At 63.3% G+C, this 56,808-nt stretch carries 54 protein-coding genes, 1 other RNA gene and 1 pseudogene (2 of these 56 cut by a window edge); 23 read left to right on the top strand and 33 right to left on the bottom strand.

The window, feature by feature from the left end; genetic code table 11:
• The 4 genes in view from BLT86_RS21290 to BLT86_RS21275 are tightly spaced (each overlapping or abutting the next) and all read left to right on the top strand, a layout consistent with a single transcriptional unit that may run on beyond the window.
• On the top strand, positions 1-650 hold the 3' portion of the coding sequence (locus BLT86_RS21290) for an MlaE family ABC transporter permease (protein ID WP_003458757.1). 490 nt of this gene lie to the left of the window's left edge; 650 of the gene's 1,140 nt are visible here — the last part of the coding sequence; its start codon lies beyond the left edge, outside the window; the stop codon is at positions 648-650.
• Positions 647-1,432, top strand: coding sequence for an ABC transporter ATP-binding protein (locus tag BLT86_RS21285; RefSeq protein WP_003458756.1), 786 nt, complete (start codon positions 647-649; stop codon positions 1,430-1,432). Before BLT86_RS21290 ends, BLT86_RS21285 begins: the two co-directional genes overlap by 4 nt.
• Positions 1,433-2,350, top strand: a complete 918-nt coding sequence (locus BLT86_RS21280) for an MlaD family protein (protein ID WP_003458755.1) — start codon at positions 1,433-1,435, stop codon at positions 2,348-2,350.
• Positions 2,347-2,946: an ABC-type transport auxiliary lipoprotein family protein gene (locus BLT86_RS21275; protein ID WP_092379424.1), complete on the top strand. Its 600-nt coding sequence runs from the start codon at positions 2,347-2,349 to the stop codon at positions 2,944-2,946. Before BLT86_RS21280 ends, BLT86_RS21275 begins: the two co-directional genes overlap by 4 nt.
• A 201-nt stretch (positions 2,947-3,147) precedes the next feature.
• Here the strand turns inward: BLT86_RS21275 and BLT86_RS21270 are convergent, their stop codons facing one another.
• The 3 genes from BLT86_RS21270 to hslO all read right to left on the bottom strand — a co-directional run bounded on the left by BLT86_RS21270 (position 3,148) and on the right by hslO (position 7,849).
• The gene (locus tag BLT86_RS21270; RefSeq protein WP_092379421.1) at positions 3,148-5,070 is read right to left on the bottom strand and encodes a RecQ family ATP-dependent DNA helicase; all 1,923 of its coding nucleotides are present in this window, start codon (positions 5,068-5,070) and stop codon (positions 3,148-3,150) included.
• Between the two features lie 192 nt (positions 5,071-5,262).
• Positions 5,263-6,804, bottom strand: coding sequence for a phosphoenolpyruvate carboxykinase (locus tag BLT86_RS21265; protein ID WP_092379418.1), 1,542 nt, complete (start codon positions 6,802-6,804; stop codon positions 5,263-5,265).
• A gap of 157 nt (positions 6,805-6,961) precedes the next feature.
• Entirely contained in the window at positions 6,962-7,849 is an 888-nt protein-coding gene (hslO, locus tag BLT86_RS21260; RefSeq protein ID WP_092379415.1) for an Hsp33 family molecular chaperone HslO, read from the bottom strand.
• Between the two features lie 216 nt (positions 7,850-8,065).
• On the opposite strand from hslO, the gene BLT86_RS21255 reads away from it, so the two are divergent.
• On the top strand, positions 8,066-9,010 hold the full coding sequence (locus BLT86_RS21255) for a phosphatase PAP2 family protein (RefSeq protein ID WP_231976557.1): 945 nt from the start codon (positions 8,066-8,068) through the stop codon (positions 9,008-9,010).
• Here BLT86_RS21255 and BLT86_RS21250 read toward each other — a convergent pair.
• Positions 8,958-9,386 (bottom strand): RNA-binding S4 domain-containing protein, encoded by a 429-nt coding sequence (locus tag BLT86_RS21250; RefSeq protein ID WP_092379412.1) that lies wholly within the window; start codon positions 9,384-9,386, stop codon positions 8,958-8,960. The two genes, BLT86_RS21255 and BLT86_RS21250, sit on opposite strands and share 53 nt — an antisense overlap.
• A gap of 113 nt (positions 9,387-9,499) precedes the next feature.
• On the opposite strand from BLT86_RS21250, the gene rimB reads away from it, so the two are divergent.
• Both rimB and rimK read left to right on the top strand, forming a co-directional pair.
• Positions 9,500-9,970: a retropepsin-like aspartic endopeptidase RimB gene (gene rimB / locus BLT86_RS21245; RefSeq protein WP_092379409.1), complete on the top strand. Its 471-nt coding sequence runs from the start codon at positions 9,500-9,502 to the stop codon at positions 9,968-9,970.
• A complete protein-coding gene (gene rimK / locus BLT86_RS21240; protein ID WP_092379407.1) occupies positions 9,967-10,872 on the top strand; it encodes a 30S ribosomal protein S6--L-glutamate ligase in 906 nt (301 codons plus the stop codon). Before rimB ends, rimK begins: the two co-directional genes overlap by 4 nt.
• Positions 10,873-10,895: 23 nt before the next feature.
• Here rimK and BLT86_RS26265 read toward each other — a convergent pair.
• The 3 genes and pseudogenes from BLT86_RS26265 to ompR form a co-directional block, all read right to left on the bottom strand.
• Positions 10,896-12,135: pseudogene (locus BLT86_RS26265) on the bottom strand (EAL domain-containing protein); the annotation flags it as partial.
• Between the two features lie 54 nt (positions 12,136-12,189).
• Entirely contained in the window at positions 12,190-13,506 is a 1,317-nt protein-coding gene (locus BLT86_RS21230) for an ATP-binding protein (protein ID WP_003458711.1), read from the bottom strand.
• Between the two features lie 103 nt (positions 13,507-13,609).
• Positions 13,610-14,347, bottom strand: a complete 738-nt coding sequence (ompR, locus tag BLT86_RS21225; RefSeq protein ID WP_084340961.1) for an osmolarity response regulator transcription factor OmpR — start codon at positions 14,345-14,347, stop codon at positions 13,610-13,612.
• 202 nt (positions 14,348-14,549) lie between these two features.
• Between ompR and BLT86_RS21220 the strand changes: the two genes are divergently transcribed.
• The 4 genes from BLT86_RS21220 to rmf all read left to right on the top strand — a co-directional run bounded on the left by BLT86_RS21220 (position 14,550) and on the right by rmf (position 19,270).
• Positions 14,550-16,877, top strand: coding sequence for a Tex family protein (locus tag BLT86_RS21220; protein WP_092379404.1), 2,328 nt, complete (start codon positions 14,550-14,552; stop codon positions 16,875-16,877).
• Positions 16,874-17,269 carry a PaaI family thioesterase gene (locus BLT86_RS21215; RefSeq protein ID WP_092379401.1) on the top strand — a complete coding sequence of 132 codons (396 nt, stop codon included), beginning with the start codon at positions 16,874-16,876 and terminating at the stop codon, positions 17,267-17,269. The genes BLT86_RS21220 and BLT86_RS21215 overlap by 4 nt, the downstream gene beginning before the upstream one ends.
• Before the next feature lie 103 nt (positions 17,270-17,372).
• Positions 17,373-18,953, top strand: coding sequence for a glutamate--cysteine ligase (gene gshA / locus BLT86_RS21210; RefSeq protein ID WP_092379398.1), 1,581 nt, complete (start codon positions 17,373-17,375; stop codon positions 18,951-18,953).
• 125 nt (positions 18,954-19,078) lie between these two features.
• Entirely contained in the window at positions 19,079-19,270 is a 192-nt protein-coding gene (rmf, locus tag BLT86_RS21205; RefSeq protein WP_003458706.1) for a ribosome modulation factor, read from the top strand.
• 163 nt (positions 19,271-19,433) lie between these two features.
• Here the strand turns inward: rmf and argA are convergent, their stop codons facing one another.
• The 4 genes from argA to BLT86_RS21185 all read right to left on the bottom strand — a co-directional run bounded on the left by argA (position 19,434) and on the right by BLT86_RS21185 (position 24,019).
• Positions 19,434-20,732: an amino-acid N-acetyltransferase gene (gene argA, locus BLT86_RS21200; protein WP_092379396.1), complete on the bottom strand. Its 1,299-nt coding sequence runs from the start codon at positions 20,730-20,732 to the stop codon at positions 19,434-19,436.
• Positions 20,733-20,795: 63 nt separating this feature from the next.
• On the bottom strand, positions 20,796-21,962 hold the full coding sequence (gene argE / locus BLT86_RS21195) for an acetylornithine deacetylase (RefSeq protein WP_092379393.1): 1,167 nt from the start codon (positions 21,960-21,962) through the stop codon (positions 20,796-20,798).
• Between the two features lie 68 nt (positions 21,963-22,030).
• Positions 22,031-23,302, bottom strand: a complete 1,272-nt coding sequence (locus BLT86_RS21190; RefSeq protein ID WP_092379390.1) for an inorganic phosphate transporter — start codon at positions 23,300-23,302, stop codon at positions 22,031-22,033.
• Positions 23,303-23,341: 39 nt separating this feature from the next.
• A complete protein-coding gene (locus BLT86_RS21185) occupies positions 23,342-24,019 on the bottom strand; it encodes a TIGR00153 family protein (protein ID WP_092379387.1) in 678 nt (225 codons plus the stop codon).
• Between the two features lie 112 nt (positions 24,020-24,131).
• Between BLT86_RS21185 and BLT86_RS21180 the strand changes: the two genes are divergently transcribed.
• Positions 24,132-25,496 (top strand): CYTH domain-containing protein, encoded by a 1,365-nt coding sequence (locus tag BLT86_RS21180; protein ID WP_092379384.1) that lies wholly within the window; start codon positions 24,132-24,134, stop codon positions 25,494-25,496.
• 290 nt (positions 25,497-25,786) lie between these two features.
• Here BLT86_RS21180 and BLT86_RS21175 read toward each other — a convergent pair whose 3' ends face one another.
• The 8 genes from BLT86_RS21175 to BLT86_RS21140 all read right to left on the bottom strand — a co-directional run bounded on the left by BLT86_RS21175 (position 25,787) and on the right by BLT86_RS21140 (position 35,408).
• Positions 25,787-26,674 carry an ABC transporter permease subunit gene (locus BLT86_RS21175; RefSeq protein ID WP_003458697.1) on the bottom strand — a complete coding sequence of 296 codons (888 nt, stop codon included), beginning with the start codon at positions 26,672-26,674 and terminating at the stop codon, positions 25,787-25,789.
• Between the two features lie 168 nt (positions 26,675-26,842).
• On the bottom strand, positions 26,843-27,724 hold the full coding sequence (locus BLT86_RS21170) for an ABC transporter permease subunit (protein WP_167377349.1): 882 nt from the start codon (positions 27,722-27,724) through the stop codon (positions 26,843-26,845).
• Between the two features lie 23 nt (positions 27,725-27,747).
• On the bottom strand, positions 27,748-28,902 hold the full coding sequence (gene potA / locus BLT86_RS21165) for a polyamine ABC transporter ATP-binding protein (protein WP_092379381.1): 1,155 nt from the start codon (positions 28,900-28,902) through the stop codon (positions 27,748-27,750).
• A gap of 53 nt (positions 28,903-28,955) precedes the next feature.
• Positions 28,956-30,047, bottom strand: coding sequence for a polyamine ABC transporter substrate-binding protein (locus tag BLT86_RS21160; RefSeq protein ID WP_092379378.1), 1,092 nt, complete (start codon positions 30,045-30,047; stop codon positions 28,956-28,958).
• A 68-nt stretch (positions 30,048-30,115) separates the two neighbouring features.
• Positions 30,116-31,210, bottom strand: a complete 1,095-nt coding sequence (locus BLT86_RS21155) for a polyamine ABC transporter substrate-binding protein (protein WP_074855161.1) — start codon at positions 31,208-31,210, stop codon at positions 30,116-30,118.
• A 67-nt stretch (positions 31,211-31,277) separates the two neighbouring features.
• The gene (locus BLT86_RS21150) at positions 31,278-32,375 is read right to left on the bottom strand and encodes an extracellular solute-binding protein (protein WP_074855160.1); all 1,098 of its coding nucleotides are present in this window, start codon (positions 32,373-32,375) and stop codon (positions 31,278-31,280) included.
• A 131-nt stretch (positions 32,376-32,506) separates the two neighbouring features.
• The gene (locus BLT86_RS21145; RefSeq protein WP_092379375.1) at positions 32,507-33,880 is read right to left on the bottom strand and encodes an aspartate aminotransferase family protein; all 1,374 of its coding nucleotides are present in this window, start codon (positions 33,878-33,880) and stop codon (positions 32,507-32,509) included.
• 169 nt (positions 33,881-34,049) lie between these two features.
• A complete protein-coding gene (locus BLT86_RS21140; RefSeq protein ID WP_092379372.1) occupies positions 34,050-35,408 on the bottom strand; it encodes a glutamine synthetase family protein in 1,359 nt (452 codons plus the stop codon).
• Positions 35,409-36,205: 797 nt separating this feature from the next.
• On the opposite strand from BLT86_RS21140, the gene BLT86_RS21135 reads away from it, so the two are divergent.
• The 5 genes from BLT86_RS21135 (at position 36,206) to aguA (ending at position 41,993) form a co-directional block, all read left to right on the top strand.
• Positions 36,206-37,585, top strand: coding sequence for a glutamine synthetase family protein (locus BLT86_RS21135; RefSeq protein WP_017678373.1), 1,380 nt, complete (start codon positions 36,206-36,208; stop codon positions 37,583-37,585).
• A 317-nt stretch (positions 37,586-37,902) separates the two neighbouring features.
• Positions 37,903-38,961, top strand: coding sequence for a polyamine ABC transporter substrate-binding protein (locus tag BLT86_RS21130; protein WP_017678372.1), 1,059 nt, complete (start codon positions 37,903-37,905; stop codon positions 38,959-38,961).
• 71 nt (positions 38,962-39,032) lie between these two features.
• On the top strand, positions 39,033-39,674 hold the full coding sequence (locus BLT86_RS21125; RefSeq protein ID WP_017678371.1) for a TetR/AcrR family transcriptional regulator: 642 nt from the start codon (positions 39,033-39,035) through the stop codon (positions 39,672-39,674).
• 260 nt (positions 39,675-39,934) lie between these two features.
• Positions 39,935-40,816, top strand: coding sequence for an N-carbamoylputrescine amidase (gene aguB, locus BLT86_RS21120; RefSeq protein WP_017678370.1), 882 nt, complete (start codon positions 39,935-39,937; stop codon positions 40,814-40,816).
• 70 nt (positions 40,817-40,886) lie between these two features.
• The gene (gene aguA, locus BLT86_RS21115) at positions 40,887-41,993 is read left to right on the top strand and encodes an agmatine deiminase (RefSeq protein WP_017678369.1); all 1,107 of its coding nucleotides are present in this window, start codon (positions 40,887-40,889) and stop codon (positions 41,991-41,993) included.
• Between the two features lie 101 nt (positions 41,994-42,094).
• Here the strand turns inward: aguA and BLT86_RS21110 are convergent, their stop codons facing one another.
• From BLT86_RS21110 to BLT86_RS21050, 13 genes are all read right to left on the bottom strand, one after another.
• Positions 42,095-43,084 (bottom strand): cytochrome-c peroxidase, encoded by a 990-nt coding sequence (locus BLT86_RS21110; RefSeq protein WP_017678368.1) that lies wholly within the window; start codon positions 43,082-43,084, stop codon positions 42,095-42,097.
• Positions 43,085-43,201: 117 nt separating this feature from the next.
• The gene (locus tag BLT86_RS21105) at positions 43,202-43,390 is read right to left on the bottom strand and encodes a YgaP family membrane protein (RefSeq protein WP_026088717.1); all 189 of its coding nucleotides are present in this window, start codon (positions 43,388-43,390) and stop codon (positions 43,202-43,204) included.
• Between the two features lie 14 nt (positions 43,391-43,404).
• Positions 43,405-43,824 carry a DUF6691 family protein gene (locus BLT86_RS21100; protein ID WP_017678366.1) on the bottom strand — a complete coding sequence of 140 codons (420 nt, stop codon included), beginning with the start codon at positions 43,822-43,824 and terminating at the stop codon, positions 43,405-43,407.
• 2 nt (positions 43,825-43,826) lie between these two features.
• The gene (locus BLT86_RS21095) at positions 43,827-44,261 is read right to left on the bottom strand and encodes a YeeE/YedE family protein (protein ID WP_017678365.1); all 435 of its coding nucleotides are present in this window, start codon (positions 44,259-44,261) and stop codon (positions 43,827-43,829) included.
• Positions 44,258-44,572: an ArsR/SmtB family transcription factor gene (locus BLT86_RS21090; RefSeq protein ID WP_017678364.1), complete on the bottom strand. Its 315-nt coding sequence runs from the start codon at positions 44,570-44,572 to the stop codon at positions 44,258-44,260. The genes BLT86_RS21095 and BLT86_RS21090 overlap by 4 nt, the downstream gene beginning before the upstream one ends.
• Positions 44,573-44,891: 319 nt before the next feature.
• A complete protein-coding gene (gene gcvH / locus BLT86_RS21085; RefSeq protein ID WP_017678363.1) occupies positions 44,892-45,281 on the bottom strand; it encodes a glycine cleavage system protein GcvH in 390 nt (129 codons plus the stop codon).
• 94 nt (positions 45,282-45,375) lie between these two features.
• Positions 45,376-46,458: a glycine cleavage system aminomethyltransferase GcvT gene (gene gcvT / locus BLT86_RS21080; protein ID WP_017678362.1), complete on the bottom strand. Its 1,083-nt coding sequence runs from the start codon at positions 46,456-46,458 to the stop codon at positions 45,376-45,378.
• 315 nt (positions 46,459-46,773) lie between these two features.
• The gene (locus BLT86_RS21075; RefSeq protein ID WP_017678361.1) at positions 46,774-48,390 is read right to left on the bottom strand and encodes an ABC transporter permease; all 1,617 of its coding nucleotides are present in this window, start codon (positions 48,388-48,390) and stop codon (positions 46,774-46,776) included.
• A gap of 195 nt (positions 48,391-48,585) precedes the next feature.
• Entirely contained in the window at positions 48,586-49,587 is a 1,002-nt protein-coding gene (locus tag BLT86_RS21070) for an extracellular solute-binding protein (protein ID WP_017678360.1), read from the bottom strand.
• 111 nt (positions 49,588-49,698) lie between these two features.
• Positions 49,699-50,916, bottom strand: coding sequence for a 2-octaprenyl-3-methyl-6-methoxy-1,4-benzoquinol hydroxylase (locus BLT86_RS21065; RefSeq protein ID WP_017678359.1), 1,218 nt, complete (start codon positions 50,914-50,916; stop codon positions 49,699-49,701).
• A gap of 78 nt (positions 50,917-50,994) precedes the next feature.
• A complete protein-coding gene (ubiH, locus tag BLT86_RS21060; RefSeq protein ID WP_017678358.1) occupies positions 50,995-52,179 on the bottom strand; it encodes a 2-octaprenyl-6-methoxyphenyl hydroxylase in 1,185 nt (394 codons plus the stop codon).
• Between the two features lie 4 nt (positions 52,180-52,183).
• Positions 52,184-53,518, bottom strand: a complete 1,335-nt coding sequence (gene pepP / locus BLT86_RS21055; RefSeq protein WP_017678357.1) for a Xaa-Pro aminopeptidase — start codon at positions 53,516-53,518, stop codon at positions 52,184-52,186.
• 19 nt (positions 53,519-53,537) lie between these two features.
• Positions 53,538-54,092, bottom strand: coding sequence for a YecA/YgfB family protein (locus BLT86_RS21050; protein ID WP_017678356.1), 555 nt, complete (start codon positions 54,090-54,092; stop codon positions 53,538-53,540).
• A 192-nt stretch (positions 54,093-54,284) separates the two neighbouring features.
• On the opposite strand from BLT86_RS21050, the gene BLT86_RS21045 reads away from it, so the two are divergent.
• From BLT86_RS21045 to BLT86_RS21030, 4 genes are all read left to right on the top strand, one after another.
• On the top strand, positions 54,285-54,494 hold the full coding sequence (locus BLT86_RS21045) for a TIGR02449 family protein (RefSeq protein ID WP_003458652.1): 210 nt from the start codon (positions 54,285-54,287) through the stop codon (positions 54,492-54,494).
• On the top strand, positions 54,491-54,796 hold the full coding sequence (locus BLT86_RS21040; RefSeq protein ID WP_017678355.1) for a cell division protein ZapA: 306 nt from the start codon (positions 54,491-54,493) through the stop codon (positions 54,794-54,796). The genes BLT86_RS21045 and BLT86_RS21040 overlap by 4 nt, the downstream gene beginning before the upstream one ends.
• Before the next feature lie 67 nt (positions 54,797-54,863).
• Positions 54,864-55,042: non-coding RNA, 6S RNA (gene ssrS / locus BLT86_RS21035), on the top strand.
• A 55-nt stretch (positions 55,043-55,097) separates the two neighbouring features.
• On the top strand, positions 55,098-55,694 hold the full coding sequence (locus BLT86_RS21030) for a 5-formyltetrahydrofolate cyclo-ligase (protein ID WP_017678354.1): 597 nt from the start codon (positions 55,098-55,100) through the stop codon (positions 55,692-55,694).
• Between the two features lie 54 nt (positions 55,695-55,748).
• Here BLT86_RS21030 and BLT86_RS26260 read toward each other — a convergent pair whose 3' ends face one another.
• The gene (locus BLT86_RS26260) at positions 55,749-55,880 is read right to left on the bottom strand and encodes a hypothetical protein (protein ID WP_003458646.1); all 132 of its coding nucleotides are present in this window, start codon (positions 55,878-55,880) and stop codon (positions 55,749-55,751) included.
• Positions 55,881-56,074: 194 nt separating this feature from the next.
• Here BLT86_RS26260 and BLT86_RS21025 point away from each other — a divergent pair, with 194 nt between their 5' ends.
• Both BLT86_RS21025 and BLT86_RS21020 read left to right on the top strand, forming a co-directional pair.
• Positions 56,075-56,524, top strand: coding sequence for an EVE domain-containing protein (locus BLT86_RS21025; protein ID WP_003458645.1), 450 nt, complete (start codon positions 56,075-56,077; stop codon positions 56,522-56,524).
• A 49-nt stretch (positions 56,525-56,573) separates the two neighbouring features.
• Positions 56,574-56,808 carry the beginning of a sensor domain-containing diguanylate cyclase gene (locus BLT86_RS21020; protein WP_017678353.1) on the top strand. 1,622 nt of this gene lie beyond the right edge of the window, so only the first 235 of its 1,857 coding nucleotides appear in the window; the start codon lies at positions 56,574-56,576; its stop codon lies beyond the right edge, outside the window.

Raw genomic sequence — 56,808 nt, 5'->3', positions numbered from 1 at the left:
CTCATCTGGAACAGTGCGGCCTCAACGCCGTGCCCATCATCGCCCTGTTGACCTTTCTGGTGGGTGCCGTGGTCGCCTTTCTCGGCGCCACCATCCTCGCCGACTTCGGTGCCACCATCTACACGGTGAACCTGGTGGCGTTCTCCTTCCTGCGCGAGTTCGGCGTGCTGCTCACCGCGATTCTCATGGCTGGGCGCACCGCCAGCGCCTTCACCGCACAGATCGGCTCGATGAAGGCCAACGAGGAGATCGACGCCATCCGCACCCTCGGTCTGAGCCCCGTCGAGCTGCTGGTGCTGCCGCGGGTGTTCGCGATGCTCATCGCCCTGCCGATCCTGACCTTCATCGCCATGCTCAGCGGCATGCTCGGCGGCGCGCTGGTCTGTGCACTGAGCCTGGACATCTCGCCGACCATGTATCTGTCGATCCTGCAGGACAGCGACCTGCTGCAGCACTTCCTCGTTGGCCTGCTCAAGGCACCGATCTTCGCTTTCCTGATCGCCCTGATCGGCTGTCTGGAAGGCTTCAAGGTCAGCGGCAGCGCACAATCGGTGGGCGAGCACACCACCTCGGCGGTGGTGCAGTCGATCTTCGTGGTCATCCTACTCGACGCCCTGGCGGCGTTGTTCCTGATGGAGATGGGCTGGTGAGCCAGGAGACCATCATCGAGGTACGCGACCTGTGCAACCAGTTCGGCACACAGGTGGTGCATCAGCATCTGGACTTCGACCTATATCGCGGCGAAATACTTGGCGTGGTAGGCGGCTCGGGGACCGGCAAGTCCGTGCTGCTGCGCAGCATCGTCGGCCTGCGCCAGCCCAATGCCGGCACCGTACGGGTGTTCGGCGAGGAACTGCTGAGCCTGCCGGCCGAGCGGCGCTCGCAACTGGAACGGCGCTTCGGCGTGCTGTACCAGCGCGGCGCGCTGTTCTCCTCGCTGACCGTCAGCGAGAACATCGCCCTGCCGCTGATCGAACACGCCGGCCTGTCGCGCGCGGCAGCCGAACGCCTGGCCAGGGTCAAGATCGCCCTGGCCGGCCTGCCGCAGGATGCCGCCGACAAATACCCCAGTTCGCTGTCCGGCGGTATGGTCAAGCGCGCCGCCCTGGCCCGCGCCCTGGCACTGGACCCGGACATCCTGTTTCTCGACGAACCCACCGCCGGCCTCGACCCGATTGGCGCGGCGGCCTTCGACCAGTTGATCCGTACCCTCAGCGACAGCCTGGGCCTGAGTGTATTTCTGGTCACTCACGACCTGGACACGCTCTACAGCATCTGCGACCGGGTCGCGGTGCTGGCACAGAAAAAGGTGCTGGTGGCCGACCGCCTGGACGTGGTGGCTGCCACCGACGATGCCTGGATTCAGCAATATTTTCACGGCCCGCGCGGACGCGCGGCTGCGCAGGCCGCCACCGCGGCAAGGAGTCAATGAATGGAACCCAGAGCCCATCACGTGCTGATCGGCCTGTTCACCGTGCTCACGGTGGGCGCCGCGCTGCTGTTCGCCCTGTGGCTGAACAAGGCCGGTGCCGATCGCGCCTTCACCGATTACGAGGTGATCTTCAACGAAGCGGTCACTGGCCTGTCACAGGGCAGCGCGGTGCAATACAGCGGGATCAAGGTCGGCGACGTGATCAGCCTGGGGCTCGATCCCAACGATCCGCGCACCGTGCGCGCGCGTATCCGCATCGTCGGCCATACCCCGATCAAGCAGGACACCCGCGCGCGCCTGGCGATCACCGGCGTCACCGGCCTGGCGGTAATCCAGCTGCACGGCGGCAGCCCGGAAAGCCCGCCGCTGGAGGGCAAGGATGGCCAGCCAGGCATCATCATCGCCGACCGTTCGCCACTGTCCCGGCTGATGGCCAATGGCGAGGACCTGGTGGTCAACATCACCCGCCTGCTCAATCGCGCCAACCGCATGCTGTCACGCGAGAACGCCGAGCGCGTGTCGCGCACGCTGGAAAATCTGGAACAGGCCACTGCCGGCATCGCCGAGCAACGTGATGAGCTGGGCGAAACCCTACGTCAGACCAGTGCCGCCACCCGCGAGGCGGCCGAACTGATGCGCACCGCCAACCGTCTGCTCGACGGCCAGGGCAGTCAGGCGCTGGACAATGCCGAGCGTCTGATGGCCTCGCTGGAACGCAGCAGCCGCAGCATCGAGCAGTTGCTGGAAAGCAATCGCAGTGCGCTGGACAGTGGCATGCAGGGTCTGGGCGAGCTGGGCCCGGCGATTGGCGAACTGCGCGATACCCTCGGCGCCCTGCGCAGCTTCTCCCGCCGCCTGGAGCAGGACCCCACCGGCTACCTGCTGCGCAACGACAGCATCAAGGAGTTCCAACCATGAAGCGTCTGTCCCTGCTGTTGGCCGTCGGCCTGCTCGGCGCCTGCTCGATCCTGCCGCAGAGCGAACCATTGGATATCTACCTGCTGCCAGGCGCCGCGCTGCCGGCGCAAACTCAGCGCGTCGACTGGTCGTTGCGGGTCAACAGCCCGGTCAGCAGCCAGTTGCTCGACGGCACGCGCATCGTCGTGCTGCCCGAGCCGGGGCTGGTCAACACCTACCAGGGCGTGCGCTGGAGCGAGCGCACGCCACAGTTGCTGCGCGGCCGTCTGCTCGACGCGTTTCAGGATGACGGCCGCGTTCAGGCATTGAGCAACGAAGAGCAACGTCTGCAGGCCGACCTGGAGCTGGTCAGCGACCTGCGCAGTTTCCATAGCCAGTATCGTGACGGCCGCCCCGAGGCGCTGATCCAGCTCGACGTACGCCTGGTCGATGCCCGTGATCAGCACATCCTAGCCAGCCGCCGCTTCAGCGTCAGTCAGCCGGCGAGTGATACGTCGATTGCTGCAGTAGTGAAAGCCTTCGGTCAGGCTGGCGATCGATTGTCCCGCGAGCTGGTGGACTGGACGCTGGCCGAAGGGCAACGCGCTAACCCGTAGGGTGCGCCGCGCGCACCGAATCCCAAGCACCGATGGTGCACACAAGCTGGCCAGGTAGCCAGGATGCAATCCGGGGCATAGCGACCCGTATTCCCCGGATTGCATCCGGCTATGGGACTGGCTATGGGACTTACCTTTGTAGGAGCGAGCTCTGCTCGCGAAGCCCTTTGCCGCAGCAATATTCGCGAGCAGAGCTCGCTCCTACAGGCCCGTCAACCACTCACGCACCTCGGCGTAGGGGTAATCCTCCAGCGTAGCGAAGCCAGCTAACTGACGCGCCTTGAGCTTGGTCAACAAGGGCGTGGTCACGCCACAGAGAAAGCGCGTCAGGCACTCGTGGCTCGGCGCGTGTCCAGCGTATTGCAGGTGTTTCTCGACGAAGGCTGCGCACAGCGCCTGGGCATCGCGACCATTCAATGACGGCAGCTCGGGCGGTTGCGGCAAAGTGGCTACGCGGCCCTGACACACAGAACAATGCCCGCAGCGCTCGGGCGCCTGTTCGTCACCAAAGTACAAGGCAAGGCGCCGGCTCAGGCATTCGCGGCTCTCGAACAAACCGAGCATGGCCTGAATGCGGGCGATCTCGCTGGCCTCATGGGCGCGGAAGTGTGCGTACAGGTCATCCGCCAGGGCTTCGACGTCAAACCCGCCATCGAGCACGGCGTAGACCTCGGTCATCTGCTTGCTTTCCAGCTCCAGCCAGCCCTTTTCCTGGAAGTAGTCCAGTGCCTTGACCACCCGCGCGCGCTCGGCGCCATGGTCGCGATACAGCAGGTCAAAATCCAGGGTGCTCCAGGTTCGCGCGCGCCGTGAGCTGGCAAGAATCGCCTCGACGAACTGGCGGCGCTCGCCCTCGAACTTGGCCAGCAGCACGTCATCCTCCAGCAGCAGCTTGAAGCGGTACTCGGCGAAGTAGGCATAACGCGGGGCGATGATGCCGCGCAGTTCCAGCTGCACCAGCAGGGTCTTGAGTGGCAACGCGCGAATATTGCTCAGCTCCGACAGCTGGCCCAGCATCAGCTCCCACTGCCCGCCCGTGCCGACTGCGCGCAGGTCGTCGAGCACCGCACGAATGCCAGAGCGCTCTGGCGTATCGCCATAAACGAAGTTCTCCAGCACGCTGAGACCGTCGCGGCTGGCCAGCACCAGGCAGTCCGAAGCCTGGCCATCGCGTCCGGCGCGGCCGATTTCCTGGCTGTAGTTCTCCACCGACTTGGGCAGGTCGAAGTGCACCACGTTACGGATGTCGCGCTTGTCGATGCCCATGCCGAAGGCGATGGTGGCGACAATGCACTCCAACTCGCCGGCCATGAAGCGGCGCTGGATCGACTCGCGCACCTCATGGGCCATGCCGGCGTGGTAGGCGCTGACTGCCAGACCGTCCCGCGCCAGGCGCTCGGCCACCTGCTCGGCAGTCTTCTGCTGAGTCACGTAGACGATGCTCGCCTGGCCGCGTCGCGGCGCCAGCCATTGCTGCAGACGCTGCTGCTTGGCACCTCCGGGCACGGGCTCCACCAGCAGATTGAGGCTGGGCCGGTAGAAACCGGTGGTGACCACGTCCGCCTCGGCAATGGCGAACTTCTCGCGCATATCGGCAATCACCTTGGGCGTCGCCGTGGCGGTCAGCAGCAGCACCTGCTTGATGCCGAACTGGCGCTGATAGTCGGGCAGCTTGAGGTAGTCGGGGCGGAAGTTGTGGCCCCACTCGGAAATGCAGTGCGCCTCGTCGACCACCAGCAGGGAGATCGGCACCTGAGCGATGAAATTGCGGAAGCGTTCGTTCTTCAGGCGCTCCACCGAGATCATCAGGATCTTCAGCTCGCCGCTGCGCGCGCGGTTCATCACCTCCATCATTTGCTCGCGGCTCTGCGCCGAATCGATGCTGGCCGCGGCGATGCCATGGGCATGCAGGAACGCCAGCTGATCCTGCATCAGCGCCAGCAGCGGCGAGATCACCAGGGTCAGGTGCGGCAGGTGCAGGGCCGGCAGCTGGTAGCACAGCGATTTGCCCGAGCCGGTGGGAAAGATCGCCGCCGCCGAACGCCCGGCGAGCACGGCGCTGATCACCGCCTCCTGACCGGGACGCAGCTGATCGAAACCGAAAACACGTTTGAGGGTGGACATGCGCTGTCACTCCGTTGACCGCTGAATGGCCCCTGACCATAACGCGGTTCGCCAGGGTACGCCATGGAACGTAGCCCGGATAAAGTCCGGGAAGGGTCACCAGCCATCCCGGATTTCATCCGGGCTCCGCGACCACCACGCCATAAATGACAAAGCCGCCCGAAGGCGGCTTGGTCAGAAGCGCGGCTCAGCTTACAGCTGCGGGCCGGCGTTCTTGATCGCCTCGCTGACATCGAACTTGGCGAAGTTGTCGATGAACAGCTTGGCCAGGCCCTTGGCGGCTTCGTCGTAGGCGTTCTTGTCAGCCCAGGTATTGCGCGGGTTGAGCAGGTTGGTCTCGACGCCCGGAACGGCCTTGGGCACATCCAGGTTGATGATCGGCAGGTGCTCGGTCTCGGCACCGATCAGCGCACCGCTCTGGATAGCGGCGATCACGCCACGGGTGGTGGGGATGTTGAAACGCTTGCCGACGCCGTAGCCACCGCCGGTCCAGCCGGTGTTGACCAGGTAGACCTTGGAGCCGAAGGCATTGATGCGCTTGATCAGCAGCTCGGCGTAGACGCCAGCCGGACGCGGGAAGAACGGCGCGCCGAAGCAGGTGGAGAAGGTCGACTTGATGCCGCCGCCCGAACCCATTTCGGTGGAGCCGACCAGCGCGGTGTAGCCGGACAGGAAGTGGTAGGCGGCCTGCTCGTTGTTGAGGATCGACACCGGCGGCAGTACGCCAGTGAGGTCGCAGGTTAGGAAGATCACCGCGTTCGGCTCACCGCCCAGGTTCTTCTCGCTACGCTTCTCGACGTACTCCAGCGGGTAGGCCGCGCGGCTGTTCTGGGTCAGGCTGTCATCGGCGTAATCGGGGGTGCGCTGCTCGTCGAGCACGACGTTTTCCAGCACGGTGCCGAACTGGATGGCTTTCCAGATCACCGGCTCGTTCTTCTCGGACAGGTCGATGCATTTGGCGTAGCAGCCGCCTTCGATGTTGAACACCACGCCTTCGCCCCAGCCGTGCTCGTCGTCACCGATCAGGTAACGCGACTCGTCGGCTGACAGGGTGGTCTTGCCGGTACCGGACAGACCGAAGAACAGAGTCACGTCGCCCTCTTCGCCGATGTTGGCGGCGCAGTGCATCGGCAGCACGTCCTTTTCCGGCAGCAGGAAGTTCTGCACGGAGAACATGGCCTTCTTCATTTCACCGGCGTAACGCATGCCGGCGATCAGCACCTTGCGGGCGGCGAAGTTGATGATCACGCAGCCATCGGAGTTGGTGCCGTCACGCTCAGGCACGCACTCGAAGTTGGCAACGTTGAGGATCTGCCACTCGGCCTTGCCAGCCTGGTTGTAGGTGGTCGGGTTGATGAACAACTGACGGCCGAACAGGTTCTGCCAGGCGGTCGCGGTGGTCATCTTCACCGGCAGGTAGTGCTCTTCGGCAGAACCTACGTGAACGTGGGAGACGAAGTGCTCCTGGGCGTTATTGAACGCCGCGACGCGATCCCACAGGGCGTCGAACTTGTCGGCCGGGAACGGACGGTTGATGGCGCCCCAGGCGATCTGCGCCTCGGTGCTCGGCTCCTGAACGATGAAGCGGTCGGCCGGCGAGCGGCCAGTGCGATGACCGGTACGTACGACCAGCGCGCCGTTGGCGGCCAGTTCCCCTTCACCACGGCGAATGGCTTCTTCGACCAGTTGCGCGGCGCTGATGTCGGTGTACACGGCGTTGTTGGCTTGCGTCATGAGGGTCCCCGTCGGCCGCTGGCCGAGTCTTCCGAACGTTGTGTAGTACAGGGGCAACTGCACTACACGGTAAAAAAGTCGCGGGAGTATGCCAGAAAAGCGAACTGCTTGGCAGCCTCCGATCTGATAGAGAACGGCTATCGTTTAGAAAAGCTCATCAATGCCGCGTCTGCGACGGTGCCTCGCTACCGGCACCGGCGAACAGCTGGGCAATGTCGGCGGCGTCGAAGGCGTAGCGCTCGTTGCAGAACTGACAATCGATCACCGCGCTGCCACCCTGCTCGGCCAGCAGCAGTTCGGCATCGGCCTGGCCGAGGCTGACCAGGGCACTGGCCGAGCGCTCACGCGAGCAGCTGCAGCGGAATTGCAGCGGCTGCTCGTCGAACAGGCGCACGTTCTCTTCATGGTAGAGGCGATGCAGCAGGGTCGGGTTGTCCAGGCCGAGCAGCTCTTCGGCAGTCAGTGTGTCGGCCAGGGTCAGTACGTGGTTCCAGCTCTCGGCGCGTTCTTCCGCTTCGGTCTGATGGTGCGGCGGCAGTTGCTGCAGCAGCAGGCCGCGCGCGCGCTGGCCGTCGGCCTTGAGCCAGAAGCGGGTCGGCAGCTGTTCGGAGCTGGCGAAGTAGTTGGACAGGCACTCGGCCAGGTCGACGCCATCCAAATCGACGATGCCCTGGTAACGCTGGCCCCGGGTCGGGTCGATGGTAATGGCCAACACGCCATTGGGCATCAGACTCTGCAGGTCGGCATCGGCGCCGATCTGCTCGGCGTCATAGCGGGCAATGCCGCGCAGCTCACGAGCGCTGGAGCATTCGACCATCAGCAGCGACAGCGGGCCGTCGGAACGCGCCTGCAGTACCAGCAGGCCGTCGAACTTGAGGGTGCCGACCAGCAAGGCGGCGGCGGCCATCATCTCGCCGAGCAGTTGCGCCACTGGCTGCGGGTAGGCGTGCTTGGCCAGCACATGAGCGTAACTTTCGCGCAACGCGACCATTTCGCCTCGCACGTCGGTGTCGTCGAAGAGAAAGCGTTGACTGAAGTCGTTCATGGCGGCTGGCCCAGGGTCTATAAAAGGCTGGCGATTTTATGCACAAACGCCAGCACAACCAAGGCCCGAACATCATGTGAGCGTGTTCACACAGCAGGAATCAGCCGCTGAACCTTGGCTGAACGACTGTGCTGCCGCCCTTGTTTAGGCGCCAGCACTGCCTATCATCCGCGCGCCTGAGGTCAGGCCTGTCATAAAACTGCAAAGGGATTTCCCATGTCGAGCACGTTCATCAATCGTCACTGGCAACCACGCGCCATGCTGGTCTGCCATGTCGTGGCCGTCGTGCTGCTCGTCAGTTGGCTGTGGCAGCCCACTCGCGAGTTGTGGGACGCCTTCGACCTGTGGCTGTTCAAGCTGCTCAACGATCCAGTACATGCTGGCGGCCTGTGGGCACACGTCTGGGCCATCGGCAGCATGCGCCCAGTGGATGCGGGTGTCGGCGTGGTGATGCTGGCGGTCATGCTCAAGGCCGATCTGGTATTCACCGGGCCGCAGGTACGCCGGGCGCTGTTCGCTTTTCTGGTCGCCCTGATCGTGATGCTGCTGATGCGCGTGCTGTTCGCCGACCTGGTCGAATACATGGGCTGGCAGCACGCCAGCCCTTCTCTGGTAGTAGAAGGCAGCGCGCGCCTGACCGAGATGTTCCCGGCCTGGGAAGAACGCTGGGACCTGAAGGACAGCGCCAGCCGCAGCTTCCCCGGCGACCACGCCTCGGTGCTGCTGATCTGGGCTTATTTCATGAGCTTCTTTGCCCGCGGCTGGCGTCTGCTGCTGGTCTGGGCCATTACCGTGACCGGCATCCTGCCGCGCCTGGTGGCCGGTGCTCACTGGGGGGGCGGATGCCTTTGTCGGCGGCGTATTCCTCAGCCTGCTGGCGCTGGCCTGGAGCTGCTACACCCCACTGGGTTATCGCGCCAGCGAATGGCTGGAGAAGATTACCCTGCCAATTACCTCGCGCCTGGCCAAGCTGCCGCTGCTGGGCCGCATGAGCATCATCAGCGGGCGCTGAAGCGGGTAGCCCGGATGCAATCCGGGAGGGTCGATATGATTCCCCCGGATTTCATCCGGGCTACAAACAACGCGACTCGCTCCTACAGGCTTGCGCCTAATCCTCATCCGCCCAGGGGTGGCGCAGGCCACCTTCCTGCTGTTCGTTGAACTGATGGATCTGCCGGCGCTGCTTCTTGCTCGGCCGACCATCGGTCTGCATACCCACGGCGCCAGCTTTGCGCATGGCCGCGGCCTGCTCGCGGCGGGCGATACTTTCTTCCGTCTCGCGATACAGCAGTTGCGCCTCGGGCGCACCACGGCGGACGCTGGATAATGCCAGCACGACCACGGTGCGTTCATCGAAACCGGTGCGCAGCACGTATTCGTCGCCGATCTTCGGTTCCTTGCCCGGCTTGCAGCGCTCGCCACGATGATGCACCTTGCCACCTTCTATGGCCGCCTTGGCCAGGGCGCGGGTCTTGTAGAAACGCGCGGCCCAGAGCCATTTGTCCAGGCGCACCTTGTCGTCGTCTTTTTCGCTCATCTCGCTCTCTGATGGATTTCGCATCCGGCACGCAGGCCAGATGCAGTTGTCACAAGGCACAACTAGAATGCGCGCAATCATAGGCCGTGTAGGCCGCAGGGGGCACTCTCACCTTGAAGACTTTTGACCCACTCAGCGTGATCGGCCTGCGTGAATGGATCAATCTGCCCGAACTCGGCATCATCGGCCTGCGCGCCAAGATCGACACCGGCGCCAGCACCTCGAGCCTGCACGCCAGCGATATTCAGCCGTTCCAGCGTGACGGCGAGGACTGGGTACGTTTCACCGCCTACCTCGGCACTCAGGTGCAGCGCCGTCATCGCTGCGAGGCGCCGCTGGTTTCGGTCAAACGCATCAAAAGCTCCAATGGCCAGACGCAGAGTCGCTACGTGATCCGCACGCACCTGGCCCTCGGTGATCTGCTGTGGCCGGTGGAATTCACCCTGGCCTGCCGCAAGACCATGCGTTATCGCGTACTACTTGGCTCCAAGGCGCTGATCACCGGCCAACTACTAGTCAATCCGGCACTCAGCTATGTGCAGGACAAACCCTCACTTTCCTCTGCCCTTCCAGGTGCCCAATGAAGATCGCCGTGCTGTCGCGCAACCCGCGCCTGTATTCCACCCGCCGTCTGGTGGAGGCCGGCCAGCAGCGGGGCCATGAGATGCAGGTGATCGACACCCTGCGCGCCTACATGAACATCGCCAGCCACAAACCGCAGATCCACTATCGTGGCCAGGCGCTGGAAGGTTTCGAGGCGGTCATCCCGCGCATCGGCGCATCGGTGACCTTCTATGGCTGTGCGGTATTGCGCCAGTTCGAGATGATGGGCGTCTATCCGCTCAACGAATCGGTGGCCATCAGCCGCTCGCGCGACAAGCTGCGCGCCCTGCAACTGCTGTCGCGCAAAGGCATCGGCCTGCCGGTGACCGGCTTCGCCCACTCGCCGGACGACATTCCCGACCTGATCCAGATGGTCGGCGGCGCACCGCTGGTGATCAAGGTCCTGGAAGGCACCCAGGGCATGGGTGTGGTGCTGGCCGAAACGCACAAAGCCGCCGAGTCGGTGATCGAGGCCTTCCTCGGCCTCAAGCAGGACATCATGGTGCAGGAATACATTCAGGAAGCCGGCGGCGCCGACATTCGCTGCTTCGTGGTCGGCGACAAGGTGATCGCATCGATGAAGCGCCAGGCCAAGGCCGGCGAGTTCCGCTCCAACCTGCATCGCGGCGGCAGCGCCAGCCTGATTAAGATCACCCCGGAAGAGCGCATGACCGCTGTCCGTGCTGCCCGCGTGATGGGCCTGAACGTCGCCGGGGTGGACATCTTGCGCTCCAACCATGGCCCGCTGGTGATGGAAGTGAACTCCTCGCCCGGCCTGGAAGGCATCGAGACCACCACCGGCAAGGACGTCGCCGGGATGATCATCCAGTACCTGGAAAAGAACGCCGAACCCGGCCAGACCCGCACCAAGGGACGCGGATGAGCGCGCCCTGCTGCTGAAAACACTCAGCGCTGCCGCGCCTGCAGCCAGGTGAGAAACGCCCTCTCGCTCATCGACTGGCCAAACAGGTAACCCTGGCCGAGGGTGCAGTGCTGCTCGCGCAGGAACGCCAACTGGCTGTCGTGCTCGATGCCTTCGGCCACGCACTCCAGCTCCAGGTTGCGCGCGATCATCAGGATGGTCTGCACCAGCATGCGCCCGCTCGCAGCGCCATCCAGATCGGCGACGAAGCTGCGGTCGATCTTCAGACGATCCAGCGGCAGGCGCTTGAGGTAGGTCAGCGACGAGTAGCCGGCACCAAAATCGTCGATGGCGAAGCGCACGCCCTGTGCCTTGAGCTGTTGCATGTTGCCGATGGCATGCCCGCTGCGTCCGTCACGCTGGGCATTACGCAGCGCCTGCAACGCCGGCTGGGTACGCTCATCTCCGAGCAGGAAACGACAATTGCGCCCCAGCGCCTCCTCGGCGCTGTACCCGGTGATCTGGCTGAAGGCGGCGTTGCAGTAGACCAGCGGCAGATCGGCCTGGCGCGCGCCGGCAATGGTCATGCCCAGGGGGCTGGCCTCCATCGCCAGGTTGGCCCGGGCCAGTTGCTGCTGCATCTGCGCGCTGCGCGCCAGCGCCTGACGCAGATCGCCCAGCGCACGCCCGACCAGCAGAGTCGCCAGCATCAGCAGCACGACCGTGAAGTCCAACTGGTTGCGCTGCACATCCAGCTCGCCAAAGCCCGGACTGTCGCGCCACAGCGCCAGCGGCAGCGTGACGGCGCACACCAGCAGCACGCCGTACAACGCCCCGGCAAAGGCGTGGTGCAGCGCCAGAACCAACATGCTCAGGCCCAGCAGGAGCAGGACGAGCTGCGTCGGCAGACGGGCACTGAGCAGCATCAGCAGGACAAATGCGTCCGTCGCTAACAGCCAGCCGCCTGGCGAGCGACTGATGCTCAGGCTCGCGGAGCCAGCCACGCGCATGCAGCAACGGCGTACAGAGCGCCAGCCAGGGTGCCGTCAGGGCAGCATATTGGTGGTGTTGCTCAACCAGATCGCCAGACCGCCCTGCGTCCACTGCCCTGAAACCCCGTCAGGCAAAGAGTGCCCTGCAAGCCGAACGCTACCAAGGCACTCGGCAGCAACACCGCGAAGGCCAAGAACCGCAGCAGTTCAGGCCAGGATCGAAAGGCTGGCGCCGTAACAGCCACCAGCCCAGGGCAACGGCTGCGGTTTCCGGCAGGGCATAGAGCGGCGCCCGAATGCCTGACAGCATATCGCCAGCACTCGAGCGCGGTAATTGAACGTTCGGCTATACCGCGTCGCGCGGCAAGAGCAGGCCAAGCGGCAAACGCACCCGCGCCTCCAGGCCGCCACCACTGCGATTGCGCAACTCGACGCTGCCGCCATGCAGCGCCGCGATACGCTTGACGATGGCCAAACCGAGGCCGGTGCCGCGCCCACCACGCGCCCTGTCGCCGCGAATGAAGGGGTTGAAGATGCTGTCCAGCTCGGCCGGATCGATACCATTGCCGCGGTCCAGCACGCTCAACACCACATAGGGCGCGCTGTGATCACCTGCCAGGCTGGCTACCACCTCGACGGCATCGCCACCACCGTGATTGAGGGCGTTCTCCACCAGATTGGTGAGCAGCCGCTTGATCGATACCCGACGCAGCGGAAACGGTGGAATCGCTTCCAGACACAGGCGCACACGCTCGTTGCCCTGGTTATAGGGTGCCAGGGTTTCACGCACCAGCTCGGGGAAGTCGGCTTCCTCCACCGGCTCGCCGCGACCATCACGGATGAAGGCGAGGAACTGATCGAGAATGGCGTCCATGTCCTCGATATCGCGCACCATGTCATCGGTCAGTTCGGTGTCGTTTTCCATGAACTCCAGGGCCAGACGCAGGCGCGTCAGCGGCGTGCGCAGGTCATGCGAGACGCCAGCCAGCATCAGCTCACGCTCGCGGGCAGCCTGCTCGACATCCTCGGCCATCTGGTTGAAGGCACGATAGACCTCGGTCATCTCGCTCGGCGTATCACTCACCGGCAGCCTGACGCTGCGTCCCTGGCCAAGCTGGCGGGCAGCGAATACCAGACGCTTGAGCGGCGCATTGAGCTGACGCACGAAGATCCAGGCCGCCGCCGTGGACAGCAGGCCAATGGCGAGGAACCAGCCAAGCACGCTCCAGATGCGCTGGCCACGCAGCGGGTGCGGATACATCGGCACGCGCACCCAGCCATCCCCCAGGCTCGGCGCATGCACCCAGAGCGCCGGCGGCGTCGTGGCGCGCACGCGGGTTTCGGTGTCGGGGCCGAGCTCGGTCTGCATCTGCCGCTGGAAGATTTCGCTGTAGGGCCAGTGCTGTTCGCTGGCCGGCACCTTGTCGCGCGGAATGCGCTTGAGCCCGGCGGCCTGGGCGATGTGGTCGCGGTCATCGGGGTTGGCTGCCCAGTAGGCGCGCAAGGTCAGCGCCGCGCCGTGGCTGTACTGGCGGTCGACCAGCACATCCTCGTTCATCATCAGGTACACCAGGGTCAATGCCTTGGAGAACAGCACGACGACCAGCACCAGCCAGAGGGTGCGGGCAAAGAAGCTTTGCGGAAACCAGGCGGGAGCCTTCACGAGCGGCAAACCCCGGAGGTGCAGCGGCAAGCCTCAGGCTTCAGGCTATAAGTGGCTGTACCGTGCGCATTGGCCTGCAACTTGTGGCTTGCAGCTTGCAGCTTCATTTCTTTCCGTCCGGCACGAACACGTAACCCACACCCCAGACGGTCTGGATATAGCGCGGCTTCGACGGGTCCGGCTCGATCAGGCGGCGCAGGCGGCTGATCTGCACATCGATGGAGCGTTCCAGCGCATCCCACTCGCGGCCACGGGCCAGGTTCATCAGCTTGTCGCGGGTCAGCGGTTCGCGCGCATGCTGCACCAGCGCCTTGAGCACGGCGAACTCACCGGTGGTGAGCATGTGCACCTCATCGCCCTTCTTCAGCTCGCGGGTGGCCAGCGACAGCTCGTACTCACCGAAGGTCACACTTTCGTCTTCGGTGCCCGGCGCGCCCGGTACCACCGGTGCCTGACGGCGCAGTACGGCCTTGATCCGCGCCAGCAGTTCGCGCGGGTTGAAGGGCTTGGCCAGGTAATCGTCGGCGCCCAGCTCCAGCCCCTGGATGCGGCTGCCTTCGTCACCCTTGGCGGTGAGCATGATGATCGGCATTTGATTGCCGGCCTCACGCAGGCGGCGGCAGGCGGACAGGCCGTCTTCACCCGGCAGCATCAGGTCGAGCACCACCAGATTGAACAGCTCGCGGGCCAGCAGACGATCCATCTGCTCGACGTTTTCCACCGCGCGCACGCGATAGCCCTGCTCATCGAAGAAGCGCTCGAGCAAGCGGCGCAAACGGGCGTCGTCATCGACAATGAGGATCTTCTCGCCTTCGGCGACAGGGGCAGCGGACTGGGTCATGGCGTCTCCTTGGACAGCCGTACTGAGGACGGCAGGTGGCGGCATTATCGCTCAGGCGCATGGGTGGGCGCTCTAGCCATTGTTAGCAGATTTTTCCCCAACGGTTCGCAGCGCTCGCGAATGCGGTGTTTATAATGCGCCGCTTTCGTCTCTGGCCAGCATCTTTGCGGCCGCCCTGTCGCTTCAGTGGGTAGCTTTATTTATGGACAGTATCAACAACCGCATCGCCGATGAACTGGGCGTGCGCCCGCAACAGGTTGCCGCCGCCGTGGCCCTGCTCGACGAAGGCTCCACCGTGCCCTTCATCGCCCGTTACCGTAAAGAGGTGACCGGCAGCCTCGACGACACCCAGTTGCGCCACCTGGAAGAGCGTCTGCGCTACCTGCGCGAGCTGGACGAACGCCGCGTGGCGATCCTCGCCAGCATCGAGGAGCAGGGTAAGCTCACCCCCGAACTCAAGCGCGAGATCGACCTGGCCGACACCAAGACGCGCCTCGAAGACCTCTACCTGCCGTACAAGCAAAAGCGCCGTACCAAGGGCCAGATCGCCCTGGAAGCCGGCCTTGGCGAGCTGGCCGACGCACTGTTCAACGATCCGAGCCTGACGCCCGAACAGGAAGCCGAGCGCTTCATCGACACCGAGAAGGGCTTCGCCGACGTCAAAGCCGTGCTCGAAGGCGCCAAGTACATCCTCATGGAGCGCTTCGCCGAAGACGCCGCGCTGCTGGACAAGCTGCGCAGCTTCCTCAAGGACAACGCCACCCTCAGCGCCCGCCTGGTGCCGGGCAAGGAAAACGAAGGCGCCAAGTTCAGCGACTACTTCGAGCATGACGAAGCGCTCAAGGGCGTGCCGTCGCACCGCGCGCTGGCGATCTTCCGTGGTCGCAACGAAGGCATTCTCAGCGCCAGCCTCAAGGTCGGCGAAGAGCTGCCCGGCAGCATGCACCCCTGCGAAGTGATGATCGGCGAGCGCTTCGGCATCAGCGCGCAAGGCCGTGCCGCCGACAAATGGCTGGCCGAGGTGGTGCGCTGGACCTGGAAGGTCAAGCTGTACAACCACCTGGAAACCGACCTGCTCGGCGAGCTGCGCGAGAAGGCCGAGGACGAGGCGATCAGCGTATTCGCCCGCAACCTGCACGACCTGCTGCTGGCCGCCCCGGCCGGCCCGCGCGCCACCCTGGCGCTCGACCCGGGCCTGCGCACCGGCTGCAAGGTGGCCGTGGTTGATGCCACCGGCAAGGTGCTGGAAACCGCCACCGTCTACCCGCACGCGCCGCGCAACGACTGGGACGGCACCCTGGCGATCCTCGCCAAGCTCTGCGCCAAGCACGGTGTCGACCTGATCTCCATCGGCAACGGCACCGCCAGCCGCGAGACCGACAAGCTGGCCGCCGAACTGATCAAGAAGGTACCGGGCCTCAAGCTGACCAAGGTGATGGTCTCCGAGGCCGGCGCCTCGGTGTACTCGGCCTCGGAGCTGGCCGCCCGCGAATTCCCCGATCTCGACGTGTCGCTGCGCGGTGCGGTGTCCATCGCCCGCCGCCTGCAAGACCCGCTGGCCGAACTGGTGAAAATCGACCCGAAATCCATCGGCGTCGGCCAGTACCAGCACGATGTGTCGCAGCTCAAGCTGGCGCGCAGCCTGGACGCCGTGGTCGAGGACTGCGTGAACGCCGTCGGCGTGGACGTCAACACCGCCTCCGCCGCCCTGCTGGCGCGCATCTCCGGCCTCAATGCGACCCTGGCGCAAAACATTGTGCAGTACCGCGACGCCAACGGCGCCTTCGCCTCGCGCGCCGAACTGAAGAAGGTGCCGCGTCTGGGCGAGAAGACTTTCGAGCAGGCCGCTGGCTTCCTCCGCGTGATGAACGGTGACAACCCGCTGGACGCCTCGGCGGTGCACCCGGAAACCTACCCACTGGTCGAGCGCATCGCCCAGGACACCGGCCGCGATATCCGCTCGCTGATCGGCGACTCGAGCTTCCTCAAGCGCCTCGATCCGGCCAAGTTCACCGACGAGCGCTTCGGCCTGGTCACCGTCGGCGACATCCTCAAGGAACTGGACAAACCCGGCCGCGACCCGCGCCCGGAGTTCAAGACCGCCGAGTTCCAGGAAGGCGTGGAAACGCTGAACGACCTCAAGCTGGGCATGGTGCTCGAAGGCGTGGTGACCAACGTCACCAACTTCGGCGCTTTCGTCGACATCGGCGTGCATCAGGACGGCCTGGTGCACATCAGCGCGCTGTCGGAGAAATTCATCAAGGATCCGCACGAGGCGGTCAAGGCCGGCGACGTGGTCAAGGTCAAGGTGATGGAGGTGGACATACCGCGTAGCCGTATCGCCCTGTCCATGCGCATGGGCGACACCCCCGGCGAGAAAGTCGAGGGCGCGCGCGGCGGTCAGCGTGGCAACGGCAACCGTGGCGGCAACACACCGCGCAGCGAGCGCCATTCCAGCCAGGACAAACCGGCACCCGCCACCGGCGGCATGGCCGCCCTGTTCGCCAACGCCAAGCAGTTGAAGAAATGAACATGACCGACAACACCGACAACGTAGGCGCCAGCAGCGCCTTTTCCCGCCTGCTCGGCCTGGAGATCCTCCAGGTCGGCGGCGGTGAGGCGCGCGTGCGCCTGACCCTCACCGACGAGCTGCGCAACCTGCACGGCAAGCTGCACGGCGGCGCGCTGTTCTCGCTGATCGACACCGCCATGGGTCAGGCCAGCCACAGCCTGGGCGATGGCGGCCCCAGCAGCGTGACCCTGGAGTGCAAGATCAACTACATCCGCCCGGTCTCCGAGGGCAGCGTGCTGTGCCACGCCAAGGTACTGCACGCAGGTCGCCGCACCCAGGTGGTGGAAGCCGAAGTGCTGCAGGGCGACAAGCTGATCGCCAAGGCACAAGGCACCTTCGCCTGCGTGTAATCGGCACCCCGCTCGCTGATCTAATCTGGGTAAGCGTTCGCCCCCTTGCAGAGTGCGGGGGCGATCCCCATATTATGGCGACTGCCCAGTTAGGAATTGCATCTTGAGCGACCTTCTCTCCCGCCGCCTGGCCCAGCTCGGCGAGCCGGCCAACCTGTCCCTGCTGGGCGAGTGTCTGCATGGCATCGAGCGCGAATGCCTGCGCGTCACTCGCGACGGCCAGCTGGCCCTGACTCCGCACCCGCAGGCACTAGGCTCGGCGCTGACCCATGCGCAGATCACCACCGACTATTCCGAGTCGCTGCTGGAGTTCATCACCGGCACCGCCAATGATCCGGCCGCCACCCTCGCCGAACTGGACAGCATCCACCGCTTCGCCTACGACAAGCTCAATGGCGAACTGCTGTGGAGCACGTCGATGCCCTGCCAGTTGCCGGACGAAGAGACCATTCCCATCGCCCGCTACGGCAGCTCCAATATCGGTCGCCTCAAGTACGTGTACCGCAAGGGTCTGGCGCTGCGCTACGGCAAGACCATGCAGTGCATCGCCGGCATCCACTACAACTTCTCCCTGCCGGAAAAACTCTGGCAACTGCAGCAACAGAGCGAAGGCAGCGAGCAGAGCGCGCGCGACTACCAGTCGGCACGCTACATCGCGCTGATCCGCAATTTCCGCCGCTACAGCTGGCTGCTGATGTACCTGTTCGGCGCCTCGCCGGCGCTGGACAAGGGCTTCATGCGCGGCCGCCCGCACCAGTTGCAGGAGCTGGATGCCAGCACCCTGTACCTGCCGTACGCCACCAGCCTGCGCATGAGCGACCTGGGCTACCAGAGCAGCGCGCAGTCAGGCCTGACCCCCTGCTACAACGACCTGGCCAGCTACACCGACAGCCTGCGCCTGGCCGTCGGCACGCCCTACCCGGCCTATGTCGCAGCTGGCATCAAGCGTGGCGACGAGTGGCTGCAACTGAACACCAACATCCTGCAGATCGAGAACGAGTACTACTCAAGCATCCGCCCGAAACGCGTCACCTACAGCGGCGAGCGGCCGATCCAGGCACTGATGAGCCGTGGCGTGCAGTACGTGGAAGTACGCTGCCTGGACATCAACCCGTTCCTGCCGCTGGGCATCGACCTGGCGCAGGCGCGCTTCATCGACGCCTTCCTGCTGTTCTGCGCACTGGAAGACAGCCCGCTACTGGAAAACGGCGAGTGCAGCAGTTGCACCAGCAACTTCCTCAAGGTGGTCAAGGAGGGGCGGCGTCCCGGCCTGCACCTGCAGAAAGGTAGCCAGCAGGTAGAACTCAAAGTCTGGGCCAGCGAACTGCTCGAACGCATCCTGCCATTGGCCGAACTGCTTGATCGCAGCCAAGGCAGCAGCGCGCATATCGAGGCGTTGGCGCAGCAGCAAGCCAAGGTCGCGGATGTGGAAATGACGCCATCGGCCCAGGTGCTGGCGATTCTGCGTCAGGGCAAGAGCTTCACCGAGTTCGCTCTGCAGCAGAGCCAGCGCCACGCCGAATACTTCCGCGGACAACCGCTCAGCGCGCAGCAGCAACAAGCCTTCGAACAGGCCGCCCACGACTCGCTGGCCGCGCAGGCAGAGCTTGAAGCGCAGCCCGAGGGTGATTTCGATGCTTTCGTCGCGGCCTACCAGGCGAGCATTCTGGCTTTGGCCGTGTAGGGCGAAGAACCGTCGACTGCGTCACAAAGCCAACCAGCGGAGCAAAAGCCAGGATGGGCGGCCACTCCCCTGGCCGCCCGGCCAGCTAGCATTGCCGGGTAAAGGACGATAGACGAGCAGCGCCCATGGCCGATGACGCCACGCCGCAATGGAGCCTGGAAAGCCTGACCAAGGCCTACCAGCAAGGTTATATGGCCGGCCTTACTGACCAACCCAGGACCCGCCAGCCCTACCCTGACGAAATCCCCGCTGCGGCCTGGGAGGCCGGCTGGGACGACGGCTTCGAGCAGATGCGCCTGCAGCAGCACAGCGCCTGACACTCTGAACGCATTGTGGGAGGGGCTTTAGCCGCGAGCGGTGAACCCGTCGCGGCTACATGCTCGGCCTCGGCCTCCTGCATCGCTCCAGCGTTGGAGCGGCTTCAGCCGCGAAGCTCGCGGATAAATCCGCGCCTACAGCTCCGGCCTGCTCTCGCTCCGCCTACAACGCCTTTTCGAACACCTTCGAGTTGCGCTGGTAGTTGTACAGCGACGCCCGCGCGGTGGGCATGCGCTCGACACTGCTCGGCTCGAAACCGCGCTCGCGGAACCAGTGCGCGGTACGCGTGGTGAGCACGAACAGGGTCTTGATCCCCTGCGCCCGCGCCCTGGCCTCGATCCGCTCGAGCAATTTGTCGCCGCGACCGCCGTGACGGTATTCGGGATTGACCGCCAGGCAGGCCAGTTCGCCGCAGTCGGAATCGGCGATGGGATACAGCGCCGCGCAGGCGATGATCAGCCCCTCGCGCTCGACGATGCTGAACTGCTCGATCTCGCGCTCCAGTACCTCGCGCGAACGACGCACCAGAATGCCCTGCTCTTCCAGCGGGCTGATCAGCTCGATCAGACCACCGACATCCTCGATGGTCGCCTCGCGCAGGGACTCGAACTGCTCCTGCGCCACCAGGGTGCCGTTGCCGGTACGGGTGAACAGTTCGCTGAGCAGCGCACCATCGGTGGCATAACTGACGATATGGCTGCGTTTGACGCCGCCGCGACAGGCTTCGGCGGCGGCATCGAGTAGCTCGCCCTGATAGTTGCTGCCCAGGCGCGCCAGATGCGCTGGCACCTGCTGCGGGCGCAGCTCACGCACCAACCTGCCCTGCTCGTCGAGCAGACCGTCTTCGGCGCCGAACAGCAATAGCTTGTCCGCACCCAGGTCGATGGCCGCGCGGGTAGCGACGTCCTCACAGGCCAGGTTGAAGATCTCCCCGGTGGGCGAATAGCCGAGCGGCGACAGCAGCACGATGCTGCGCTCGTCGAGCTGGCGGTTGATGCCCTTGCGATCGATGCGCCGTACTTCGCCGGTGTGGTGGTAGTCGACGCCATCGACCACACCGATCGGCCGCGCGGTGACGAAGTTGCCGCTGGTCAGGCGCAGGCGCGAGCCCTGCATCGGCGAGGCAGCCATATCCATCGACAGACGCGCTTCGATGGCGATACGCAACTGGCCGACGGCGTCGATCACGCATTCCAGGGTCGGTGCGTCGGTGATGCGCAGGTCGCGATGGTAATGCGGGGTCAGGCCACGGGCAGCAAGGCGCGCCTCGATCTGCGGACGCGAGCCGTGCACCAGCACCAGGCGCACGCCGAGGCTGTGCAACAGCACCAGATCGTGAACGATGTTGGCGAAGTTCGGGTGGGCAACACCCTCGCCCGGCAGCATGACCACGAAGGTGCAGTCGCGATGGGCGTTGATGTAGGGCGAGGCGTGGCGTAGCCAGTTGACGTAGTCGTGCATGAGCAATCCATTAACGTAGAGACTAAGACGGCATGGCCGTCATGTTCGGTTAGAGAGTCGCTCTCATCGTCGCTGCACGTCTTCGCTCCGGGTCAGGCAATAGTGTTGGATCATTTGGCGCAGTATGGCCACGGTCGGTTCGATGCGCGCCAGCTCCAGGTGCTCCCCGGGCTGGTGGGCGCAGTCGATATCGCCGGGGCCGAGCACCAGGGTTTCGCAACCAAGCTGCTGAAGATAAGGCGCTTCGGTGCCGAACGCCACCGCTTGCGCGCTATGCCCGGTCAGACGCTCGGCCAGGCGCACCAGTTCCGCATCGGCCTTCTGCTCGAAGGGCGGCACAGCGGGGAACAGCGGGCCATAGTCGATGCGTACCTGATGCTTGAGCGCCAGTGGCAGCAGCTTGCCGCGAATGGCCTCGCGCAGTTGCTCAGGATCCATGCCCGGCAGCGGACGCAGGTCGAACTCCAGCGCGCACTGGCCGCAGATGCGGTTGGGGTTGTCGCCCCCGTGGATGCAGCCGAGGTTCAGTGTCGGTTCTGGCACGCTGAATTGCGGGTTGTTGAACTCACGCTGCCATTGCGCACGCAGGCCGCGCAGCTCACCCATGACATCCTGCATGGCCTCCAGCGCACTGCGGCCAAGAGCTGGATTGGAGGAATGGCCACTTTGCCCAAGAATATCGATGCGCTCCATCATCACGCCCTTGTGCAGGCGTATGGGCTTGAGGCCTGTCGGCTCGCCAATCACTGCAGCCCGGCCAAGCGGTCGGCCGGCAGCGGCCAAGGCACGGGCGCCGGCCATCGAGCTTTCTTCGTCACAGGTGGCGAGAATCAGCAGCGGCTGCTGGAAGGGCTGATCGAGCAGCGGTCGCACGGCCTCGATGGCCAGGACGAAGAAGCCCTTCATGTCGCAACTGCCGAGGCCCACCCAGCGGTCGCCCACTTCGCTCAACTTGAGAGGGTCGGTCTGCCACAAGGCAGCATCGAAGGGCACGGTATCGCTGTGCCCGGCCAGCACCAGACCACCAGGGCCAGAGCCATAACTGGCGAGCAGGTTGAACTTGCCCGGGGCGATCTGCTGGGTTTCGCAGGTGAAGCCCAGATCACCGAGCCAGGCAGCGAGCAGCTCGATGACCGGCGCGTTGCTCTGGTCCCAATTGGGCTGGGTGCAGCTTACCGATGGCGCGGCGATCAGCGCAGCGAACTGCTCTCGTAGGGAAGGCAAGGGCATCGGCGCTCTCCTGGGTCGGAGCTCCATAATAGGAGCATCCAACCTCAGGGGAAACCGCCAGGGCGGAATCAGACTCCGCCGAACAGTGCGCGCAGGATGAAGAAGAAGATGATCGACAGGATCGCACCTGCCGGTAGGGTAATGATCCAGGACAGGAAGATCTTGCCGATCATGCCCAGGTTCAGTGCACCGATACCGCGCGCCAGGCCAACGCCGAGAATGGCGCCGACCAGGGTATGGGTGGTAGAAATCGGCAGCCCCAGGCCCGAGGCACTGACTACGGTGGTGGCAGCCGCCAGCTCGGCAGCGAAGCCACGGCTGGGCGTCAGCTCGGTGATTTCCTTGCCGATGGTGGCGATCACCTTGTAGCCATAGGTGGCCAGGCCGACCACGATACCCAGCGCACCCAGCAACAGGATCCAGCCCGGCACAATCGACTTCTCACCTGCCGCCAACTCACCGCCGCTCTGAATGACGCCAACGATAGCCGCCAGCGGGCCAACGGCGTTGGCCACATCGTTGGAGCCGTGAGCAAAGGCCATGGCACAGGCGGTGAAGATCATCAGCACCGCGAACACTTTCTCCACACTGGAGAAGTGGAAAGTCTTGTCTGCCTCGACATCGACGTGGATGCGACTGAGCAGGGCGATACCGATCAGCATCACCAACACACCGATACCGATGGACAGCATGAAGCCTTCGGTACTGGAGAGGTTCAAACCAACGTGTTTGAGCCCCTTGGTCATGGTCATCAGCGAGATGACGAACCCGGTAATGAACATGTACAGCGGCACGAAACGCTTGGCATTCAGGAAGGGGTTATCAGTGTCGATGATCAGCTTCTGCACACTGACGAACAGGCAGAAGGAGATGATCCCGGCCAGCATCGGCGTGACCACCCAACTGGCGACGATGGGGCCGACGCCGCTCCAGTGCACGGCATCCATTGATACGCCCACAGCGGCAAAGCCGATGACTGCGCCAACGATGGTGTGCGTGGTCGAAACCGGCCAGCCGCGCGTCGAAGCCACCAGCAGCCAGGTGCCTGCCGCCAGCAAAGCCGACATCATGCCCAGCACCATCAGGTTGGGGCTGATCATGTTGGCATCGACGATGCCGTTCTTGATGGTTTCGGTCACCTCGCCGCCAGCCAGGTAGGCACCGGCAAACTCGAAGACCATGGCGATGATGATCGCCTGCTTGATAGTAAGTGCACGCGAGCCAACGGATGTACCCATAGCATTGGCTACATCGTTGGCCCCAACACCCCAGGCCATGAAAAAACCGAAAAGGCAGGCAAGCACGAGCAGAATCAGCCCGTAGTCCGCAATTAGAGACATAAAGTTAGTTTCCGTAGATCCCAGAAAGGACACTGGCGCTTAGCGCGCCAGCAGTTGTTCCAGTCGGTTGCCCACTCGTTGGGCTCGGTCGGCGACGTCGCCGATCCAGTCGATGATCTGATAGAGGAACATCACATCGACCGGGGGAAGGTCCTGCTCCAGCTTGAACAGGTTGCGGCGCACCTCGATCTGCAGGCGGTCGGTATCGTTTTCGATCGAACCGAGCTCCTCGATCAGGGTTTCCACAAGTACAGCTTCACGGCCGGCGAAACCGGTCTCGAGCAGCTCGTCCAATTCGTTCATTGCCTTCAGCGCCTGAGCGCTGGCATCCACGCTGCGCTGCACATAGGTGCGCATCAGCGGCTGCAACGGCTGTGGAATAGCCATCTGCCGGCCGAGCATCAGGCCAGCGATGTCCTTGGCGCGGTTGGCGACTTTGTCCTGTACACTGAGCAGCTCGAGCAGGTCCGAACGCGGCACCGGCAAAAACAGGCTCTTGGGCAAGTGCAGGCGCACGCTTTTCTTCAGCTTGTCGGCCTCGTGCTCCAGGCGGGACATCTCCTGTTGTACCTGTTCTACCTTGGCCCAGTCTTCGACCATTACGGCCTCGAAGAAAGGCACCAGGTTCGCCGCGCACTCATGGGCCTTGGCGATATGCTGTTGCATGGGGCCGATGGGTGAACGGCCGAACAGGCTGACAAAGGGATTGATAGGCATAGGGTAAGCCCCCGTTTTGAGAAGGTCGCAAGTATAGGGATCGGCTTCGTCATTCGCCAGCGCGCGTCATCGGTCTGTCACATTTTCATAAAAGGCTACATAGCTCCCCATCATGGTCAAAGAAACCGAAATCAAACTGCGTGCCAGTCGCGCCACCCTGGCCGCCCTGCGCGAGCACCCGCTGCTGAAGAAACGCAACAAGAGCGGCTGGCAACGCGGCGAGCTGTTCAATCAGTACTACGACACCCCGAACCGCGACCTGGCCCATGCCAAGGTCGCGCTGCGCCTGCGCCGCGACGGCGAGCAGTTCATTCAGACGCTGAAAAGTCGCGGCCAGAGCATTGCCGGCCTGTCCGAGCGCAACGAGTGGGACTGGTACCTGAGCAAGGCCAAGCTCGACCTGAAAAAGCTCGACGACAGTTGCTGGCCGGCCAGCCTGGCCGAGCTGGACAAGAAAACCCTGCAACCGCTGTTCACCACTGATTTCGTCCGCGAGAAGGCCGAGATCGCCTGGGGTCGCGGCAAGGCCAAGGTGGTCATCGAAGCCGCGCTGGACCTGGGCAAGGTAATCGCCGGCGAAGGTGAAGAAGAGATCTGCGAACTGGAGCTGGAACTGCGCCAGGGCGAACCCGCCGCGCTGCTGGAGCTGGCCTGCGAACTGGCTGCCGAACTGCCGCTGATGCCCTGCGACATCAGCAAGGCCGAACGCGGCTATCGTCTGTTCGATGCTGGCAGCTACAACCTCAGCCTGCCAGCACCCGAGCTGCAGGGCGAGATGAGCCTGGACGACGCTTTCGCCGCACTCGCCTGGCACCTGCTCGGCGCCAGCCAGCGCCTGGCCGAGCAGTATCGCTGGAATGGTCATTGGAGCCTGTTGCAGCAATGGCTGGAGCAATTGATCGACCTGCGCGCCCTGCTCGCCAGCCTCGGTCAGGCAGCGCCGCGAGCCAGCTCGCGGGAGCTGCGCGAAGCACTTGACGCCCTGCTCGACGATTGGCGTCCGCGCCTGGCGGCCGGGCAGCACGACGACAGCATGCGCCGTAACGCTCCCGCGCTGTTCGCCGCCGAACTGGATGGCTGCCGCTGGGGCCTGCTGTCGCTGAAGATGTCGTATTGGCTGCTGCAACGCAGCTGGACGGCAGAGCGCAACAATCGCGGCAATCGCCAGGGTAACGCAGCCCTGGGCAACTGGCTGCCGACCCTGCTGAACGAAGAAGGCACGGCCCTGCAACTGCGCCGCTACCAGCAGCAACCGGAAGACCTGGCCGAGCAGATGCCACGCCTGGAGCGCCTGCTGGTCTGGCTGCGCCTGGCCCGTGGGGTGCTGGAAGTGCCCGAGGTCGACCGCCTGTATGGCGAGCTGAACAAGCTGTACGAACTGGCTCAGCAGGAGCTGGACGACGAGCAGCGCCAACTGCGTGCGACTCAGACGCAGATCGTGAGCAGCCTCAAGGCCTGGAAGGCGTTGGTGAAATAGCGGCTGGGCAGGCACAACAATCGCGGCTGAAGCCGCTCCTACAGATCGCTGCACAACGCCCCGATCAGTGACACCATGAAAAACGGGCCCCGCAGGGCTAATGCCAGTCAGTTAAGCCGTTGCACTCGATCTTTGCAGGAGCCGGCTTGCCGGCGATCCGCCATAAAAAGCATCGCCAGCAAGCTGGCTCCTACAAAAAGCGCCCCCTCTACTGCAAGTAGGAGGGGGTGGTGACGAACTTATCTGATCAGCATTACTTGCGGGGCCCGTTTTTGCTTTCAGCCAGAAGCTCAGTTGCTGCTGGTGCTGCGACGGCTGTCGACGACCTGCTGCCAGGACGGACTGGTGGTCTCGTCCATGGCCTGCTGCAAGGCCTTCTTGCGTTTTTCCTCAGCGCGATGGGCGAAGAACCAGGCCAGGAAGGTGGCGAACGACACCGCCAGCAGGATCAGGCTGGCCACCGCGTTGATCTCCGGCTTAACCCCCAGGCGCACGGCGGAGAAGATCTCCATCGGCAGGGTGGTCGAACCCGGACCGGAGACGAAGCTGGCCAGCACCAGGTCGTCCAGCGACAGGGCGAAGGACATCATCGCGCCCGCTGCCAGCGACGGTGCGATCATCGGCACGGTGATCAGGAAGAACACCTTCCACGGCCGCGCTCCCAGATCCATGGCCGCCTCTTCGATGGACATGTCCAGCTCACGCAGACGCGATGACACCACCACCGCCACATAGGCCGAGCAGAAGGTGGTGTGGGCGATCCAGATGGTGGTCATGCCGCGCTGCATCGGCCAACCGATCAGTTGTGCCATCAGCACGAACAGCAGCAGCAGCGACAGACCGGTGATCACTTCCGGCATCACCAGCGGCGCGGTAACCAGACCACCGAACAGCGTGCGTCCCTTGAAGTGGGTGATGCGGGTCAGCACGAAGGCCGCCAGGGTGCCCAGCGCCACCGCCGCGATGGCGGTGTAGCAGGCAATTTCCAGCGAGCGCATCACCGAGTTCATCAGCTGGGTGTTGTCGAGCAAACCGACGTACCACTTCACCGACCAGCCGCCCCACACCGTTACCAGCCGCGAGGCGTTGAACGAGTAGATGACCAGGATGACCATGGGCAGGTAGATGAAGATCAGGCCAGCCCAGAGCATGATGCTGGAGAAACTGAAACGCTTCATGGGCGGCCCTCCAGTTCTTTAGCCACGCGTCTGGTTAAAAAGCCGGTTGAACAGGATGACGGGCTCATTGCGATTAGATCAGTCATGGCCGGCCCTCCAGCTCTTTAGCCACGCGTCTGGTTAAAAAGCCGGTTGAACAGGATGACGGGCTCATTGCGATTAGATCAGTCATGGCCGGCCCTCCAGCTCTTTAGCTTGGTTACGGTTGAACAGGATGATGGGCACGATCAGGATCGCCAGCATCACCACCGCCAGGGCGGAAGCCACCGGCCAGTCGCGGTTGTTGAAGAACTCCTGCCACAGCACCTTGCCGATCATCAGGGTCTCCGGGCCGCCGAGCAGTTCGGGGATGACGAATTCACCAACCACCGGAATGAACACCAGCATCGAGCCGGCGATGATGCCGTTCTTCGACAGCGGCACGGTGATCTTCCAGAAGTTGTTGAAGTTGCTCGAACCCAGGTCAGAGGCGGCCTCCAGCAGGCTGAGGTCGTGCTTCACCAGGTTGGCGTAGAGCGGCAGGATCATGAACGGCAGGTACGAATAGACGATGCCAATATAGACCGCGGTGTTGGTGTTGAGGATCTGCAGCGGCGTATCGATCAGACCAATACCCATCAGCAGGCTGTTGAGCAGGCCGTTGTTGCCGAGAATGCCCATCCAGGCATAGACGCGGATCAGGATCGCAGTCCAGGTCGGCATCATGATCAGCAGCAGCAGTACCGTCTGGTGCTCTTTCGGCGCCCGCGCGATGGCATAGGCCATCGGGTAGCCGATCACCAGGCAGAGCAAGGTGCTGAAGAAGGCGATCTGCAGCGAACCCAGGTAGGCCGACAGGTACAGGGCATCTTCGCTGAGGAAGATGTAGTTACCGAAATTCAGCAGCAGGGTCAGCTTGTTGTCCGCCCACTGGTAGATTTCCGTATAGGGCGGAATCGCCACGTCGGCTTCGGCGAAGCTGATCTTCAGCACGATGATGAAGGGCAGCAGGAAGAACATGAACAGCCAGAGGAAGGGTATGCCGATAACGGCATGCCGCCCAGTGGGCAGATAGCGCGCCAGTTTGCTCGGTTTCATGATTGCAGTACCACGCCGCTGTCGTCTTCCCAGTACACCACCACCGGATCGTCCCAGGTCGGGCGCTTGCCGCGGCGCTCGGCGTTGGCGATGAAGCACTGCACGATCTGCCCGGAAGTGAGCTTGACGTGGTACACCGAGTGACCACCGAGGTAGGCGATGTCGTGCACGTGGCCACGGCTCCAGTTGTACTCGGGGTGCTCGTGGTCGGCCGGCAAGGCGGTGGCCATCAGCAGTTTTTCTGGGCGCAGGGCGTAGCTGACGGACTTGTTCTCGGCACGGGTGCTGACGCCGTGGCCAATGTAGATCGGCTTGTCCAGGTGCGGACAATCGATGATCGCGTGGTCGGCCTCGTCGCTGACGATCTGCCCGTCGAACAGGTTGACGCTGCCAATGAATTCGCACACCAGGCGGCTGGTCGGCGTCTCGTAGATATCGATCGGGCTACCGGTCTGGGCGATCCAGCCCAGGTGCATGATGGCGATGCGCTGGGCCATGGTCATGGCCTCTTCCTGGTCGTGGGTCACCATTACGCAGGTCACGCCGACGCGCTCGATGATTTCCACCAGCTCCAGCTGCATCTGCGAACGCAGTTTCTTGTCCAGCGCGCCCATCGGCTCGTCGAGCAGCAGCAGTTTCGGACGCTTGGCCAGTGAGCGTGCCAGAGCCACGCGCTGACGCTGGCCGCCGGAGAGCTGGTGCGGCTTGCGCTTGGCATACTGGGTCATATGCACCAGCTTGAGCATTTCGGCCACGCGCTCGTCGATCTCGGCCTTGGGCAGCTTGTCCTGCTGCAGGCCGAAGGCGATGTTCTGCGCCACGGTCATGTGCGGGAACAGCGCATAGGACTGGAACATCATGTTGATCGGTCGCTGGTACGGCGGCATGTCGGTGATGTCGACACCATCGAGAATGATGCGCCCTTCGGTCGGCCGCTCGAAGCCGGCGAGCATGCGCAGCAGCGTGGATTTACCGGAGCCGGAGCCACCGAGCAGGGCGAAGATCTCGCCCTTGTTGATGGTCAGCGAGACGTCGTCGACCGCCACGGTCTCGTCGAACTTCTTGGTCACCCGATCGATCTTGACCAGCACCTCTTTGGGTGTCTGATCTCCCTCGAGGGCTTTTTTGTAGGCGCTGGAGGCAACAGCCATTTAGGAAAACTCCCGGAAGATTGTGCCCGACCCCAGCGGCCGGGCAGGAACGATTACTGACCCGACTTGACCTTGGTCCAGGTGCGAGTCATCAGGCGCTGCACGCGAACCGGCAGCTCGGCGGAGATGTACAGTTTGTCCAGCACCGCTTGTGACGGGTAAACGGAGGGGTCGTTGCGCACCTCCTCATCCATGAATTCATCCGCCTTGGTATTGGGGTTGGCATAACCGACGTAGTCACTGACTTCAGCGATCACCTCAGGCTCGAGGAGGAAGTTGATGAAGGCATGCGTTTGTTCGACGTTCGCCGCATCAGCGGGAATGGCCATCATGTCGAACCAGAGGTTGGCGCCTTCCTTGGGAATGCTGTAGGCGATTTCGATGCCTTTGCCGGCCTCGTCGGCACGGTCGGCAGCCTGCAGCACGTCGCCGGAGAAACCGGCAGCCACGCAGATGTTGCCGTTGGCCAGATCACCGATGTACTTGGAGCTGTGGAAGTAGGTGACGTAGGGACGCACTTCCAGCAGCTTGGCCTCGGCCTTGGCGTAGTCGTCGGGGTTGCTGCTGTTGGGGTCCAGGCCAAGGTAATTGAGCATGGCCGGAATCATTTCATCACCGGAGTCGAGGAAGGCGACGCCGCACTGGCTGAGTTTCTTGATGTTCTCGGCTTCGAACAGCACGGCCCAGGAATCGATCTCCTCGACACCGAGCGCGGCCTTGACCTTCTCGACGTTGTAGCCGATGCCGTTGGTGCCCCACAGGTAGGGCACCGCATACTGGTTACCGGGGTCGTTGGTTTCCAGTTGCTTGAGCAGCGCCGGATCGAGGTTGTCCCAGTTGCTCAGCTTGCTGCGGTCGAGCGGCTGGAAGGCGCCGGCGCGAATCTGCTTGCCGAGGAAATGGTTGGACGGCACCACCAGATCGTAGCCACTGCGGCCAGCGAGCAGTTTACCTTCGAGGGTTTCGTTGGAGTCGAAGACGTCGTAGATCGGCTTGATGCCGGTTTTCGCCTCGAACTTGGCCAGCGTCTCTTCGCCGATGTAATCGCTCCAGTTGTAGATGTGCACCTTGGGCTGGGCCAGGGCCACGCCACAGACAGCGGAGGCCGCCAGGGCGATCAGAGACTTGGGCAGGGTAACTCGCACAGTATCATCCTCGTTATTGTGTGCCGCCCGAAAAAGGCGCGGCACTTTATAGGAAAATCTTCCGCCGATCAGCGTCCGCTCTTGATTCTTGTCCAGTCGCGGGTCAGCCAGCGTTGCACCTCGGGCGTACGCTCCTCAGCAACGTAGAGTTTGGCCATGACCTCCTCACTGGGATAAACGCCCGGGTTCTCGCGCACGCTCTCGTCGACCAGCTCGGTGGCCTTGAGGTTGGGGTTGGCGTAGGCCACGTAATTGCTGATCTTGGCGATCACATCGGGGCGCAGCAGGTAGTTGATGAATTCGTGGGCTTCGGCGACGTTCTTCGAGTCCTTGGGAATCGCCAGCAGGTCCGCCCACATGGCGGTGCCTTCCTTGGGAATGATGTAGATGATCTCGTCGCTGCGGCCGGCCTCTTCGGCGCGGTCGGCGGCCTGCAGCACATCGCCGGAATAACCGAAGGCAGCACAGATCTCGCCGTTGGCCAGGTCAGAGATGAATTTGGAGCTATGGAAATAGGTGATGTAAGGGCGCACCTTCATCAGCTGCTCATAGGCCTTCTCGTAGTCTTCGCGCTTGGTGGTATGCGGCGACAGGCCCAGGTAGTTGACCGTTTGCGGCAGCACTTCGTCGCCCGAGTCGAGCAATGCGATACCGCAGGAAGCGAGTTTCTCGGCGTATTGCGGGTCGAACAGCAGCGCCCAGGAATCCAACGGGACGTCATCACCGAGCACGGCACGGGCCTTGGTGGCATTCAGGCCGATACCGTTGGTGCCCCATAGGTAGGGCACCGAATATTCGTTGCCGGGGTCGCCCGCGGCCAGGTTTTCCATGATGGTCGGGTCGAGATTGACCAGATTGGGCAGCTTGGATTTATCCAGCTTCAGGTAGGTGCCGGCGCGCACCTGCTTGGCCAGATAGTGGTTGGTAGGCACCACCACGTCATAGCCGCTCTGGCCGGTGGCCAGCTTGCCATCGAGGGTTTCGTTGGAATCGAAAACGTCATACACCACCTTGATGCCGGTTTCCTTCTCGAACTCGGCGATGGTGTCCGGCGCAATATAGTCGGACCAGTTGTAGACCTTGACCACACGGTCGGCGGCCTGGGCAACAGACACACCAATGGCAACGGCGATCAGGCCGGCCAGCAGGGTAGAACGACGCATAACGTTTCCTCTTCTCGCGATTTGGGTGCCTGGCGGGCGAACCCGCCAGGCGGCGTTGCTTCGTTGCTTAGCGACCGGACTTGATCTTGGTCCAGCTGCGGGTCATGTTGCGCTGCACCGCCGGCGCCAGGTCCGGGAAGGTGTAGATCTTCTGCAGCACTTCCGGAGTCGGATAAACGCCCGGATCGGTGCGCAGCGCCTCATCGACCAGCGGCGTGGCTGCGGCGTTGCCGTTGGGGAACTGCACGTAGTTGGTGATGTTGGCCATCACCGCCGGCTCCATCAGATAATTGAGGAACACGTGTGCAGCTTCGACGTTCTTGGCGTCGGCCGGCACCGCCAGCATGTCGAAGAAGGAGCCCGCGCCTTCCTTCGGAATGTTGTAGCCGACTTCCACGCCGTTCTTCGCTTCTTCGGCGCGTGCCTTGCTCTGGTAGATATCGCCCGAGTAGCCGATGGCGACGCAGATGTTGCCGTTGGCCAGGTCGGAGATGTACTTGGAGCTGTGGAAGTAAGCCACCGAAGGACGGATGGAGAGGAACAGTTCCTCGGCCTTCTTCAGCTCGTCAGCCTTGCTGCTGTCCGGGGCGTAGCCCAGGTAGTGCAGAGCGGCCGGGAGAATTTCGGTTGGGGAATCGAGGAAGGAAACGCCGCAGGCCTTCAGCTTTTCCATGTTCTCGGGCTTGAACACCAGATCCCAGGAGTCGACCGGCGCGTCTTCGCCGAGCACGGCCTTGACCTTCTCGACGTTGTAGCCGATGCCAATGGTGCCCCACATGTAGGGGATCGAGTACTGGTTGCCCGGATCGCTCGGTTCCAGGGCCTTGAGCAGGTCCTTGTCCAGGTTCGACCAGTTCGGCAGCTTGGACTTGTCCAGTTTCTGGAACACGCCAGCCTTGATCTGCTTGGCCAGGAAGGGGTTGGACGGCACGACTACGTCGTAACCGGAGCTGCCGGCCAGCAGCTTGGCTTCCAGTACTTCGTTGCTGTCGAAGACGTCGTAGACGACCTTGATGCCGGTTTCCTTCTCGAAATTGGCCAGGGTGTCTTCGGCGATGTAATCGCTCCAGTTGTAGACATGCAGCACCTTGCTGTCAGCCTGAGCAGCGCCTGCCACGGCTGCGGTCAGGGACAACGCGAGAAGGGTCTTGCCGAATGTTTTCATGCGTACAGCTCCTGTTGTTGTGTCGGTAGTCCAGAGGTCGCACGAGCCATTGTCATCACAGCGGCTCACGCTCTCTGGCGCAGTCTGGCAAGGTCATGGCATCGCTGACAACTTTCTGTGACTGCGGTTGTTCAGACCGACAGGTCACGCAAGGTCAGATCCAGGCACTTGCGTGCTTTTTCCAGTAGTTCGTCTATCTCTGCCGGGCTGATCACCAGCGGCGGCGCAATGATCATGGTGTCGCCCACGGCGCGCATGATCAGACCGTTATTAAAGCAGTGTCCGCGACAGACCATGCCGGCAGCCACGTCACTCGGGTAACGCTTGCGGCTGGCCTTGTCCTGCACAAGTTCGATGGCGCCGAGCATGCCGATACCGCGTACCTCGCCCACCAGCGGGTGATCCGCCAGCTCACGTAGACGACGATGCAAATATGGTGCCGTTTCTGCTTTCACCCGCTCGACGATGCCTTCTTCCTTTAGAATGCGCAGGTTCTCCAGGCCCACCGCTGCCGCCACCGGATGCCCGGAATAGGTGAAGCCGTGGTTGAAATCGCCATGTGCCTCGATCACTTCGAACACCTTGTCACTGACGATCAGTCCGCCCATCGGCACGTAGCCCGAGGTCAGGCCCTTGGCGATGGTCATCAAGTCAGGCTTGAGGTCGTAATACTGGCTGCCGAACCACTCGCCGGTACGACCAAAACCGCAGATCACTTCGTCGGCGACGAAGAGAATGTCGTACTTGGCGAGGATTTCCTTGATGCGCGGCCAGTAGCTGTCCGGCGGAATGATCACACCACCAGCGCCCTGGATCGGCTCGGCAATGAACGCCGCGACATTCTCTTCGCCCAGTTCGAGAATCTTCTTCTCCAACTGGTCGGCGGCCCAGATGCCGAAGGCTTCCTGGCTCATGTCACCGCCCTCACCGAACCAGTAGGGCTGCGGGATATGCGCGATACCCGGAATCGGCAGGTCGCCCTGCTCGTGCATGAACTTCATGCCACCGAGGCTGGCGCCGGCCACGGTGGAGCCGTGATAGCCGTTGTCGCGACCGATGATGATTTTCTTGTTCGGCTGGCCCTTACACGCCCAATAGTGGCGTACCAGACGCAGCATGGTGTCATTGCCTTCCGAGCCGGAGCCGGTGAAGAACACATGGTTCATGCCGGCCGGCGCCAGTTGGGAGATGGCATGCGCCAGCTCCAGCACCGGTGGGTGCGCGGTCTGGAAGAAGGTGTTGTAGAACGGCAACTGGCGCATCTGCGTAGCGGCAGCTTCGACCAGCTCCTCGCGGCCATAGCCAACGGCCACGCACCACAGACCGGCCATGCCATCGAGGATCTTGTTGCCCTCGCTGTCCCACAGGTGCACACCCTTGGCTTCAGTGATGATACGCGGGCCTTTTTCGGCCAGCTGCCTGTAATCACTGAACGGCGCCAGGTGATGGGCCTGGCTCAGCGCCTGCCAGTGCGCAGTCTTGGGGTTGTTCGCTTGCTTGTTCATTACCACACCTTCTTCTGTGAACGCGGCCGGCTCACGGACTCTTGTAGAGTGGGCCGGGCGGCGATCCGCTTCAGCGCGCTCAAGTAGGGTGGGCCGGGCGGCGATCCGCTTCAGCCCACCGAGTCGGCCTGCAATGGTGGGCTAAAGCCCACCCTACAGCTGCGCCGGACTAAACCGACAGCAGCAGGAACTCGCGCTCCCAGGAACTGATCACCCGCTTGAAGTTCTCGTGCTCGGCACGCTTGACCGCGACATAGCCACGGATGAACTTCTCGCCGAGGAACTTCTCGGCGTCCTTGCAGGCTTCCATGCGCTCAAGGGCGCTCTCGATGGTCACCGGCAGGCGCAGATTGCGGCGCTCATAACCACGCCCCTTGACCGGCGCACCGGGTTTGACCCCGCCGACCATGCCCATGTAGCCGCACAGCAAAGTGGCTGCCAGCACCAGGTAGGGGTTGGCATCCGCGCCAGCCAGGCGGTTTTCCACGCGACGGTTCTGCGGAGTCGCCTCAGGCACGCGCAGGCCCACGGTGCGGTTCTCCTCGCCCCACTCCACGTTCACTGGCGCCGAGGTATCAGGCAGGAAGCGGCGGAACGAGTTGACGTTCGGCGCGAACAGCGGCAGCAGCTCGGGGATGTACTTCTGCAGGCCGCCGATGTGATGCATGAACAGCTCGCTCATGGTGCCGTCGTCGTTGGAGAAGATGTTCTTGCCAGTCTTCAGATCCACCACGCTCTGGTGAATGTGCATGGCGCTGCCAGGCTCGTCGGTGATCGGCTTGGCCATGAAGGTGGCCGCCACGTCATGCTTGAGCGCGGCCTCACGCATGGTGCGCTTGAACACCAGAATCTGGTCGGCCAGGTGCAAGGCGTCGCCATGACGGAAGTTGATTTCCATCTGCGCCGGGCCTTCCTCGTGGATCAGGGTGTCCAGATCCAGGCCTTGCAGTTCGCACCAGTCGTACATGTCTTCGAACAGCGGGTCGAACTCGTTGGCTGCGTCGATGGAGAAGCTCTGGCGACCGGTTTCCGGCCGACCGGAGCGCCCTACTGGCGCCACCAGGGGGAAGTCCGGGTCACTGTTGCGCTTGGTCAGGTAGAACTCCATCTCCGGTGCGACGATGGGCTTCCAGCCTTTGTCGGCGTACATCTGCAGCACTTTCTTGAGGATGTTGCGCGGCGACAGCTCGATGGGGTTGCCCTGCTTGTCGAAGGTGTCGTGGATCACCATCGCGGTCGGCTCGATGGCCCAGGGCACGACGAAGACCGCGTTGGGGTCGGGGCGGCAGAACATGTCGATGTCCGCCTCGTCCAGCAAGTCGTAATAGATGTCGTCCTCGACGTAATCGCCGGTCACGGTCTGCAGCAGCACGCTCTCGGGGAGGCGCATGCCCTTCTCGTCGAGGAACTTGTTGGTCGGCGAGATCTTGCCGCGGGCAATGCCGGTCAGGTCGCTGATCAGGCATTCGACTTCGGTGATTTTGCGTTCTTTCAGCCAGCTCGTGAGCTGGTCTAACTTGGTACTCATAGAGACCTCAGGGTTGTAGAACCAGCTTGAGTTATAGCGGGTTCAGCGTTGCCCCGCCTTCTCCCTGCAAGCCTCACCAAAGGCCTGAAAGAAGGCGAGATATTCGGGTGGATGCTACTAGGAGCAGAGCACCTCCGACACCCGAGTTTGCATACCAGGCAAAGAAAACTGCGTCCTCTTCGGCAGTTGCAGCAATGCCTCTGGCACGTGCAATGGCGGGCATTCGACAGCTTCGGCAGATGCAGCAGGCCTCTCACTGGCCCGCACAAGCGGCCGACAGGGGCGCGCCATGGCGTCGTGTGCGCTATCGTGCAGGTTATCGAACGAAGGGAAAGCCCGATCGGGCAGGCCGAGCGGCGCTGCAAGGGCGAAAAGGCAAGACTGCGACGTCACACCCTGGCGAGGCGCACTGGTATGGCTAGCTCGCCGCTTACGCACACTCATTTCGAGGCAGCGCAAGGCATTGGCAAAACCCGTGACACTGGTACAAACGCTGACGCCGGTAGTCGGCAGGCAAAACATGAGACACCCGTATTATTGCTGTTATGGGTTTGAACCGAGCTTAGCCTTGTTCATTTTTTTACACAATAGCTCTGTAAAAAATTGAACACACCCCACTGAGCAACCTGAAAGATCAACGCTTGGAGCCCGCTGAAAGGCCTTGGAATGCCCCAAAAATGGCCGCCACGCCCCACTACAGGGCATCATTGGGCCAGCTTGACAGTAAAGTGCGTTTCGGATTGACTCACACCCATGCAGTCGCATGATTGATATATTTAACAAAAAGGTGTTGCATCATGTCGGTACCCCCGCGTGCCGTTCAGCTTAACGAAGCGAACGCGTTCCTCAAGGAACATCCCGAGGTCCAGTTCGTCGACCTTCTTATTGCAGATATGAATGGCGTGGTGCGCGGCAAGCGCATCGATCGAAACGCTCTGCACAAGGTGTACGAGAAAGGCATCAACCTGCCGGCCTCGCTCTTCGCCCTCGACATCAATGGCTCCACCGTCGAGAGCACCGGCCTTGGCCTGGATATCGGTGACGCCGACCGTATCTGCTTCCCCATCCCCAATACCCTGTGCAACGAACCCTGGCAGAAGCGCCCCACCGCGCAGTTGCTGATGACCATGCACGAGCTGGACGGCACGCCTTTTTTCGCCGACCCGCGCGAGGTATTGCGCCAGGTGGTGCAGAAGTTCGACGAACTGGGCCTGCGTATTTGCGCAGCCTTCGAACTGGAGTTCTACCTGATCGACCAGGAGAACGTGAACGGCCGGCCGCAGCCGCCGCGCTCGCCGATCTCCGGCAAGCGCCCGCATTCGACCCAGGTGTACCTGATCGACGACCTCGACGAGTACGTCGATTGCCTGCAGGACATGCTCGAAGCGGCCAAGGAGCAGGACATCCCGGCCGACGCCATCGTCAAGGAAAGCGCCCCGGCGCAGTTCGAGGTCAACCTGCATCACGTCGAAGACGCCATCAAGGCCTGCGACTATGCGCTGCTGCTCAAGCGCCTGATCAAGAACATCGCCTACGACCATGAAATGGATTCCACCTTCATGGCCAAGCCCTACCCGGGCCAGGCGGGCAATGGTCTGCACGTGCACATCTCGCTGCTGGACAAGAAGACCGGCAAGAACATCTTCGCCGCCGACAACCCGCTGGAGAACCAGCCGCTGCGCCACGCCATCGGCGGCATCCTCGACACCATGGCCGCGAGCATGGCCTTCCTCTGCCCTAACGTGAACTCCTACCGCCGCTTCGGCGCGCAGTTCTACGTGCCCAACGCGCCGAGCTGGGCGCTGGACAACCGCACCGTGGCCGTGCGCGTGCCCACCGGCAGCGCCGACGCCGTGCGCATCGAACACCGGGTGGCCGGCGCCGACGCCAATCCCTACCTGATGCTGGCGTCGATCCTCGCCGGCATCCACCACGGTCTGACCAACCAGATCGACCCGGGCGAGCCGATCGAAGGCAACTCCTACGAGCAACTCGAGCAGAGCCTGCCGAACAACCTGCGCGACGCGCTGCGCGAGCTGGACGACAGCGAAGTGCTGAACAAGTACATCGATCCGAAGTACATCGACATCTTCGTCGCGTGCAAGGAAGCCGAGCTGCAGGAGTTCGAGACCACCATCTCCGACCTCGAATACAACTGGTACCTGCACACCGTGTAACACCGAGAAAGCCGGCCGCAGAAGGCCGTGTAAAAACGTAGCGAGCGAAGGTCAGGCAAGACAAAAACAGGCGAAGAAGCGCAGTTTACAAGTGGTAAATGAGCATTCTGAGCCTGTTTTTAGCGCAGCATGGCCGAGCGCAGTAGTTTTCACACGGCCTGACAGAGCCGGCTTCTTTTTGCCTGCTAACTACTGCCTGCTCTGGCGCTCCGCACCAGGGCCAGCGGTTCGCCGTACGGCGACTGCGCTGACATGCATCAAACCCCGGCGAACAAGACCGCCGGATACTGTTGCTTTGATCAATCGGGGAGTTACTCATGCAACGCGCTCTTGCCGCCATCCTGCTAGGCCTGAGCTGCGGCCTGGCTCAGGCCGCCGACAGCATCCGTGTCTACAACTGGAACGATTACATCGCGCCGCAGGTGCTGGAGAACTTCACCCGCGACACCGGCATCGAAGTCGAGTACCACACCTTCGCCAGCGCCGAAGAGTTGGCGCAAGTGCTGGAAAGCGGTCAGCCCATCGACATCGCCGTACCCTCGCACAACGACCTGCCAGGGCTGATCGCCAGCGGCCGCATTCGCCCGCTGGATTTCAACCTGCTGCCCAACCGCACGCACCTGGACAAGCAACTGCTGAGCAAGCTGGCTGCGGTCGACCCGCAGAACCAGCACGCCGTCCCCTACTTGTGGGGCGCGGTTGGCCTGGCAATCAATACCCCCCGAGCCGAGGCCGCCTATGGTGGCCCCCTGCCGGACAGCTGGAGCTTGCTGTTCGACGCCGAACAGAGCAAGCGCCTGGCCAGTTGCGGCATCAGCGTGCTGGATGCGCCGGATGAAACCCTGTCGCTGCTGCTCAACTACCAGGGCCGCAGCCTGGCACGCAGCGCCCCGAGCCGCGTCGAGCGCGCCGGAGAGATACTCGACGCCCTGCGCCCGAACCTGCGCTACGTCGACAGCGAACGCTATATCGAAGATCTCAACAGCGGCGACCTGTGCCTGGCCATGGCCTGGATCGGCGATGCCCTGGCCGCAGCCCAGGCCGGCCAGCCAGTGCGCTTCGTGGTACCGGACGAGGGCTCGGTACTGTTCGTCGACAACCTGGTGATTCCCGCCAACGCCAGCCGCCCCGATCTCTCTCACCGCTTCATCGACTACCTGATGCAGCCGCAGGTGATCGCCCAGATCACCGCCGAGACGCTCTACCCCAACGGCAATGCCAGCTCTGCACAGTTCATCGACAGCGCCCTGCTGCAGCAGCCCGGCCTGTATCCGGATCAGGACACCAAGCGCCGCCTGTATCCACTGGAGGTTCTCTCGGAGAAACATGCCCAGGTACGCAACAACGTCTGGCAGCGCTTCCGCGACGGCAGCTGAGCAGATGGCGAGGCTTGCCTCGCCAATACCGCCTGACGTCCAATAGCACCTCGCCCACCGAGGAGCTCACCATGTCGCGCCCCGCCAGCACCCGCAAACCGCGCGCCAGCAGCCAGGCACGTATTGCCGTGATTCTCGCTGCAGCACGCGAACTGCTGGCCGAGCAAGGCGTGGCCAATCTGTCGATCTACACCGTGGCCGAGCACGCGAAGATTCCACCCTCCTCGGTCTACCACTTCTTCGCCAGCGTACCGGCCCTGCTCGAAGGGCTGACCGCGGACGTGCACGCAGCCTTTCGCGCCTGCCTGCAGGAACCCGTCGAGCATGCCAGCCTGAACACCTGGCATGACCTGTCGCGTATCGTCGAACAACGCATGCTGGGCATCTACGCGCGCGACGCCGCGGCGCGCCAGTTGATCCTCGCCCAGCACGGCCTGGCCGAAGTCACTCAAGCGGACCACCAGCACGACATCGAACTGAGCCGCCTGATGCAAGCATTGTTCGAGCGCCACTTCCCCCTGCCGCAATTACCGACGGATATCGATGTATTCGCCCTGGCCATGGAGCTGGGTGATCGCGTCTACGCACGCTCCGTGCAACTGCATGGCGAAATCACACCACGCCTGGCCGAGGAAGGCATGCGCGTTTTCGATGCCTACCTGGGCCTGTATCTGCCGTCCGCGCTGCCAAAGAGACCTGCGCCGCTGGCGTAATCCCCGTGTAGAGATCGCCAGGCCACCGAAGCCAAGCCCCCAATTCCTCGCCCCATAGTTGATTGGCGCACACGGAGCCGCTGCGTCGCATATGGATTTAATTCGATAAAAATCGCATTAATTTCGCCAAATCGACCAAAGCACCTTCTAATGCCGATATTTATCGGATATAAATCGAACATCCCGCCCTGGTCGATGTTCAGCCACGGCACTCTGAATGGGCCGCCGGAGCGGCCTGCGAACGAGCCAAGAGGTGCTTCATGTCCCGTATCGTTACCGTCGCCGCGACCCAGATGGCCTGCTCCTGGGATACCCCCGCGAACATCGCCAACGCCGAGAGGCTGGTGCGCCAGGCGGCAGCCCAGGGCGCCCAGATCATCCTGATCCAGGAGCTGTTCGAGGCGCCCTACTTCTGCCAGAAACCGAACGCCGACTACACCCAGCTGGCCACCACGGTGGCAGAAAATCCGGCCATCCAGCACTTCCAGAAGGTCGCTGCCGAGCTGCAGGTGGTGCTGCCGATCAGCTTCTTCGAGCGCGCCGGCCGCGCGCGCTTCAACAGCATCGCCATCATCGATGCCGACGGCAGCAATCTCGGTATTTATCGGAAAAGCCATATCCCGGACGGCCCCGGCTACCACGAGAAGTACTACTTCAATCCGGGCGATACCGGCTTCAAGGTCTGGGACACCGCTTATGCCCGCATCGGTGTCGGCATCTGCTGGGATCAGTGGTTCCCGGAATGCGCGCGCAGCATGGCGCTGATGGGCGCGGAAATCCTCTTCTACCCGACCGCCATCGGCAGCGAGCCGCATGATGCCAACATCAGCTCGCGCGATCACTGGCAGCGTGTGCAGCAGGGCCATGCCGGCGCCAACCTGATGCCGCTGGTGGCCAGCAACCGCATCGGCCGCGAAGAACAGGACGGCTATGACATCACCTTCTACGGCAGCTCGTTCATCGCCAACCAGTTCGGCGAGAAGGTCGAGGAGCTGAACCAGACCGAGGAAGGCGTGCTGGTGCACAGCTTCGATCTGACCGAGCTGGAGAAGGTGCGCACCGCCTGGGGTGTGTTCCGCGACCGCCGGCCGAACCTATACTGGCCGCTTTCCACGCTCGATGGTGAAACCCCATCCGAATGAACGTAGCCCGGATGCAATCCGGGGCTTTTTCTCACGACTCCCCGGATTGCATCCGGGCTACAGGTGAAACATGACCACGCTGAACACCACGCCACGCGCCGATGGTTTCCACATGCCCGCCGAGTGGGCACCGCACAGCCAGACCTGGATGGTCTGGCCCGAGCGCCCGGACAACTGGCGCAACGGCGGCAAGCCGGCACAGGCCGCCTTCGCCGCGGTGGCCAAGGCCATCGCCCAGTTCGAACCGGTGACCATCTGCGTGTCCGCAGCGCAGTACGAAAATGCCCGCGCGCGCCTGGACGACGCCAACATCCGTCTGGTGGAAATCACCACCGACGACGCCTGGGTGCGCGACACCGGCCCGACCTTCGTCACCAACGCCAGCGGCGAAGTGCGCGGAGTGGACTGGGCCTTCAACGCCTGGGGCGGCTTCGACGGCGGCCTGTACTGGCCCTGGCTGCGTGACGACCAGGTGGCGCGCAAGATTCTCGAGATCGAAGGCTGCAAGCGCTATCGCACCGAAGGTTTCGTGCTCGAGGGTGGCTCAATCCACGTCGATGGCGAAGGCACCCTGATCACCACCGAAGAGTGCCTGCTGAACAAGAACCGCAACCCGCACCTGTCGCGCGAAGAGATCGAGGCCGTGCTGCGCGAGCACCTGGCCATCGACACGGTGATCTGGCTGCCCGACGGCCTGTACAACGACGAGACCGATGGCCACGTCGACAACTTCTGCTGCTATGTGCGCCCAGGCGAGGTGCTGCTGGCCTGGACCGACGATCAGAACGATCCCAACTACCCGCGCTGCCAGGCCGCCATGCGTGTGCTGGAAAGCGCACGCGACGCCAAGGGCCGTCAGCTGACCGTGCACAAGATGCCGATCCCTGGCCCGATCCACGCCACCGCAGAAGAATGCGCGGGCGTCGACATCGTCGACGGCAGCCAGGAGCGTAGCCCGGAGGTTCGCCTGGCCGGCTCCTACGTCAACTTCCTTATCGTCAACGGCGGCATCGTCGCGCCGAGCTTCGATGACCCGAAGGACGAGGAAGCCCGCGCGATTCTGCAGCGCATCTTCCCCGAGCATCGCGTGGTGATGGTGCCGGGCCGCGAGATTCTGCTCGGTGGTGGCAATATCCACTGCATCACCCAGCAGCAGCCGGCGCCGCAAGGGCGCTGAACCATGTAGGGCGGGCGTAACCCGCACCGCTGCTGGCGGGTTTCACCCGCCCTACATCTATGAACGCCCGGCACATGCTGGGCGTTTTCGTTAGCGCCAACTCACTCGAACGGCTGCGGCCGCGGCGTATCGTTGTTCGACGGCGGCAGGATCGGCAGGGCGAAGCTCGGCTGCTCGCCGGTCAGGGTCTTGAGAAAGGCGGTGATCTTGCCGATCTCCTCCTCGCTCAGCTTACGACCCAGCTGCAAGCGCGCCATGATGTCTACCGACTCCTCCAGCTTCCAGTAGGCGCCGTCGTGGAAGTAGGGATAGGTCAGTTCGACGTTGCGCAGGGTCGGCACCTTGAACTTGAAGCGGTCGGCGTCCTTGCCGGTCAGGCCAGCCACCCCCTCGGCCGGATTGCTGGTTTCATAGGGTTCGACCAGCCCCATCTTCTGGAACGAGTTGCCGCCCAGCGCCGGGCCGTTGTGACAGGCGACGCAGCCGATGGACTTGAACAGCTCGTAGCCCTCCAGTTCGGTCTGGGTAATGGCCTGCTGGTCGCCCTTGAGCCATAGGTCGAAGCGCGAATTGGGTGTGACCAGGGTCTTTTCGAACTCGGCGATGGCGTCGGTCACTTCATCCAGGGTGATCTCGTCGGTCTTGTACACGACCTTGAACGACTCGCGGTACTGCGGGATCGAGCGCAGCACGTCGATGGCGAGAATGTGAGTGAAGGCCATCTCCATCGGGTTGGCGATGGGGCCGGCAGCCTGTTCCTTGAGGTCGGCAGCGCGGCCGTCCCAGAACTGCGCGAGGTTGAGGCTGGAATTGAGCACCGTGGGCGAATTGATCGGCCCTTGCTGCCAGTTATGACCGATGGAGCTCGGCAGGTTGTCACTGCCGCCCATCGACAGGTTGTGGCAGGAATTGCAGGAAATGAACCCCGAGCGCGACAGGCGCGGGTCAAAGAACAGCTGCTTGCCCAGTTCGACCTTGGCCGGATCGGTGATCTCGGCCGCTGCGATAGGCTCGACGGGTTCGTTGCCCGGTACATTGGCCCAGGCGCTGGCGCCCAGGCACAACCCGGCCATCAGGCTCAGAGTGCGCATGTGTGTATCTCCTCAGGTATTGGCTGTTCTGGTTATGTCCTGACCATGCCCAGCGCAAACCCGGGGCGACTTGATCTACATCAAGCCGCACATGCATGCCACCTCAGTGGATATGTTTCATTTCATTTTGCAGGTGTTGATACCCAGCAGTGGATACGCCGGGCAGAAGCGCAAGATGCCGGTCGCCAGTGGTAACACACCGATCCAGCCCCACAGACCGATGACACCGGCCAGGCTCAGTGCGATAAGAATCAGGCCTGCGGCGATGCGCAGACTGCGCTCGAGCGTTCCAACATTGGCTTTGATCGAGGCTCTCCAGGTCAACGTCCGCGCCGGCCTTCCAGCGCAGTAAAGATCAGCATCCCGGCGAGCATCGCCGCGACGAACAGCAGGGCCTGCCAGTGCCCGGTCAGCAGGATGGCAACGGCCGGCCCCGGACAGATGCCAGCGATACCCCAACCGACGCCGAACAGCAGGCTGCCACCAATCAGGCGAGCATCGAGGTCACGACGCGTCGGCAACTGCATGGCGCCGCCGAGCAGTGCCCAGGCGCGCCGTTGCGCCAGGTGCAACGGCAACGCCGCCACGCAGATGGCACCCACCATCACCAGGGCGAGAGACGGGTCCCAGTTACCGGCCAGATCGAGAAAGGCCAGCACCTTGGCCGGGTTGGCCATACCGGCCAGCAGCAGGCCGAGGCCGAACAGTAGACCGGCTAAGAATGCGCTCAGTCTGGCCATGTTCAGCCCCCCAGAAGATGACGTAGAACAAAGACCGTGGCGAAACCCGTGGCCATGAAGCACAGGGTGGCCAGCATGGAGCGCGGAGATAGACGCGAGATGCCACATACGCCATGGCCGCTGGTGCAGCCAGAGCCGTAGCGCGTGCCGATGCCCACCAGCAAACCGGCGCCAATCAGCGACAGCGCGCCGCCATCGAAGCTGATCGCTGGCAAGGCGCCGAACAGCCCCCACAGCAGCGGCGCCAACAGCAGGCCGAGGAGGAAAAATGCCTTCTCGCCGCGCCCTTCTGCGCCTGGCTGCAGAAGGCTGCCGAGCAGACCGCTGATACCGGCCACGCGGCCATTGGCCAGGGCAAAGATGGCGGCGGCCAGACCGATCAGCGCGCCACCGGCCAAGGCCGTCCAGGGGGTGAAGCTGGCCCAGTCGATGCTCATTGCTGGCCCCCGCAGAACAGCCGATACAGGGTTTCGATCACGGCCAGCGCCGCCGGGCTGCTGATGCGATAGAAGATCTGCTTGCCGTCGCGACGGGTTGCCACCAGCCCTTCACGACGCAGCACGGCCAGTTGCTGGGACAGCGTGGGCTGCTGGATACCAAGCAGCGCCTCCAGCTCACTGACGTTGCGCTCACCCTGCGACAGCTGGCAGAGCAGCAGGAGGCGATCAGGGTTAGCCAATGCCTTGAGCAACTGCCCGGCAGCGTCGGCATTGGCACGCAGCTGCTGGATATCGATGGGTTCATCCATGGGACACCTTCACTCCAAACAATGTGTATTTTTATATATTGTATTTTGAATAAGTGTCAGCCCAACTGACCAGCGGTTAAGGAGGGGATTGAACAGGCCTTACAGGAGCGCGCCTATCTGCATCAATCGATGCATGCACAATCGTGGGAGGGGCTTTAGCCGCGACAAGAGCTCGCCGCTGAAGCGCCTCCCACAAGGGGTATCGTCACTCCCCGGATTACATTCGGGCTACCACTGACGCCCTACAAGCGAATTCATTAGCGGAGCCCAGAAACGCAGAAACCCGCCGTAGCGGGTTTCCGGGTCGAGGCCAGATGAATCAGGCGTCGGCGTCAGCAGCAGCCTGATAGGCTGCCGCGTCCAGCAGCTTGTCCAGCTCGCTGGCATCGCTTGGCTTGAGCTTGAAGAACCAGCTGCCGTACGGATCGCTGTTGACGCTTTCCGGACTGTCGGCCAGTGCTTCGTTGATGGCGATCACTTCGCCGCCAACTGGCGCATAGATGTCGGAAGCAGCCTTGACCGACTCCACCACGCCAGCTTCCTGGCCGGCGTTCAGCTGCTTGCCAACTTCCGGCAGCTCGATGAACACCACGTCACCAAGGGCTTCCTGGGCGTGGTCGGAAATGCCCACGGTCACACTGCCGTCAGCCTCCAGGCGCGCCCACTCGTGGCTGGCGGCATAACGCAGATCGGCGGGGATATTGCTCATGTGTCTTTCCTCGTAAGCGATGACGGCAAGTGGGCCGTCAGGACAATTTAGCAGGCCGCGGCGCCAGGGGAAGCCAGCACCACGACCTGATGATTCAGATAAGAGTTTTGCCGTTGCGCACGAAACCTGGCCTGACCACCCGCACCGGGTACCACTTGCCGCGGATCTCCACCTCGGCACGATCCCCAGTGGCTGCCGGCACCCGTGCCAGCGCGATGGATTTGTTCAGCGTAGGCGAGAAGCTGCCGCTGGTGATCTCACCGTCACCGATACCTTCGACGCGCACCACCTGGTGTGCGCGCAGCACGCCACGCTCCTCCAGCACCAGGCCAACGAGCTTGCTCGGGCAACCGGCGGCGCGCTGCGCCTGCAGCGCCGGGCGCCCGATGAAGTCGCGCTCGGCTGGCTCCCAGGCGATGGTCCAGGCCATATTGGCGGCCAGCGGGCTGACCTGTTCATCCATGTCCTGGCCGTAGAGGTTCATACCCGCCTCGAGGCGCAGGGTGTCACGGGCGCCAAGGCCGATAGGCGAAATACCAGCACCGACCAGGTCGTTGAGGAAGGACGCCACCTCGGTCACCGGCAGCACGATTTCCAGGCCATCTTCGCCGGTATAACCGGTACGCGCGATGAACCAGTCCCCCTCGGGCAGGCCCTGGAATGGCTTGAGCTCGTGGATCAGTGCGGCACGTGCCTGGCTCAACAGTTCGGAAACGCGTGCGCGCGCCTTCGGCCCCTGAATGGCGAGCATGGCCAGATCGCGACGCTCGCGCAGTTGCACATCGAAATCGCTCGCCTGGGCATGCATCCACGCCAGGTCCTTGTCACGGGTACCAGCGTTGACCACCAGGCGGTAACCCTGCTCGGTGAGGTAAACGATCAGGTCGTCGATGACCCCGCCCAGCTCATTGAGCATGGCGCTATACAGCGCCTTGCCGGGGCTCTCCAGGCGGGCCACGTCGTTGGCCAGCAGGCGCTGCAGGAAGGCCTTCGCCTGACTGCCGCTCACGTCCACCACGCACATGTGCGAGACATCGAACACGCCGCACTCGCGGCGCACCTGATGATGCTCCTCCACTTGCGAACCGTAGTGCAGCGGCATGTCCCAGCCGCCGAAATCCACCATCTTGGCCCCCAGTGCCAGGTGCAGGTCATAGAGGGGGGTGCGCTGTCCCATGGGTTATCTCCTTCCGGGCTTGGCGAAGCGATTCAGACCCCCGAGAAGCTAGCTGCGTTGCCATTGCTGCTTTGAAAGTGGGCTCGAAATGCTCATGTACAAAAATACATTCCGCTTTCTCTCCCACTTTCGCCTTGCACTGGCGGCCTCGGCTACGCTTCTAGATGAGTCCTGTCGGGCTGCCCCGACTCGCGAATGGCGCGCATTGTAGCCGCATGCGTCCGGGGGGTCATCCTGGCTTCAGGTCGTAGAGCGGGTGCAACCCGCCATGCCCCGAAACTGGCGGGTTGCACCCGCCCTACATCGCTGTCTTGATCAACCGAAACCGCGGGCCGAACGGCGGATCAGCAGAATCACCGGCAGCAGGCCGACCAGCACCAGGGTCAGCGCCGGCAGCGAGGCGCGCGCCCATTCGCCTTCGCTGGTCATTTCAAATACCCGTACCGACAGCGTGTCCCAGCCGAACGGACGCATCAGCAGGGTCGCCGGCATTTCCTTGAGCACGTCGACGAATACCAGCAGCGCGGCCGACAAGGTGCCCGGCAGCAGCAGCGGCAGATAGACCCTGAAGAACAGCCCAAAGCTGCCAACGCCAAGGCTGCGCGAAGCCTCGGGCAGGGACGGACGAATACGCGCCAGGCTGGTCTCCAGCGGCCCGAAGGCCACCGCCATGAAGCGGATCAGATAAGCCACCAGCAACGCTGCCAGACTGCCCAGCAGCAAGGGCTTACCAGCACCACCCAGTGCAGTGGACAACGGAATCACCAGTTCACGATCCAAAAAACTGAACGCCAGCATGATTGCCACCGCCAGCACCGAACCCGGCAAGGCATAGCCGAGATTGCCCAGCGCGACGCCGAAGCGCACGCCACGATTCGGCGCCTGGCGGCGGGCGAAGGCCAGCAGCATGGCCACACTGACGGTGATCAGCGCCGCCATGCCGCCCAGGTAAAGGGTATGCAGAATCAGCCCGGCGTAGCGCTCATCGAGATCGAAGCGGCCGCGTTGCCAGAACCAGGCCAGCAGTTGCAGCAGCGGGATGACGAAGGCACAGGCGAACACCAGGCCGCACCAGGCGCTGGCGGCGAAGGCCTTCCAGCCATGCAGGTGGTACAGCGCCTTGCCCCGCGGCCGCTCGTTGGCTGGCCGCGCGGCGCCACGCGCACGGCGCTCGCCATAGAGCACCAGCGCCACCGCCAGCAGCAGCAGGCTGGCCAGCTGGGTGGCACTGGTCAGGCTGTAGAAGCTGTACCAGGTCTTGTAGATCGCCGTGGTGAAGGTGTCGAAGTTGAAGACCGACACCGCACCGAAATCGGCCAGGGTTTCCATGATAGCCAGGGCCAGACCGGCGCCAATGGCCGGTCGCGCCATCGGCAGCGCCACCCGCCAGAACGCCTGCCAGGGGCTCTGCCCGAGCACCCGCGCTGCCTCCATCAGGCCCTTGCCCTGGGCCAGAAACGCGCCACGGGCGAGCAGGTAGACGTAGGGGTAGAAAACCAGCACCAGCACGATGATCACACCACCGGTGGAGCGCACGCGCGGCAAGCGCAAGCCGCTGCCGAACCATTCGCGCAGCAGCGTCTGCACCGGGCCGGCGAAATCCAGCAGGCCGACGAAGACGAAGGCCAGGACATAGGCGGGAATGGCGAAGGGCAGCATCAGCGCCCAGTCCAGCCAGCGCCGACCCGGGAACTCGCAAAGGCTGGTGAGCCAGGCCAGGCTGACGCCCAGCAGTGTCACGCCCACACCGACGCCAATCACCAGCGTCAGCGTGTTGCCAATCAGCCGCGCCATCTGTGTCTGCCACAAGTGCGACCAGATCTGCTGATCCACCTCATGCCAGCTCAGCAGCAATACCGACAACGGCATCAGCACCAGAACGGCGACGGCAAGGACGATGGGGTACCAGCGACGCTGGACGGGATGCGGCACGCGGATTCCTCGACTACGCAAATGACGACGCCCCGGCTAGGCGGGGCGTCGCAGTATAACGGCAGCGCTGTGCTCGTCGATGATCGTTCCCGCGCTCCGCGTGGAAATGCAGCTCTCGACGCTCCAGCGTCAGAAGCCAATAGGCCGGGGCGTCACTGACGACGTACCCACGCCGAAGCGTGGGCGCGATCCCCTTTACTGCCAGCCGGCGCGATCCATCAGCATGGTCGCTTCAGCCTGACGCTTGCCCGCCACTTCGGTAGCGATCGAGTCAGCCTTGAAGCTGCCCCAGGCAGCCACTTCATCGGACGGTGCGACCGCCGGGTTGGCCGGGAACTCCTGGTTGACGCCAGCGAAGATGCTCTGTGCCTCCGGGGTGGTCATCCACTCCAGCAGCTTCTTGGCCTGCTCGGCATGCGGTGCATGCTTGGTCACACCGGCACCGGCCAGGTTGACGTGCACGCCACGGTCGTCCTGGTTCGGCCAGAAAGGTTTGACCTTCAGATCCGGCTGCTGCTTGTGCAGACGGCCGTAGTAGTAGGTGTTGGTGATGCCCACGTCGCACTGGCCGGCGTCGATGGCCTGCAGCAGCGCGGTGTCATCCGGGAATACGTCGGTGGCCAGGTTGTTGACCCAACCCTTGACGATCTCCTCGGTCTTCTCGGCGCCATGGGTTTCGATCAGGGTGGCGGTCAGCGACTGGTTGTAGACCTTCTTGCTGGTGCGCAGGCACAGGCGGCCTTCCCAGTTCTTGTCAGCCAGGGCTTCGTAGGTGGACAACTCTTCCGGCTTGACGCGCTCGGTGGAGTAGAAAATGGTCCGCGCGCGCAGCGACAGGCCAGTCCAGCTGTCGGTGCTGGAGCGGTACTGGGCGGGGATGTTGGCGTCGATCACGTCGGACTTGGTCGGCTGCAGCACGCCTTCCTGTTCGGCCTGCCAGAGGTTGCCGGCGTCGACGGTAATCAGCAGGTCAGCCGGGGTGTTGGCACCCTCGGCCTTGAGACGGGCGATCAGCGGGGCTTCCTTGTCGGTGATGAACTTCACCTTGACCCCAGTCTTCTCGGTGTAGAGATCGAATACCGGCTTGATCAGCTCGTCGATACGGGCGGAGTAGACCACCACTTCATCAGCAGCCTGAACGGCGGTTGCCAGGGTGCTGAGGGTGAATGCAGCGAGAAGCGCGTTGCGAGCCTTCATGGGACCAGCCTCTTGTGGGTGAGCAAAGTGGCTGAATAGTAGTGAATGTTATTTGCCTTCTCAACGTAAACAGCGAGACGACACGCAGCAGTTATTACAAGTTGCGTCAGCTCAGGCTCGCGCCAGTTCCGGCAGGTCGCCGGCCAGCCCAAGCGCCTGACGCACGAACAGCGCCTTGGCCTCGGCCTGGCCGTCGACCAGGTCGAGACCGACGTTGCGCAGCAGGCGCAGCGGCAACGGGTCGGCCTGGAACAAGCGCTGAAAACCTTCCATCGCCGCCATCATCGCCAGGTTGTGCGGCATGCGCCGACGCTCGAAACGGCTCAGCACGCGCTCATCGCTGAGGTGCTCACCGCGTTCAGCGGCATGCAGCAGCACCTCGGCCAGCACGGCGGCATCGAGGAAACCCAGGTTGACGCCCTGCCCCGCCAGCGGATGGATGGTGTGCGCAGCATCGCCAATCAGCGCCAGCCCAGGCTCGACATAACGCTTGGCATGACGCTGGCGCAGCGGGATACACAGACGACGGTCGGCGTGCAGCACCATGCCCAGGCGCGATTCGAAAGCCTTGCCCAGTTCGACGCAGAAAGCCTCGTCGTCCAACGCCATCAAGCGCTCGGCTTCGACCGGCACAGTCGACCAGACGATCGAGCACCAATGCTCGCCGGCAGGCCCTGCCAGCGGCAGGAAGGCCAGTGGACCATCGTCGGTGAAGCGTTGCCAGGCAGTGGCCTGGTGCGGTCGCTCGCAACGCACGCTGGTGACGATGGCATGGTGCAGATAATCCCATTCGCGCGTGGCACAGCCGGCCAGGCGACGCACCGCGGAGTTGGCGCCGTCGGCCGCGACCAGCAGCGGTGCGCGCAGTTGGCGACCATCGGTAAGCGTCAGCAGCCAGTCATCGCCGGAGCGGCGCAGCTGCTCCAGGCGCGCGCCAGGCAACAGACCGATCTGGCTGTCGTGCAGCCTTTCGAGCAGGGCATCCTGCACCACACGATTCTCGACGATATGGCCAAGCGTCTCGGCATGCACGCTGGCCGCAGCGAAGTGGATGCTGCCGGTGCCAGAGCCATCCCAGACGCGCATCTCGCCGTAGGGGCTGGCACGCCGAGTGGCGATGCCCTGCCAGGCGCCCAGGCGTTCGAGAATGCGTTGGCTGGCCATCGACAGCGCGCTGACACGCGGCTCGAACGGCGCCCGGGCATCGAACGGCGCCACGCTCAGCGGGCTGCCGTCGACAATCAGGATATCCAGACCGCAGTGCTCCAACGCCAAGGCCAGGGTACTGCCAACCATACCGGCGCCGACGATGATCAGATCCGCTCGCATATCACTCCTTAAACCCCAGGTTGCGCTGTGCGCATCATGACTCCCTATAGGTGCGCACAGCGCACTCTGCGGAGCTGATCATAGATTGCGGGTTCCCATGCCCATGGCCTGACGGGCGAACCAGCGTTTGGCCGGCGGCAGCAGGTCGAGGCCGAGCAAACCCAGGTTGCGCCCGGCAGTCAGCAGCGGCTGCGCGTTGCTGAACAGGCGCGTCACCTGGTCGGAGAAGCCGACGGTCATTTGCTGATCGAGCTGTTGCCTTTGTTGGTAACGCTGCAGGGTGGCGAAATCGCCCAGTGTTGCCTCGCTATCGATAAGCACCTCGGCCAGCGCCAGAGTATCGCGCAGCGACAGGTTGTAGCCCTGGCCGGCGATGGGGTGCAGGCTGTGCGCGGCGTTGCCCAGCACCACCAGATGCGGACGCACCTGCTCCTGCGCCTCGACCAGGCTCAGCGGATAGAGATGCCGCGCACCCACCTGGCGCAAGGCGCCCAGGCGATAACCGAAGGCCTGCTGCAACTCGCTGAGAAAACTGGCCTCACTGGCGCGCAACAGACGTTCGGCGTCAGCCGCGGCGCGCGTCCAGACCAGTGCGCAGCGGTTATCGCTCAAGGGCAGCAGCGCCATCGGGCCGTCATCGGTGAAGCGCTCGAAGGCCTGCCCGCGGTGCGCCTCCAGCGGGCTGACGTTGGCAATCAGCGCACTCTGCCCATAAGGCTTGCTGCTGACGCCGATACCAAGCTGCTCACGCAGGCCGGAACGCCCACCATCAGCGAGAATCGCCAGGTCGCAGTCGAGGCAGGTTTCGTCGTTCAGGGTCAGGCGATAGCCGTCGTCGAGACGCTGCATGCCGACCACTTCGGCCGGGCAACGCCACTCGATCACATCCGCATCCAGCGCCTGCCACAGACAATGGCCGAGCCAGGCGTTCTCAGCTACGTAACCGAGCGCCGGTACGCCTTCCTCGATGGCCTGCAGGCGCGTGGCGCCGAAGCGGCCGCGGTCGGAAACATGAATCTGCTGAATCGGCTCGGCCCGCTGGGCAATGCTCTGCCACAGGCCCAGGCGCTCGTAGATCAACCGGCTGCCATAGGAGAGCGCGGTAGAGCGCGCGTCATAGCTGGGCTGGTATTCGCTGCCCGGGGCGAAGGGTTCGATCAGGGCGATGCGCCAACCACGCTGACGCGCCGTGTCCTGCAGGGCCAGTGCCAGGCTGGCACCCACCAGGCCGCCGCCGATAATGGCCAACTGTACGCGTGACATGGGCTCAGGCCGCCTCGGTGCGCGCGGCCGCCATCAATGCCTCGATCTCGGCAACGGTCTTGGGCACACCGTTGGTGAGAATCTCGCAGCCCGTCTTGGTCACCACCACGTCGTCCTCGATGCGCACGCCGATGCCGCGCCATTTCTTGGCGACCTTGTCGTTGTCAGGGGCGATATAGATGCCTGGCTCGACGGTCATCGCCATGCCGACCTCCAGCACGCGCCACTGCCCGCCGACCTTGTAGTCGCCGACGTCATGCACATCCATGCCCAGCCAGTGGCCGGCGCGATGCATATAGAAAGGCTTGTAGGCTTCGCTGGCGATCAGCTCGTCAACATCACCCTCGAGCAAGCCCAGCTCCACCAGGCCGGCAGTGATCACCCGCACGGTGGCCTCATGGGCCTCGTTCCAGTGCCGGCCTGGAGCAATGAACTTGAATGCCTCCTCGTTGGCCTTGAGCACCAGCTCGTAGATGGCCTTCTGCTCGGGCGAGAACTTACCGCTGACCGGGAAGGTGCGGGTGATGTCGCTGGCGTAGCAGTCGATCTCGCAGCCGGCGTCGATCAGCACCAGATCGCCGTCCTTGAGCGCCGCGTCATTCTCGCGGTAGTGCAGGATGCAGGCATTGCGGCCGGCGGCGACGATGCTGCCATAGGCCGGCATCTTCGCCCCACCCTTGCGGAATTCGTAGTCCAGTTCGGCTTCCAGGTGATATTCGAACAGGCCGGCGCGACTCGCCTGCATGGCACGGATATGAGCGCGCGCACTGATCTCGGCAGCCTCCTTCATCACCTTCACTTCGGCGGCCGATTTGTACAGGCGCATGTCGTGCAGCAGGTGGTTGAGGGCGACGAATTCGTTTGGCGGCATGGCGCCCTGGCGCGCCTTGGCGCGGATGTGGTTGACCCACTCCATCAGCCGATGATCGAACTCCTGATTGCTGCCGATGGCGTAATAGACACGTTCGCGGCCTTCGATCAGCCCCGGCAGGATGTCGTCGATATCGCCAATGGGGAAAGCATCGTCGGCGCCAAACTGGCTGATCGCACCGTCCTGGCCGGCACGCAGGCCATCCCACAACTCGCGCTCGGGATCACGCTCGCGACAGAACAGCACATATTCACCGTGCTCGCGCCCAGGGATCAGCGCCATCACCGCTTCCGGCTCGGGAAAACCGGTGAGGTACTGGAAATCGCTGTCCTGACGGTAGACATGCTCGACGTCACGGTTGCGGATATACACCGGCGCCGCCGGCAGAATGGCGATGCTGTTGGGTTCCATCTGCGCCATCAGCGCCTTGCGCCGACGGGCATATTCGGACTTGGGGATGCTGATCAAGGCAGGCTCCGACGAAAAATCAGTGCAGGGAGGGTTTGGCAGCAGGCGCCGCAGGTTTGGCGCACTCGGTGAACAGCAGCAGCGGCGCGACACGCAAGTACTCCATCACCTCCATGTAGTCGCTCTCGCCATCCTCCGATTCTTCCAGTGCACTCTGCACCTGGGCGATGGCGGAGAGATCCTGCAACACTTCCATGGCCTCGGCACTCAGTGCTCCGTCGCGAGCGGTCAGGCCGAAGCCACCGAGGAAGCCCTGACACCACTGACCCAGAGCGACCGCGCGCTGCGCCAGCGGGGTTTCGTCATCCGGCAACAGCAGCACCACGGTGACGTCTTCGCTGCACAGCTCACCCTTGACCATTTCCTGCAGGCCGATCAGCGCCTGACGCACGTTGTCCTGCGGCTCGCCACCGAGCAGGTCGGCCGCGTCGAGCAGCCAGGCATCGGCGTCGAAGCCAGCGCCCGCACAGCTGCGACCAAGCAGCAGGCCGTGCAGTTCGGCAGGGGAAACGGAATGCCCGGCGCTGTTGAGCAAAGCGGCGAAGGCGGCGTAGGGAGAGCTTGGAATCGACATAGATAGCTAGGCGCCAGGCGGCGCAATCTCTAGAATGGAGGCCTCGTATCCTAGCACCGGCAGACGCGCCAAGACCATCCGAGGCCGCCGGAGTGATGCCGTCATCTGCATCACACCACTGCTATCCGTGGTTTGACCCGTAGCCGGGACAGGCCTATATAGTCCAGCCATTCCCTCCCATAGCGAGAGCCCATGGAAGACGCCGATCTGCACGCATTGACCGCCAAGCTGGAACTCTTGATCCAGCGTGTCGAGCAGCTAAAGGCTCACAACCGACTCCTGCTGGCGAATGAACAGGCCTGGCGTGAGGAACGCGCCCATCTGATCGAAAAGAACGAAATGGCCCGGCACAAGGTCGAATCGATGATTTCGCGCCTTAAAGCCCTGGAGCAGGACTCATGACCCAGTCGAATACCGTGACCGTCCACATTCTGGACAAAGAATATTGCATCGCCTGCCCGCAGGACGAACGCGCCAATCTGGAAAGTGCGGCTCGCTACCTGGACGGCAAGATGCGCGAGATCCGTACCAGCGGCAAAGTGATCGGTGCCGACCGTGTCGCCGTGATGGCAGCCTTGAACATCACCCACGACCTGCTGCACAAGCAGCAGCGCCTGGATCAGGACGCCAATTCCACCCGCCAGCAGGTGCGCGATCTACTCGATCGTGTCGACCATGCACTGGCCGACGATCCGAGTTCCTGAGTACCGCCATGCCTGCCAGTTCGTCGCAGGCCGCCCCGCAGACCCTCTGTTCGGGTATACTGGGCGCAACTTCCTGGGGTGTGCGCCAGTCGGTGATGTCCCTGAGCCGATACGCACAACCACGGGGGTTGCACGTTGGGGCCGGTGTGCATGTCCGCCTGACGGAAAGCCTTAACGCCTCCTGCAACCTCCACCTTGAACTTTCGGGTTCAAGGGCTAAACCGACAGCGGCACGCCGGGAAGTCATCATTTCCAGCAGTGACCTTCAGCGCTGCTACCCGCCTCGTTCGAACCTCCTTTCATGACTACGCCCGCCACTCTCAGTCGCCCGCAACTGCGCCGCGTGCTGCGCCAGCGTCGACGTGCACTCAGCCGCAGCCAGCAACGTCTTGCCGCGCGTAACCTCTATCGTCAGTTGGCACAAAGCCCGCAGTTTCGCCGCGCCAGGCACATCGCCCTGTACCTGCCCAACGATGGCGAAATCGACCCAAGGCCTTTGCTGGCCGCCGCACACAAGCGCGGCAAACACACCTACCTGCCGGTGCTCAGCGCCTGGCCGCGCACCAAGATGGTGTTTCAGCGCGTCAGCCAGCACGAGAAACTGGCGGGCAATCGCTTCCGCATCCTCGAACCACGCACGCAGCCCAAGCGCCAACGCAAGGTCTGGGCACTGGATCTGGTGCTGCTACCGCTGGTGGGCTTCGATGATCGCGGCGGGCGCCTGGGTATGGGCGGCGGCTTCTACGACCGCAGCCTGGCTTATCTGCGCATGCGCAAAAATTGGCACATGCCGACACTACTGGGCCTGGCGCATGAATGTCAGCGCGTGGAAGAACTGGCGATGGCCAGCTGGGACGTGCCCTTGCAGGCAACGGTGACGGACAAGGCGTGGTATTGAATCGAAAGATGCGGCACCGCGTTCCCTGCGGCGCTTACGCTGGCAGTCCGCGAATCAGGGCTGCTGCGTTACATTGATCGGAGCTTCGCTCTGGCGCTCCCAAAGGCTCTGGGTGTAACCCGTGGTAACCACGCCCAGACTGAACAGTACGACGAGAACCCACAAAAGATCTGGCTTGCGTTTCATCTATTGCCTCCCCCTTCAAGGCAATGCGCGCGTTGGTCGCGCGTTATTGTTGTGTGCAATACGACGGCGCCAAGCGTTAAGCCGGGCATTTTCCGTCAGCGCCAAGCACTGTGCAATTTCCGGCGCCAACCGGCCGTCGGAGATATCCCTCAAACGAGCGTCCGCTTACGGACAGACCTGCAGGAGCAAAGTTCATGCCTTATTGGCTGATGAAGTCCGAACCCGATGAATTGTCCATCCACGACCTGCAACGACTGGGCAAAACGCGCTGGGATGGCGTACGCAATTACCAGGCGCGCAACTTCATGCGCGCAATGAAACCGGGCGATCTGTTCTTCTTCTATCACTCCAGCTGCCCGCAACCCGGCATCGCCGGCATTGCACGTATTGCCGGCGAGATCTACCCGGACCCCACCGCGCTCGATCCGCAAAGCCATTATCACGACCCCAAGGCCAGTACCGAGAAGAACCCCTGGAGCGCTCTGGACGTCGAGTTCGTCGAAGCCTTCGACGAGGTGCTGGCGCTGCAGCACCTGAAGAACAATCCGCTACTGGCCGAACTGGCGTTGGTACAACGTGGCAGTCGCCTGTCGGTGATGCCGGTGAGCGATGCCGAATGGACAGCAATTCTCGCCATGCGTTGAGTCGCATGCGGCACTGTGCTATCACCACACAGAGCTTAGGAGTTTTTCCATGCCGGCATCCTCCCCCTGGCCGGCGCGACTTGCGCTGGCATTCCTGTTACTGGTGCTGAGCGGCGCCAGCGTTCTGCTTTGGCGTCAGATCGAGGCCGTACAGCAACAGCGTGTCGATGAGCGTATCGGCTACCAGGCACGCAGCCTGGCGCGTCAGCTGGAGAGCACGCTGCACCTGGAGGTGGCCAGCCTCGAACGCATCGCCCGCTTGTGGAACAGCCTGGGCCGCCTGC

Source organism: Pseudomonas sihuiensis (assembly GCF_900106015.1).
Classification (GTDB): Bacteria; Pseudomonadota; Gammaproteobacteria; order Pseudomonadales; family Pseudomonadaceae; genus Aquipseudomonas; species Aquipseudomonas sihuiensis.
The sequence above is the reverse complement of the archived record's forward strand: the minus strand, read 5'-3'. Positions and strand labels throughout refer to the sequence as shown.

Coding starts and splice junctions, on each gene's coding strand:
- BLT86_RS21280 (WP_003458755.1), top strand. CDS start 1,433: ATGGAACCCAGAGCCCATCACGTGCTGATCGGCCTGTTCACCGTGCTC.
- BLT86_RS21275 (WP_092379424.1), top strand. CDS start 2,347: ATGAAGCGTCTGTCCCTGCTGTTGGCCGTCGGCCTGCTCGGCGCCTGC.
- BLT86_RS21270 (WP_092379421.1), bottom strand. CDS start 5,070: ATGTCCACCCTCAAACGTGTTTTCGGTTTCGATCAGCTGCGTCCCGGT.
- BLT86_RS21265 (WP_092379418.1), bottom strand. CDS start 6,804: ATGACGCAAGCCAACAACGCCGTGTACACCGACATCAGCGCCGCGCAA.
- hslO (WP_092379415.1), bottom strand. CDS start 7,849: ATGAACGACTTCAGTCAACGCTTTCTCTTCGACGACACCGACGTGCGA.
- BLT86_RS21255 (WP_231976557.1), top strand. CDS start 8,066: ATGTCGAGCACGTTCATCAATCGTCACTGGCAACCACGCGCCATGCTG.
- BLT86_RS21250 (WP_092379412.1), bottom strand. CDS start 9,386: ATGAGCGAAAAAGACGACGACAAGGTGCGCCTGGACAAATGGCTCTGG.
- rimK (WP_092379407.1), top strand. CDS start 9,967: ATGAAGATCGCCGTGCTGTCGCGCAACCCGCGCCTGTATTCCACCCGC.
- ompR (WP_084340961.1), bottom strand. CDS start 14,347: ATGACCCAGTCCGCTGCCCCTGTCGCCGAAGGCGAGAAGATCCTCATT.
- BLT86_RS21220 (WP_092379404.1), top strand. CDS start 14,550: ATGGACAGTATCAACAACCGCATCGCCGATGAACTGGGCGTGCGCCCG.
- BLT86_RS21215 (WP_092379401.1), top strand. CDS start 16,874: ATGAACATGACCGACAACACCGACAACGTAGGCGCCAGCAGCGCCTTT.
- rmf (WP_003458706.1), top strand. CDS start 19,079: ATGGCCGATGACGCCACGCCGCAATGGAGCCTGGAAAGCCTGACCAAG.
- argA (WP_092379396.1), bottom strand. CDS start 20,732: ATGCACGACTACGTCAACTGGCTACGCCACGCCTCGCCCTACATCAAC.
- argE (WP_092379393.1), bottom strand. CDS start 21,962: ATGCCCTTGCCTTCCCTACGAGAGCAGTTCGCTGCGCTGATCGCCGCG.
- BLT86_RS21190 (WP_092379390.1), bottom strand. CDS start 23,302: ATGTCTCTAATTGCGGACTACGGGCTGATTCTGCTCGTGCTTGCCTGC.
- BLT86_RS21185 (WP_092379387.1), bottom strand. CDS start 24,019: ATGCCTATCAATCCCTTTGTCAGCCTGTTCGGCCGTTCACCCATCGGC.
- BLT86_RS21180 (WP_092379384.1), top strand. CDS start 24,132: ATGGTCAAAGAAACCGAAATCAAACTGCGTGCCAGTCGCGCCACCCTG.
- BLT86_RS21175 (WP_003458697.1), bottom strand. CDS start 26,674: ATGAAGCGTTTCAGTTTCTCCAGCATCATGCTCTGGGCTGGCCTGATC.
- potA (WP_092379381.1), bottom strand. CDS start 28,902: ATGGCTGTTGCCTCCAGCGCCTACAAAAAAGCCCTCGAGGGAGATCAG.
- BLT86_RS21155 (WP_074855161.1), bottom strand. CDS start 31,210: ATGCGTCGTTCTACCCTGCTGGCCGGCCTGATCGCCGTTGCCATTGGT.
- BLT86_RS21150 (WP_074855160.1), bottom strand. CDS start 32,375: ATGAAAACATTCGGCAAGACCCTTCTCGCGTTGTCCCTGACCGCAGCC.
- BLT86_RS21145 (WP_092379375.1), bottom strand. CDS start 33,880: ATGAACAAGCAAGCGAACAACCCCAAGACTGCGCACTGGCAGGCGCTG.
- BLT86_RS21140 (WP_092379372.1), bottom strand. CDS start 35,408: ATGAGTACCAAGTTAGACCAGCTCACGAGCTGGCTGAAAGAACGCAAA.
- BLT86_RS21135 (WP_017678373.1), top strand. CDS start 36,206: ATGTCGGTACCCCCGCGTGCCGTTCAGCTTAACGAAGCGAACGCGTTC.
- BLT86_RS21130 (WP_017678372.1), top strand. CDS start 37,903: ATGCAACGCGCTCTTGCCGCCATCCTGCTAGGCCTGAGCTGCGGCCTG.
- BLT86_RS21125 (WP_017678371.1), top strand. CDS start 39,033: ATGTCGCGCCCCGCCAGCACCCGCAAACCGCGCGCCAGCAGCCAGGCA.
- aguB (WP_017678370.1), top strand. CDS start 39,935: ATGTCCCGTATCGTTACCGTCGCCGCGACCCAGATGGCCTGCTCCTGG.
- aguA (WP_017678369.1), top strand. CDS start 40,887: ATGACCACGCTGAACACCACGCCACGCGCCGATGGTTTCCACATGCCC.
- BLT86_RS21110 (WP_017678368.1), bottom strand. CDS start 43,084: ATGCGCACTCTGAGCCTGATGGCCGGGTTGTGCCTGGGCGCCAGCGCC.
- BLT86_RS21100 (WP_017678366.1), bottom strand. CDS start 43,824: ATGGCCAGACTGAGCGCATTCTTAGCCGGTCTACTGTTCGGCCTCGGC.
- BLT86_RS21095 (WP_017678365.1), bottom strand. CDS start 44,261: ATGAGCATCGACTGGGCCAGCTTCACCCCCTGGACGGCCTTGGCCGGT.
- BLT86_RS21090 (WP_017678364.1), bottom strand. CDS start 44,572: ATGGATGAACCCATCGATATCCAGCAGCTGCGTGCCAATGCCGACGCT.
- gcvH (WP_017678363.1), bottom strand. CDS start 45,281: ATGAGCAATATCCCCGCCGATCTGCGTTATGCCGCCAGCCACGAGTGG.
- gcvT (WP_017678362.1), bottom strand. CDS start 46,458: ATGGGACAGCGCACCCCCCTCTATGACCTGCACCTGGCACTGGGGGCC.
- BLT86_RS21070 (WP_017678360.1), bottom strand. CDS start 49,587: ATGAAGGCTCGCAACGCGCTTCTCGCTGCATTCACCCTCAGCACCCTG.
- BLT86_RS21065 (WP_017678359.1), bottom strand. CDS start 50,916: ATGCGAGCGGATCTGATCATCGTCGGCGCCGGTATGGTTGGCAGTACC.
- ubiH (WP_017678358.1), bottom strand. CDS start 52,179: ATGTCACGCGTACAGTTGGCCATTATCGGCGGCGGCCTGGTGGGTGCC.
- BLT86_RS21050 (WP_017678356.1), bottom strand. CDS start 54,092: ATGTCGATTCCAAGCTCTCCCTACGCCGCCTTCGCCGCTTTGCTCAAC.
- BLT86_RS21045 (WP_003458652.1), top strand. CDS start 54,285: ATGGAAGACGCCGATCTGCACGCATTGACCGCCAAGCTGGAACTCTTG.
- BLT86_RS21040 (WP_017678355.1), top strand. CDS start 54,491: ATGACCCAGTCGAATACCGTGACCGTCCACATTCTGGACAAAGAATAT.
- BLT86_RS21030 (WP_017678354.1), top strand. CDS start 55,098: ATGACTACGCCCGCCACTCTCAGTCGCCCGCAACTGCGCCGCGTGCTG.
- BLT86_RS26260 (WP_003458646.1), bottom strand. CDS start 55,880: ATGAAACGCAAGCCAGATCTTTTGTGGGTTCTCGTCGTACTGTTCAGT.
- BLT86_RS21025 (WP_003458645.1), top strand. CDS start 56,075: ATGCCTTATTGGCTGATGAAGTCCGAACCCGATGAATTGTCCATCCAC.